Genomic DNA, 56,870 nt, shown 5'->3' with positions numbered 1-56,870 from the left:
GGAGAAGCTGGGGAGAAAGCAAGTATTAATTGCGGGAATTGAAACGCATATTTGCGTTTACATGACAGCGGCTGATCTTGTGAAGCATGGCTATGAAGTAGAAGTAGTAGTAGATGCAGTCACTTCCAGAACAGAAGCTAATAAAATGATCGGCTTGCAAAAGATGAAACATCTTGGTGTCTCAGGTACTTGTGTGGAAACAGCATTGTATGAGTTGCTTGGTCAGGCAGGGACAGATGAATTTAAGCAAGTGTTAAAAGTAATTAAGTAAATTCAAATAGAAAAAGCGAAATGCCAGTTTTGGCATTTCGCTTTTTATTATTCCCATTGTTCTCGCTGTAAATCTTCCGCGATAAGTTGTAAATCATCAGCGGTTATAGACAATAACTCATAGTTGGTTGTCTCGGCTAGTTGTACCGCCATTTTTTTAAGGAACTTCGGTGAACCTTCATTTTCTTCATCATATAGGAGTAACAAAGCATCCGAATTTCGAAGTAGAAACTTATTTTTCTCTACAAATTGCCAAGGTGCTTCATACGGTTTGTTAGTCAGGCTTACCGAATAATCTGCAAGTGATATGATTTGTTCATATGTTTCTTGCTTTATTTCATTCCATTTCGACTGTTGATCAAGAAATGGTGTAATGACCGCGTATTGTAAATTCGGGTAGTCTTCTTGCAATTCCCACACACATTCAATAATCCACGTTTCCACTCCGAGCTGTCCACTGACTATAACCCATTCAAGTCCTTGGTCTAGAAGAGATAGCAATTGATCTGTTAACGCTTTTTTGATGATAGGAATACCCTTATGGTCTTCATTGAAAATACCTAATTCATGGGCTTTATAACCGCTCACGAGTAGACGTTTAATCATTGTTGCCCACTAATTGCTGCCTGCGCGAGCTTTGTAATTGTCATGTCATCCATCGGCGGATTGTGAAGACCAGCCCGCACATCACGATAATATCGTTGAAGAGGATTCGACATTTCCAAACTTTTTGCGCCTACAATCCTCATTGCTAAGTTAACAATTTCTATCGCACTATTCGTTACAATGGATTTAGCTACCCCAAGTTCATTTTGTAAATGAACTCGACGAGCAGGATCATCATAAATTCTCGCGATATCATAAAGTAAATGACGTGCTTTAATCAACTCTAAATCCATCTTCCCAATTTGTGTTTGAATACTGAAAAGGGAAGCAATGGGCTCATTGAGGCTGTTTGGCTGATAAGTTGATGCAAAGTGTACTGCGTAATCACGTGCCGCTTGGGCAATTCCCATGTAACATGCGGGAATATGAAGAAGCCAGCCGTTTTGGTTGTTGCCACGCGGTGCTTCATTTACTTCAACTAACTGATCATCCGTTGCTACCACTTGATCTAGTACAAGTGTCTGACTTTCTGTACCGCGCATGGAAATCATATGCCAAGTATCTCTGATGGAAAGTCCCGCTGTATCACTTGGTAACAAGAAAAAACCAGTTTTTTGTTTTTCTTCAATCCAAACAGACACGAGGATATGGGTAAGGGCAGGTGCCATAGTCGTAAATGTCTTTTCGCCTGAAATCATCCATCCGTTATTAGTGCGTACAGCTGTTGTTTGTGGTCGACCACCACGTGTAGGGCTACCGGTTTGCGCTTCAGTGACGGAACGATTCACAAGGGCACCTTGCTGAATTGCCTCACTGAACTGAGCTAATTGTTCTTCCGTCCACTTGCGATTCTCATATAGTTCCCCAACGACTCCTTGATGCCAACCAATGGCAAGAGCGGTAGCACTATCGAAACGAGCAATAGTCTCCTGGAAGAGCACCATGTCCGTTACTGTGGTACCCGCACCCCCGAACTCTTTAGGTAGAGTTAGTGTCGTATAGCCCATTTTGATGAGCTTTTCTATATTCTCTAATGGGAATTTTGAGAGCTCATCCGATCGTTCTGAAAAGCTGCTGAAAAACGGACCTGCCTCAGTCAATTCATTGACCCATCGGCGTTGAAAGTCCGTTGTGATAAAAAGTTCTGTTGACACGAGTAACACATCCTAACCACTTCATTCTTATACTACTGATTTACTGTGAATTTATGTAGAAATGCAAAATTACCTTGAGTACATCTCTCAAGGGTCATGATATTCTAGTATACTAGAAAAACGAAAAAAATACCATTCTGACGAAAGAAAAAATTTCATGTCATACTATGCGGGTTTTTACTGAATATTTAAGAGAATTGTAAAAAGATTCTTAGTAACAACGATAATGTTTAACATAAGTTGAAATTCATTTATAGACTATTTAAAGTAAATTTTAGCTTTGATCAGTATATCCTTAAAATTACTTATTGTATTTGTAGTGTATAAAGATATATTAATTGTGCTTACTTAAATATTAAGTATAACCAAATAACTATTAACAGGAATACGTATGTGATTCATTAAACCTATATATATAATACTTTATTTTAATAGAAACGCTAAATATACCTGTACGAATATGAATAGTGTGGAGTATAATTGGAAGTGCATACCAAATACATGCATATATTGATAATTGAATAAGGGAGAATGTAGAATATGAAGTTCACAGTAGGAAAAAAGTTATGGATTGGATTTATGAGTCTGGTCATTATTATCATTATTATCGGTTCAATAGGGTTCCTAGCATTGAAGAGTGTTAACGAAAAGTATTCATTTTTAATTAACGATCGAATGCATAAGGTTATATTGCTAGAGCAACAACAAAGCGATCAAAATAATTTAGCGAAAGATATCAGAGGATTTATGTTATATGGTTCAGAATCTTACATAAAAGAATTAGAAGAAACTCAATTACGTATAGAAGACCGCTTAACTGAATTGGAGAAAATCCTTAGTAACAACACTATGCAGACTGCACTGGTATCTATTCGGGAAGCGAGTGTAGAATACGATAAAGTACTACTTTCTATAATAGAAGAGAAACGTGCAGGAAATGATGATCAAGCGCTTGTGATTGGAACGAATGGAGCAAGTTATCAACAAACGATTTCTGATAATATCAATAGAATGACGAATTATCAGAGACAACAGCAAGAAGAATTGGAAAAAGAAGTGGCGAGCTATACTAAAAGCGCTAATATGCTAATGGTTATCTTAATTGTATTAGGAATCATTGGAAGTGTAGTAATCACGACGATCATCAATCGATTGATTAGTCGTCCGGTAGGCAGAATGACACACGCGCTGGCTGAAGTATCGGCAGGAAATTTTGCTATAGAAGAAGTGAAAATCAAAAATAATGACGAAATTGGCGATATGTCTATTACGCTAAATGAAATGGTTGCTGATTTACGAGGCATTATCGATCGAGCGAAAAGTTCCGCTTTGCATTTAGCGGCTCAGTCGGAACAATTGTCTGCCAGTGCAGAAGAAAGTTTGGCAGCTTCTGAAATGGTAGCAGAAATCTCGGAAAAAAACCTACAGACGAGTGACATGCAAGCCAATATTGTCAATCAATCTACTGTATCCATGGAAGAGATGATAACAGCCATTGATGTTATTACACAGGATAATGAAGAGATGTTGAATTCAGCAGAAGACGTGGCACGATTGGTGAAGGAAGGTTCTGCTTTAATGGGAGAAACGACCGAACAAATGACCAATATCAGCGAGACGATTGATGACTCCATGGAAACCATCAATAAAATGTCCAAACATACTGAGAGTATCCGTGGCGTTACATCAATGATTGCAGCAATTGCCGAACAAACTAATTTACTTGCACTTAATGCAGCGATTGAAGCAGCGCGCGCAGGAGAACACGGTAAAGGTTTTGCTGTCGTAGCTGAAGAAGTACGGAATTTGGCGGAACAATCCAAGCAATCTACACAAGAAATTGGTCGAATGATTGATACGATTATTCATGATGTAGAAACAGTAGTAATGAGTACGGATGAAGGTAGAAAACGTGTGGCAGAAGGTTTATTCTCAACAGAGAAAACAAATGCCATCTTCATGGATATAGAGCATGCAACATCAGATGTCAGTGAAAAAGTATCTACAGTATCAGCGGCAATCGAGGAGATTCGCGCGATGACAGATGAAGTAACAGATGGAGCTAAACGAGTGGAAGAATTGGCAATCCAAGCCGCGGCGGAGGCTCAATCCACTAGTGCTGCAACAGAAGAACAGTTAGCGGCTAATGAAGAAATTACATCTAGTTTACAAACATTGGCAGAACTTGCAGAACAACTTCAAAATGACATGTCACGATTTAAAGTGTAATAACACAGTAAGGAGTTGATTGCGTAGTTTGCAATCAACTCCTTTTTAATGGGAAATAAGCGAGGGCTTCATACGAGGGGCTTGCTTTGGGATGAATCTTAAATAAAGTAAAACCTTCTATTATAAGGGGGACAGGTTCTATAGACTTTTTTTCTAATTGCAATTTATCTGTAGTCTTGCGCTTTTTAGCTATCGTAATGTGTGGAACGAAACGAGTATCTTTTTCTAACTCAAGTATCTTTTCTGTACGCCTGGCGATTTGCCTTTGTAATTCGTATAATGTCTCGGAAGCCTGAACCGCTAGAAAAACGACACGTGGTCCACTTGCGGATCCGAAAAATGATAAGCCTTGTAAATACACTATGAATTCTGTATGCGAATTAGCGATTTTCTGTAGATTGGATTTTAGCCAAGGAATTTTGTCGTCATCAAGCTCTCCGATATAGCGCATGGTCATATGCAAGTCCTTAGCATGTGGAATGTTTCTGTATTTCTCATTCAATTGATATTCTTTTCGAAATTGCTGGGCTATGTCATCGACAGGATGAGCAATAGAGATGCCGATAAAATAATGTTGTACCAATTCCAGCTCACCTCCTATTCAGTAGGTTCCCTTACTCTCCAAAATGTATGCATACTAGCACAAAAAAATCTGTGTATAGCCTTTGGTTTAGGGAACGTACTAACAAATCATGTAAGTAATGTGTATAATAAGAGAAGTAGATAACTGAATTATTACAATTGCAAAGGGGCTGTCACGATGATTAAAACCTTGATTTTTGATCTGGATGATACATTGATCTGGGACGCCAAGAGTATTTCTATGGCTTTTCAAAAAACATGTGAGTATGCGACGAAGAAAACAGGAGTCAATCCAGTAGAACTTGAGAGTGCGGTACGCCAGGAAGCAAGAGACTTGTATGCTACATATGAGATATTTCCACATACTCAAAATATCGGAATTAATCCCTTTGAAGGACTCTGGGGTGTTTTTGACGATGAGGGGGAAGAGTTTCAGAAGATGAAAGAAATTGTTCCGGGCTATCAAAAGAAAGCTTGGGTCAATGGGTTGAAGAAATTAGGCATTGATGATGAAGCGTTTGGTTGGGAATTAGCTGATGTATTTCCAAAAGAGCGCAAGAATAATCCATATATATACGAAGAGACGTTTGAAGTGTTGGATAAATTGAAGGGTACCTACCAGTTAATTTTATTGACAAATGGTTCACCAAGTTTACAACAGATTAAACTAACAATCTCACCTGAGATACCTGGTTACTTTGATCATATTGTCGTTTCTGGGGCATTCGGTAAAGGAAAGCCTGATGCTTCTATATTCAAGCATGTTCTTGATTTAAGTGGGATCCAAGCAGATGAAGCGCTAATGATTGGTGATAACTTGATGACAGACATTCTAGGTTCAAGTCGTGTTGGTATGCGTAATGTCTGGATTAATCGTGAAAATAAGCTTCCCAATGATGAAGTGAAACCTACGTATGAAATTGATAACTTACATGGCCTATTTTCTATACTTACCACATTAGAAAACCGATGAGATCATCTCATCGGTTTTGATTCTGTTATACTTCTTTTTAATTGTTCGTACAGTAAGGAGGTAAATCATGTTAGGCTATTTCTTGGTGTTTTTTGGAGCGGCTATACCGTGGATTGAAATCATGATTGTCGTTCCGTTAGGTATTATTCGAGGTCTATCACCTATGTGGGTGATCATTCTTTCATTTGCGGGCAATATGGCAACTGTTCTTCTTTTGATTGTTGGTTTCCAACATATTAAAGAATGGATGGCACGTCGAAAACAAAAGAAGGGGAAAAGGCAGTCGAAACGCCAACAACGTGCAGAACAAATTATGAAAACCTATGGATTACCGGTTTTAGCACTTGCAGGACCAATATTAATTGGAACACACATCGCGGCTTTTATTGGTCTGGTATTAGGTGCGAAAAAAATGAATACCGCAATTTGGTCAGCGGTCAGCATTGCGCTATGGTGTTTAGTGTTCGGAATACTGACTGCTATGGGATTTGATTTCTTCGTTGATCGTACATAAAAAATCCAGCTGAATATCAGCTGGATTTTTATATTCTTATAAATCGATTGCTTTTGCGTCATTTATATTTTGAACTTCTTTAATACGCTTGATAGAAGCTGATTCGACATGGTTATCAACAGCTAGCATCATAATAGCATATCCGCCTTCAGTGGAACGTCCAACCTGCATTGCTGCAATGTTGATATTCTCTTCTGCTAGAAGTGTACCTACACGACCGATTGCTCCTGGTTGGTCCATGTGGCGGATAAATAATAAGTGACCGCTTGGAATCACATCTACTACATAATCGTCTACTTTTACAATACGTGCGCCAAGCCCGTTTAGTAGTGTACCCGCTACTTTGCGAATACCTTTTTCAGTAACAATTTCTACTGTGATCAAGTTCAAGAAACCTTTTCCAGTAGTTGTTTTTTGCTCGTTCACTTTGATGCCATAACGATCGGCTAATAACTTCGCGTTTACATCATTGACTGTTTCTCCAAGATTACGCTTCAAAATACCTTTGACTGTGTTACGAGTTAGTGCGCGCACATCGTAGTTTGCCAATTCACCAGCATATTGAATATTGATTTCATGGATAACCGAGTTTTGGATTTGTGATAAGAACATACCCAATTTCTCTGTCAGATCGAAGAAAGGCTCGATTTTTGCCAACACATCACGAGAAACAGACGGCAAGTTTACTGGGTTACGAACAGATCCGATTGTCAAGAAGTTCACTACATCACGGCTTACGTCGACTGCTACTGATTCCTGTGCTTCGAATGTACTCGCTCCTAAGTGTGGAGTCGCAATTACTTCTGGTAAAGTTAATAATTTGTGGTCAAGGAATGGCTCTTCTTCGAATACGTCCAATGCTGCACCCGCTACTTTACCGGCAACAATTGCATCGTAAAGAGCATCTTCATCAATGATTCCACCGCGTGCACAGTTGATAATTTGTACGCCGTCTTTCATTTTTTCGAATGCCTCTTTATTGATCATTCTACGCGTTTCTTTTAGTAAAGGTGTGTGAACTGTAATGAAGTCCGCTACTTTAAGCACTTCATCAACTGTTCCAATTTCAATGCCTAATTTCTTCGCAACATCTTCCGTTAGGTACGGGTCATATGCCACTACGTTCATACGTTGTCCTCTTGCACGTCTTGCAACTTCAGCACCGATACGGCCAAGCCCGATGATTCCCAAAGTTTTGTCTTTCAATTCTACACCAAGGAATGATTTTCTATCCCATTTATTGTTCTTCAACGAGTTGAAAGCTTGAGGGATTTTGCGTGCCATAGACATCATCATTGCGACTGTGTGCTCAGCTGCAGAGTTTGTGTTACCGTCAGGAGCATTCACAACGATAATTCCTTTTTCTGTAGCTGCGTCCAAATCAATATTATCAACACCTACACCTGCACGACCGATAATCTTTAATTGATCAGCTGCTTCGAGCAATTCTTTTGTAACTGTCGTCTGACTACGAACTAATAGTGCATCGAAATCTTTGATACGTTCTTTCAACTGATCTGGTGTCATGTCAGTTTCCATTACAATTTCAAATCCTTCTGCTTGTCGTAATGGGAAAATCCCATCCTCGCTTAGTGGGTCACTAATAAGTATTTTAAAAGCCATAATAATCATTCTCTCCTTCGATTGTTTGTAGTGTTTTTGTTTGGAAAAATGTGAAGCAATTGACCATATATGTATGTTTCGCGCTACCCCCCTTAAAGGTAAAATAAAAAAGCCTTCCATCCCTTACGTATAAGTAAGGGGCGAAAAGCTCGATAAACTAACGCGGTACCACCCTTGTTTCGCTGCAATTGCAGCCTTCATTCAGCATGCGTAACGTGCACGTGACGGATCAGCCTACTAGATGTTCAGCTAATCAATTCGGAAGTGCCCCCAACCGCGGAATTTGCTAACTTTCACCACTGCGTCAGCTCTCTGGAAAATTCTTTTCAGGAAGGTATTTCTTCGTCAAAATTGTTTAACAACTATTAATTTAGAATTAATCATAACACGTCAAAAACTATTGTCAATTGCTTTTCCAGAAAAAACGAAAAACCGCCAAACGCGAACGTAGTTATTGAATTATTTGTGAACGTTCGTGTTTGGGCGGTTAATTATAAAAAAACAACTTGAATTGAACTAAGTGGTAGGAAATAGCCTAAGTCGTCTGAAGGGGAAAAGTGCAGGTAAGAGTGTTATAGTGAGCTTATACTAATCAGTAAGAGGAGTGTTGGAAATTGAGAAAATTAGAATCTCTAGAGCAATTTGAGCAAATTAAACAACAAGAAAGAGTGATTTTCTTATTCACTGCAGACTGGTGTCCTGATTGCAGAGTGATTGAACCATTCTTACCGACACTAGAAAAAGAATTTGCAGAGTATGAATTTGTTTCGATTGATCGAGATGAATTTATAGACCTTTGTAGTCAGTTGGATATATTCGGTATTCCTAGCTTCGTGGCATTCAGCGAAGGAACAGAAACAGGCCGTTTCGTTAGTAAAAACCATAAAACTAAAGAAGAGATCGAAGGGTTTATTAATAGTTTAACGTAACGCATTGATTCTCCATGAGGGAATATTGGAGCAATTTAACAAAAGAACTGAAGACAACTGTAAAAGTTGTTTTCAGTTCTCTTTTTTATAAAAAGATATTCTAGCATAAGCTTTTATGTCTTATGTTATGTGAAATCTTTCAGTTGCTCTATAAGGATTTTTGCGCCTTGTGGACTGATGTATAGACCGTTTGACAATTGTTTGTTTTCATCCATCACATCACCGGTGATAAAACATGCTCTGTTAACCTGATATTTTCTCAAAATGATTCTATCATCTTCTACGAAAATTTCAATCGGATCACCCTTATCGATCGACAAAGAATTTCGAAGTTCTTTTGGAATGACAATCCTACCGAGATGATCAACTTTTCGAACAATACCTAAAGACTTCATAAGCTCCTCCTTGAAGAAAAGTAATTGGTATTTTCTATTATACACCAAAAAGTACTATCTACAATTTACAAAACTTGAATGCGCAGAACAATTTGATAATTCTGCTATACAATTAAATTATTAATGCTATAATAGTCAGTAATTAAATATTTCTTATCAAGAGAAGCTGAGGGATTTGGCCCGATGAAGCTTCAGCAACCTCTGTGCATACAGGAAGGTGCTACCTCCAACAAGATTGTTGTCTTGAGAGATAAGAACGATGAACGGTCAACCCTCATTTTCTTATCTAAGAGAATTGAGGGATTTTTTGTATAGAAATAGTAATAAAAGAACGTCAAGGGGGAAATAGCATGCCGATTAACATACCAAAACATCTACCAGCAGGAGAATTACTGAAAGAAGAAAAAATCTTTATTATGGATGAAGAACGTGCGGTCACACAGGATATCCGTCCAATTAACATATTGATTTTGAATTTAATGCCTGAAAAAGAGAAGACCGAGTTACAATTGCTTCGATTGCTTGGCAATACACCATTACAAGTAAATGTCACATTCCTTAATACTGCTACCTATGTTTCGAAAAACGTCAGTCAGACCCATCTAGAAACCTTCTATACTACTTTTGAACATGTTAAAAATCGTCGTTTTGACGGTATGATTATTACAGGAGCCCCAATTGAGCTTCTACAATTTGAAGATGTAGTCTATTGGCAAGAGTTAGAAGAAATCATGGAATGGACAAAAACGAATGTTACATCAGTTCTGCATATTTGCTGGGGTGCCCAAGCAGCGCTTTATCATCATTACGGAATTGATAAGTTCGAGTTGGCAAAGAAGTGTTTTGGAGTATTTTCACATGACATTACCGATCCGACAGTGAATTTGGCACGCGGATTCAATGATGTATTTGTAGCGCCACACTCACGTCATACGGGTGTTTCATTAGAAGAGATAAAGAATCATCCCGATTTGACTCTTCTCTCATCTTCTGAAGAGGCAGGTGCATTCATCGTGATTTCAAATGATGCAAAGCATATTATGGTAACTGGACATTTAGAGTACGATGCACACACGTTGGGAGATGAATATTCTCGGGATGTAGAAAAAGGTGCCGATATTGATATTCCTGTAAATTATTATCCAAATGATGATCCATCAAAAGAACCTATGAATACTTGGCGTTCCCACACGCATTTATTATTCTCTAATTGGCTCAATTACTATGTCTACCAGAAAACTCCTTATAACTGGAGTTAAAAGAATTGCTGTATAAATTGCTATAATTTGCACATACTCCGAATACTGGAGGTGTATGCAGTGAACATAGATGAATTTTGGGAATTGGCTTTTTGGGAAATGACTTTACGAACGGTAATTTCATTTATTGTGCTTCTGATTTTGGCGCGTTTCATGGGGAAGAAACAAGTGTCTCAGCTGACTTTCTTTCATTATGTGACAGGCATAACAATTGGTTCTATTGCAGCAAACTTGGCGGGAGAGTCCGAAACACCTTTCTTAAATGGCTTATATGGAATGGTTTTATGGGCAGTGTTAACGATTCTTGCTAACTTTTTATCATTCAAATCCATCAAGCTTCGCGTATTACTCGATGATAAACCGATGATTGTCATTCAGAATGGTAAAATCCTAGAAGGTTCCATGCGTAAATTACGGTTGAGTTTCAATGATCTAAATATGATGCTGCGAGAGCAGTCCGTATTCTCGATGAAAGATGTCAATTATGCGATATTCGAAACGAATGGTAATTTGAGTGTCATGCTGAATGCGGGCGAGGAATCGGCGACTAAGAAAGATGTTAAAGCTCCATCACCACCGCCTAAATATATTCCCACTGAAATTATTACTAACGGAAAAGTGGAAGAGAAAAATATGCGAGAACTTCAATTGACTGATACTTGGCTAACAGAACAATTAAAAAAGCAGGGGATTTCTAAGCCTGAGCATGTTCTCTATGCAGAAATTCAGACAGATGGTAGTTTATATATTAATACATTAAAATCCACTTAACGTGAAGAGCTCTGAAACAATCAGAGCTCTTCACGTTTTTTTATAATATTTCCCAATTTCTTTGTTTGGCCACAGCAGTAAGTTTTTCATCTGGACGAACTGCTACAGGGGAGCCAACTTTCTCTAAGACTGGAAGGTCGGAAATGCTGTCTCCATAGGCAAAGCTATTGTCCCAGTCGATAGTTTCTCCATGTAGTGCTTGGTAAATTTGTTCATTTTTACGTGTACCTTGAATATGTAGTAAGGGCTGATCCAACGTGAGTTGTTCGCCATTAGAAGGGATGTCAGTGCCAATAATTTGATCAAATGTCAGGTGACTTGTGACTGCTTTTAAGAAAGGAGTGTAGGCTCCAGAAACGAGCAAGACATGGTATCCGTCACTACGATGCTTTGCCAGTCGATTAATGACTTGTTCATTGAAGTCCGGCATCATTACGGTATGCATGCTTTTAAAAAACTCGTGAAGTTCCGTCATCGTCAATGAATCTAAGGCTTTAAGATAAATGTGCATCGAGCGCTCTTTCATAACAGATTCAGGCAGTATCTTTAATTTATAGCGAATGTAAAGTGGTAATATCGAACGATAGAACTTTCTATAATGCTGCTTGTACGTAGGATGATTCTTTAATTGTTCCATGAGTAATTTAAAGGTTTCTTTAGTGTACAACGTACCATCAAAATCAAAGATCGCAACTTTCATATAGACACTCCTCTATTGTATTCTTCTACATAGTATACAAATATAACGAGTGTAAAAGCAAAAAGCAGATGGAGAAAAACTCCATCTGCTTGAATCGTTAATTTATTGAAGGTTATTTGGCATACCCGGTTGACCTTGAAAAGATGCAAAAGAATTAAGCAACATATTCATATCCTGATCATTTAATTGTGGAACTTGATAATACTGATGCTTGTTTTGGTAAATGGACAATTCGTATGCCATTTCTATACAGTTGGGTACAGAATCTGCAAGTACACGGCGGACGACTGGATTACATACTTCTAATGAAGCAGCCGTTTTGCCTGTAGCGCCTTCTTTTGTAGCGCCTAGCAAAAAGCCGGAAATGATTTCATCATTGATTTCACCTGTAGATTGAATAGGTTTAGACGGTGCTTTTTCTTTCATCCCGTAAATGAAATCGCTGCCTGCTTTCATTTGATAGCGCTGTGTAGGATGTGAAGGGTCTTTTCCAGTCTTAAAACTTTCGACAAGGATATTGTACTCATCCAGCGTGAATCGGTATTGTCGATCAAGAATATCGAGAAGTTCTGGATCTTGGACATGTGGACGTAAAATCATCGCTTGGTTCAATGCTCCGAGAGTAGCGCTTAAAACCTCTTTGACATCAAATAACTCATGTCCACCGTGATTCATCGATGGGGGAACCGCTCCGCCTTGCATGTTTTGAGATGTTTCGAATTGATTTGTCAAATATATTTCCTCCTTTAATATTCATGTGCATCGAGAGTATTATGTGGAGTCATCGAAATTTCATACATATGAAATGACATTCACCACTCATGCATAGTTCGTAACGCACTAACATATCATAAGGATAGAACTCAAGAAGGGTAGTGGAGATACATGCAGATTCATGTAGTTTCGCAAGGTGAGAGTTTATATACAATTGGTAACATATACGGTGTGCCATACGAGCAAATAGCGGAAGTTAATGAATTAGAAAGTGATATACGATTAGCTGTAGGACAAGCGCTTGTCATTCCAATAATAGGTTCTTATTACTGGGTGCGACCTGGAGATAGCCTATATACAATTGCACAAAAATACGGTTTAACAGTCGCACGCTTGGCGGAAATTAATGCAATTGACCCTACTAGAAGGTTAATGATTGGTCAGCGTTTGTATATACCACAAGAAGAGAAAACATTGATTGATTCATTATTATATGTAGAACCGCGTAATCCTGTCAGTCAAGATATGCTGGCAGAAGTTCGTGACCGTGTGGATGGTCTAACGTATCTTGCGATGTTCAGTTATGAAGTACAACGTGATGGATCGCTCAAAGCACCAGCACTCGCTGATATTCCGACTATCGCAAAAAACGCAGGTGTTGTAAATATGCTAGTTGTGACTAATCTAGAAGACTATTCATTCAGTGCAGATTTAGCGCATGTGATTTTTACCAATCAAGCAGCACAGAACCAGATGATTCAAAGTGCCATTGAAATAGCAAAAGAAATCGGCTATGGGGATATTCACTTCGATTTTGAGTTATTATTCCCTGAAGATCGGGAATTATATAATCAATTATTACGAAATGCGCGCGATCAAATCCATAAAGCTGGCTTGACGATTTCCACAGCACTTGCACCAAAAGCAGGGGAAGTAACTACTGGTATTTATGGTGCCCATGATTATAAAGTGCATGGGGAGATTGTAGATTTCGTTGTATTGATGACGTATGAATGGGGATATACGTATAGTGCACCACAAGCTGTGAGCCCAATCGGTCCAGTCACGAAAGTAGTGGAATATGCCGTAAGTCAAATCCCGAATGAAAAAGTTTTTTTAGGTCAAAATCTATACGGTTATGATTGGACAGCACCATTTGGTCAATCGGACAGTAAAGCCGCCAGGGCATTAAGTCCACGGATGGCGACCAATCTGGCAATCGAGCAGAATGCCGCTATAGAATACGATGCATTAGCCCAAGCGCCACATTATACGTATTATGATGAACAAGGCACCGAACATGAAGTGTGGTTTGAAGATGCACGAAGCATTAACGAAAAGTTTAACTTGCTGAAGAAATTCAAGTTGCGAGGGATCATGTACTGGAAACTCGGCCTTGCATTCCCGCAAAATTGGTTGTTATTAGAAGATCGGTTTACTATTCGCAAGCTATAAATATAGGAGCCTTTCCTTAAGAAAAAGGAAAGGCTCTGTCATATGAGTTCTCACTCGTTATTTAATAATTTCATAGCACTTTGGAACATATCCATATCTGGATTTACGAGTAAAGCAGGTAGGAAAGCAAAAGTCATGATGAGGAGTAGGTTCGCTCCCAGGAATGATCGAATTGTACTTGTTTTCTTTGTCATGGCGCTTCGCCTCTTTCTTTTCGTATTGTTCTCACTAGTATGTGTATGCGCTTACATTTATGACCTCACATAGTTTGTTTGAATAGTTTAATAATACTCGGAATTCAGTCGAATGTAAATGATAAAGTTTAATATAGTACATAAAATTGACACAAAAGTTAAGTCAAAATAGAGATATTCTAAAAAAATCTTGTAACTTGCTATCTTTTCAGTGATAATATTGGAATACAAAGAAATATTTCGAACAATTAAAATTCAATTTATTTAGTAGAATTTACTCTTAAATCATATAAGTTAAGAATTTTTAAAATAAAAGCCACTGAGTAAATGAGCGACTGGTCAGTCGACAGTTTTTAATGAACAACTAAGGAAAGGGATGATTGCAGATGACGAAGATTGGTGAGGTAGAATATAATAATCGTAAACGAGCAAATGATTACGTTCATAATGTATACGAATTGGTAAAGAAAAGGAATCCGGATGAGAAGGAATTTCTACAAGCGACAAGAGAGATTTTTGATTCTCTTCGTCCAGTCTTTGCCAAGCATCCCGAATTTATGGAAAACGGAATATTAGAGCGTATTACAGAGCCAGAAAGAATCATTTCCTTCCGCGTAGCGTGGGAAGATGATAAAGGTAAGGTGCAAGTAAACAGAGGTTTCCGTGTTCAGTTCAATAGTGATCTCGGACCTTATAAGGGAGGACTTCGTTTCCACCCATCTGTAAATAATAGTATTATGAAATTCCTCGCTTTCGAGCAGATTTTCAAGAATGCTTTAACAGGACAGCCAATCGGGGCTGGTAAAGGTGGATCTGATTTCGATCCAAAGGGTAAATCTGACCGAGAAGTCATGCGCTTTACGCAAAGTTTCATGACAGAACTTAGTAGACATATCGGACCGGACATCGATGTGCCGGCAGGGGATATTGGTGTCGGTAAACGTGAAATCGGCTATCTATTCGGTCAATACAACCGGATTAAAGGTGGCTATGAAGCAGGTATTTTAACTGGGAAAAATCCTGACCATGGTGGAAGCCTTGGTCGTAAAGAAGCAACTGGTTACGGTACAGTGTACTTCGTAGATGAGATGCTGAAAGAAAACAAGCTTTCATTGGAAGGTCAGACTGTTGTAGTTTCAGGTTCGGGTAATGTATCGACATACGCAATGGAAAAAGCTATGCAACTTGGAGCGAAAGTTGTGGCGTGTAGTGATTCTGATGGCTATATCTATGATAAGAACGGAATAGATCTTGAATTAGTGAAGCAACTAAAAGAGTACGGCAATAAACGTATCTGGGAATATACGAAAGAACATCTTGATGCGGAATATCATGCAGATTGTACAGAGATTTGGTCCATTCCATGTGATATTGCACTTCCATGTGCTACACAAAATGAAATCGATGAGATTGCAGCGCATATGCTAATCGCAAATGGCGTCAAAGCTGTTGGTGAAGGCGCGAATATGCCTTGTACAATTGAAGCGATTATAATTTTTCAGGAACACAACGTATTATTCGCACCTGCAAAAGCTGCCAATGCTGGCGGTGTAGCTGTTTCCGCTATGGAAATGTCTCAGAACAGTCAGCGTCTATCATGGTCAGCAGAACAAGTAGATATGCATTTGAAAGAAGTTATGCAAAATATCTATAAAGATTGCAGTACGGCGGCAGAGGACTACGGAAAACCAGGTAATCTCGTAATGGGCGCTAACGTAGCAGGCTTTCTGCGAGTAGCTGATGCAATGGTGGCACACGGAATTCGATAAGTGATATAAAACAGACACATTTTTTTACATAATGTGTCTGTTTTTTTATTCTTTCCTATTGTGTTTCAATTGAGATATGTTATTATAAAAATACATTAAGTTGAATAAACATACATGCACTTGCATGAAAGGGGATTTACCCATGGAAAAGAAGAAAGTCGTTTTAGCTTACTCAGGCGGTTTAGACACATCAGTTGCAATTCAATGGTTAACGGATCAAGGATATAGCGTAATAGCGGTTTGCTTAGATGTTGGCGAAGGGAAAGATCTCGACTTCATTAAGGAAAAAGCTCTTACAGTTGGCGCAGTTAGCAGCTATGTCATTGATGCACGTGAAGAATTTGCACAGGATTTCGTCCTTCTTTCATTGCAAGCTCAAACATATTATGAGAATAAATATCCACTTGTCTCTGCTTTATCCCGTCCTCTTATTTCGAAAAAGCTGGTGGAGATCGCCCATCAAGAACAAGCAACAGCTGTAGCTCATGGTTGTACAGGAAAAGGGAATGACCAAGTACGTTTCGAAGTGGCGATTAAGTCACTGGATCCAACGCTTGAAGTGGTAGCACCGGTGCGTTCATGGAGTTGGTCACGTGAAGAAGAAATTCATTATGCACAAGAACATAATATTCCCATTCCGATTGACTTGGATAATCCGTACTCGGTGGACCAGAATTTGTGGGGGCGTGCAAATGAATGTGGAATTTTGGAAGACCCATGGGCAACACCTCCAGAGGACGCATTTGGTTTGACGGTTTCCATTGAAAATGCACCGGATACGGCTGATGTTATTGAGATTGGCTTTGAGCAAGGTGTTCCGATTACAATTGATGGAGAAAAGTATATATTAAGTGAATTGATTACAAAGTTGAATGAAATCGCTGGTAAACATGGTATCGGACGTATCGATCATGTAGAAAATCGTTTAGTCGGTATCAAATCCCGTGAAGTATATGAAGCGCCTGGAGCCATCACGTTGTTAAAAGCTCATAAGGAACTTGAAGACTTAACGCTCGTAAAAGAATTAGCGCACTTTAAGCCAATCATTTCTCAAAAACTTGGCGAATTGATTTATAACGGTCTTTGGTTCTCTCCTTTACGTAATGCACTTGAGGCATTCATTAAAGAGACGCAGCAATACGTCAATGGTACAGTTCGTGTGAAGTTGTTTAAAGGTCATGCAATAGTAGAAGGTCGTAAATCTCCTAATTCGCTATATGATGAGAAATTAGCAACTTACACATCTGATGATGAGTTTGATCAAGCAGCAGCAGTCGGTTTCATTAAGCTATGGGGACTACCTACTGAAGTGCATAGTATGGTCAATAAAAAGCAAATCGTTAAGAAGCGTTAAGGTGGATATCAGGAGCAGCGCGGCGAAAAGCTTCGCTGCTCTTTTTTTGGAACTACTTTTCATTCATCGCCGTCTTATGAATATAGCAGGGGGTGTCTGAATGAAGAAGTTATGGGGTATAGCTATAATGGTAGTTTTAATCATTGTGGGACTGGGGATGTTTTGGATGTTACCAGGGGATCGAATAAAACAAGCGCAACAGATGAAAGCGAATGGAAACTATGACTATGCAATTATTCTAGGTGCTAAAGTGAACGGAGAAGTTCCTTCGCTATCATTACGTTACCGATTGGAGAGCGCTGTGGAGTATGCTACGCAATATCCGCATGTACAGCTAGTTCTTTCGGGTGGACAAGGAAAAGATGAGGGTATTAGCGAAGCCGAAGCCATGTATCGTTATTTACAAGAACATGGTATTGCGAAAGAACGCTTAATTATGGAAGATCAATCCACTTCTACAAATGAGAATCTACAATTCAGCCAAAATATCATTCCTGAAGTGGAAGGCGTGACCATAATCAGCAGTGATTATCACTTGGCTCGAGCGAGATTTCTTGCTAGACAGATCGGATGGGAGTCTGATGTCGTTGCAGCGAAGACTCCGGAATCTGTCAAAGCAAAAGTAGGACTTCGTGAACGCTTGGCTTTGTTGAAAACATGGTTGTTCAGACGATAGGGATATATTAAAAATTAAAAGTGACGAAACTCCAAAGAAGTTTTCGTCACTTTTCTATATCTCTTATAAAGAAGAAATTTTATGGAATTCTGGCTGACCTTCCGTAAATGTAGCCAAATAGTTAAAGCCGATCGACTGATATAACTCTAAAGATTCTTTGAACTCATGTGCGATTTCTGTTGTTCTATGCGCATCTGAACCAAGTGTAATGATTTCGCCTCCGCATTGTTTATACAAACGCAAAATATCTTCACTTGGCATATTGTGTGGCAATCCGTAGCGAGTTCCCGAAGTATTCAGTTCAATCCCTTTACCATCTGGTATAATAGTATTGAAGATCTTTTCTAAATAGTCATGAAATAAATTAGCTGGCGGCTGATCGGTATAGCGTTTGATCAAATCCGTATGCCCAAGCACGCTGTAACGCTTGTAATGCTGAACACAATATAATAGTTCTTTATAATACGTCTCAAACGCAGCCTCTGTTGAACGATCTTCAAATAGCTCGCGATAGTGTAAGGATTTATTTTCGACTGTGTGCAATGAACAGATGACGAAGTCAAATTCATGCTCGTCCATCAACTCTTCATAAAGATGCAATAGGTCAGGTTGTAAGCCGATTTCAACCCCTTTTTTAATCGTCAGTTGGCCATCGAATTGTTCATTCAATTGGAGTATCTTTTGTGCATATTCATGTTTGTCAAAATCGAAATGAATCGTTTCATCCGGGTATTCATAATCAATGTGATCGGTAAAACAGATTTCGGTAAGTCCTTTAGCGATAGAAGCTTTGGCCATCTCTTCCATAGGGATTTCACAATCCGCTGAAAATGCGCTGTGCATATGATAATCAAACATAGTTTCCAGTCTCCTTTTCTTTACTACATATTGTAGCAGATGAACGATGCTACTAACAGTTGACAATGCTCTACATAACCATTATAGTAATAATTAACTTTAGCGTAGTAAAGCAGTGAAGTGTATTTTCGCATGGAAGGCGGTAGAAGATATCTTGTATTCTGAAATTCTTGGAAATGAACATGAGAAGCATGAAAAAATCATCGGCACACTAGGAAAAAGATTCACTACATACGGTTATAAGCGTATTAAAACATCCGCATTCGAACAATATGATCTGTATTCTAATGTCCGTACCTCAATCAATCAAAATGAAATGATCAAGGTGATTGACTATACCGGTGAAGTACTCGTATTACGACCGGATGTTACGATACCATTGACACAGCAACTCGTTCAGTTGAATGATAATTTACCTGAAGAAATGCGTTATTATTACGTACAGGAAGTCTTTAGACAGACATTCCAGGAAAGTGAACGTATAGGTAAAACGCAGGCGGGAGTCGAGTTCTATTGCAAGAGTTCACCCGCATCAGATGCAGAAACGATTATGCTTGCATGTCACGCATTACGGGACGTTGGTTTCACAGATGTGAAAATTGAAATTGGTTATGCAGGGTTCTTTAATGAATTAATTGCAGGCTCTGATATCACTGCAGAACAGACGACTGAACTCAAGACGTTGATTCAAGCAAAAAATGTCGTGGAAATAGGTCCGTTCTTACAGCGATTATGTATAGATCCTTCTATTAAAGAAGTACTCGAGCAATTACCTCTATTATACGGTGCACCTGAAGTAGTGTTTGAAAGACTACAAAACTTACAGGTTAGTGAATCGGTACAGGAAGCAATTAACTATTTACAGCGAACATGCGATATCGTCGAACTATACGGCTTGAAGAAGCATATCGTCATCGATCTTGGCCTGATCAACCACATGGGGTATTACTCGGGGATCATCTTCCAAGGCTATGTAGAGAATTTCGGCAAGCCCGTACTGATGGGTGGCCGCTATGACGCATTAAGCGAAGAGTTTGGAATGAAATTACCGGCGATTGGTTTTGCATGTGAAATCGAATCATTAGTAAAAGCTTCATCTAATAGAGAACAGAAGGAACGATATAGTATCGACGTGACTGTATTATATGAAGAAAGCCGTATTAAATACGCAATTGATATTACGAATGAGTTGAGAGAACGTGACTATCGGGTCATTTCCAAACCTATGATCGATGCGAAATACCAGACAGACAGTCTCTACACGATTCAATTAACAGAACAACAAAACAAACTAGTAGATCAAGAAGAAGTAAAGGAGTTCATCGACTTCAAACAATTGCTTGATTTGATCGCAAGCAAGAAAGGGGTACCTGAATGGATTATTTAACAGTAGCAATGGCAAAAGGACGAACAGCAGAACGGGCGATGAAGTTTCTCGAGAAATCGGATGTGCATTTCTCCGAATTCACAGATGAAAGCCGGAAGCTCGTCATTTATGATGACAAACAAAAGATCAAACTGATTTTTGTCAAAGCAGTGGACGTTCCGGTGTACGTTGAAAAAGGCGCAGCGGACGTGGGGATTGTGGGAAAAGACGTCATGATGGAAGACCCTCGTGATGTCTATGAATTACTAGACTTAGGAATTGGGCGTTGTAAGCTGGCTGTGGCGGGATATCCCGATACACCAATTGAAAACATTCCATTTCTGACGGTTGCTTCAAAATATCCATTAGTAGCGAAAGAGTTTTTCGACAAAAAAGGTATCCGTACTGAAATGATCAAATTGAATGGGTCGATTGAACTCGCGCCATTGATCGGCATGTCAGATGTTATTGTCGATATCGTCGAAACGGGTACAACATTAAAAGAAAATGGTCTTGTTGTCTTGCAAGTGATGGCAGATGTTAGTGCACGTTTGATAGTGAATAAAGCAAGTTATGCTACGAAGACTGTTGATATACAGCAGTTCATCAAAGATATGAAGGAAGGCTTGGAGGTGCGTTCATGAAGATCATTCGCGGAGCTGAGTTCATTGAAGAACTACTAAGGCGCAATGATTCCAATCAAACGGATTTGGAATTTGATCGCAACGTCTTATCAATTATTGACAAAGTCCGTTCTGAAGGGGATAGCGCAGTTCTGGATTTCACTGAACGTTTTGACGGCGTGAAGCTAGACAGCTTAATCGTCACAGAAGAAGAAATTAATGAAGCGGAACAAGCAGTTCCAGCTGATTTTTACCGTGCATTATGCGCAGCAAAAGAGCGTATCACGACTTATCATGAAGCGCAAAAAGAACAATCATGGTTCTTGAATCCAAATGAAGGCATCATGCTCGGTCAGAAAGTAACACCGATCGATAGTGTTGGACTATACGTCCCAGGCGGGAAAGCTGCCTACCCCTCGACGGTCTTAATGAATGCATTACCAGCGAAAATTGCCGGAGTCGGACGAATTTCCATGGTGACACCACCACAACGTGACGGCAAGATTAATCCCCACGTTCTAGTCGCGGCGAAAGAAGCGGGTGTCGATCGGATCTATAAGGTAGGTGGGGCACAAGCGATAGCTGCACTAGCTTACGGTACAGAGACAATTGAAAAAGTTGTCAAAATTACTGGCCCTGGGAATGCATACGTTGCAAGAGCGAAAAAGTGGGTGTTCGGTGATGTAGCCATCGATATGATTGCTGGGCCAAGTGAAATTTGTGTCGTAGCCGATGCCCATACAAATCCTATTTATGCGGCAGCAGATTTGTTATCCCAAGCAGAGCACGATGAGCGCGCTGCGGCAGTGTGCGTCACGACATGCGAAACATTTGCTTCTGAGCTATCTAAAGAGATAGCACGTCAACTGGCGGAACTTGATCGCAAAGAAATCGCAACTCAATCAATAGAACAATTTGGCCGGATCATTATTGTCGATTCATTGAAAGAAGCATTTGATATAGTGAACCGTTTAGCACCAGAACATTTGGAGCTAATGATTGATCAGCCTATGGAGCACTTGGCAGCTATACGAAACGCAGGAGCCATCTTCCTAGGCCAGCACTCACCTGAAGCATTGGGTGATTATATGGCTGGACCGAATCACACATTACCGACGAGTGGAACAGCAGCATTCTCTTCACCATTAGGTGTGTATGACTTTATGAAAAAGTCGAGTATTATCTACTATTCCGAGAACGCTTTGGCAGAAGTGGCGGAAGACGTCATTACATTAGCAGATGCTGAACAATTAACAGGACATGCTAACTCGATTAAAGTACGAAAGGCAGGATACTAATGCGTAAACAACAACTAACACGTAAGACAGGCGAAACATCTATTGAAATGGACTTTTCGTTAGATGGCACGGGAAAAACAAATATCAACACGGGAGTTGGCTTCTTTGACCATATGTTGACGGCATTTGCAAAACACGGACGCTTTGATCTATCTGTAACATGCGATGGCGACATTGAAGTGGACCAACACCATTCTGTAGAAGATATCGGTATCGTACTTGGACAATTATTTAATCAATGCATTGGCACAAAAGAAGGAATAGAACGCTTCGCCTTAGTTTCCACACCAATGGACGAAGCATTGTCCACTGCATCAATCGATATAAGCGGTCGCTCATTTCTCGTCTTTAACGTAGACGGAATGAAAGACAAAGTAGGGGAATTCGACACAGAACTAGTCGAAGAATTCTTCCTAGCGTTCACCAACAACGCCAAAATCACATTGCACATCAACTTGAACTACGGAAAAAACACACATCACATCATAGAATCTGTATTCAAAAGCTTCGGCCGCGCCCTACGCGTAGCCAGCACCATCAACCCAGACATAAAAGGCATTCCTTCTACTAAAGGGTCATTGTAATTAAATATTTTACGGTTTTGAACTCTGAAAGATATTCTAGTTGATCTTCACTGCGGGCGGCGACTCCCGCAGGAAAGCGTCCGCCCAGAGTGCAGATCAACGCGCTTAATTCTTATTTCATTTATTAGGAGGACTAGTTGATGATTTTATTCCCAGCAATCGATATTAGAGACGGCAAATGCGTTCGCCTTATCCAAGGTGACTACGCACAAGAAATAATCTACAACGAATCACCAACAAACATGGCACAAGAATGGCAAAACCAAGGAGCGGAGTACATTCACGTCGTAGACCTCGACGGCGCAAAAACAGGAAACTCCGCCAACAAACAAGCTATCGAAGCTATTGCAAAAGCAGTCAGCGTACCCGTTCAAGTAGGCGGTGGAATTCGCAATATGGACATCGTCGACTCGCATATTGAAAACGGTGTGGCACGTGTCATTATCGGCACTGCGGCTATCCAAGATCCTGAATTCTTGAAAAAGGCCGTTGAAAAATACGGTGATAAAATTGCTGTCTCAATCGATGCGCGTAATGGCTTAGTCGCAACAGATGGTTGGACAGAAACTAGTGACGTCAAAGCAGTTGATTTATTACAAGACTTAGCGGAAATAGGCGTTAAAACTGTGGTCTATACAGACATCATGAAAGACGGCATGCTACAGGGACCGAACTTTGAAGAACTGAAAATAATGGATGAAGCATCTTCAATTGATATCATCGCATCAGGTGGTGTATCGACAGAAGAGGATATTAAGAAACTCGCTGCTGAAGACATGTACGGCGCTATTATTGGGAAAGCATTATACGAAGGCAATCTATCCTTAAAAAAACTATTGGGGGACGACAGTCATGTCAACAACTAAAAAGATCATTCCATGTTTAGACGTAGATAATCGTAAAGTTGTAAAAGGAAAGAAATTCCTAGACATTCAGGAAGTAGCAGATCCCCTTACATTAGCAAAAAAGTATGTTGCAGATGGTGCAGATGAACTCGTCTTCTATGATATTTCTGCATCGACGAAAAATCGTGGTATGTTCCTCGATTTAATTGAGGAAATTGCAAAAGAAGTGCCAATCCCATTCATCGTAGGCGGAGGAATTCGCACGCTTGAAGATGTGGACAAAGTATTTGAACTCGGCGGTAACAAAATATCTATTAATAGTGCAGCTTTGACTAATCCGGAACTAATTAAAGAAGTAGCAGATAAATACGGATCAGAGCGTGTGATGTTATCGATGGATGTTCGTCAAGAAGGCGAAAATAAGTGGTCGGTTTATGCAAAAGGTGGCATGGAAGAAACAGGGATTGATGCGATCGAATGGGCGAAGAAAATGGAAGCACTTGGCGCTGGCGAGCTGGTCGTCAATAGTGTGGACGAAGATGGCGTCAAAGACGGGTATAATCTTGCACTCAACCGTGCTATGGCCGAAGCTGTCAATATTCCAATCATCGCAAGTGGTGGCGCAGGAAAACCTGAACACTTTAAAGATGTACTGACAGAAGGGAAAGCAGATGCAGCTTTGGCCGCGTCCGTATTTCACTTCAATAAAATCAATATTCGCGATTTAAAAAAATACTTGGCAGAAGAAAATATTGCAGTTAGGAATGACTAAAATGACACTAGACATCAATGCATTACAATTCGACGATAAAGGTCTAATCCCAGCGGTTGTACAAGACGATCGCACAGGGGAAGTTCTTATGCTTGCTTATATGAACAAGGAATCAATTGAAAAGACGTTGGAAACAAATGAAACGTGGTTTTATAGCCGTTCAAGACAAGAACTTTGGAATAAAGGCGCAACATCTGGAAATACCCAGCAAGTGCAACGTATTTCTGTAGACTGCGATCAAGATACATTGCTAGTTCAAGTCACGCCACAAGGTCCTGCTTGTCATACAGGCGAAAAAACATGCTTCTTTACAACAGTAACCGAAAAAGAAGAATCTTTACGTGAAGTCGTCTATGAAGTAATCGACGAAATTGCAGATCGTAAAGCTAAACCAATAGATGGCTCGTATACGACGTATTTATTCAACGAAGGTATCGACAAAGTGTTGAAAAAAGTCGGAGAGGAATCTACAGAAGTCGTAATCGGTGCAAAGAACGCGGACAAAGAAGAAGTGTCCAATGAAATTGCAGATCTGGTCTACCATACGCTTGTATTGATGAACATTCTTGACGTGGATCTAACAGATGTTCAGCAAGTGCTACGGGAAAGACGACCGAAAAAGGAAGTGCCACGCAAATGAGTAGATTTCTGAGCACAGTTGCGCGCCGTACAGAACCTTATGTTCCGGGTGAGCAGTTGAATCAGCCAGATATCATTAAATTAAATACGAATGAAAACCCGTATCCACCAAGCCCTAAAGTATTACAGGCTATTCAAGAGGAATTGAGCGGCAACACATTGCAACGCTACCCTTCACCAACAGTAGATCCATTGCGTCACGCGATAGCGGAGACGTACGGACTGACAAAAGATCATGTCTTTGTTGGTAATGGCTCTGACGAAGTGCTGGCCTTTTCATTTATGGCATTTTTCGAACCAGGAAAGACCATTAAGTTTCCTGAAATTAGCTATAGCTTTTATCCGGTCTATTCCAAGCTATTTAATATTTCATTCGAAAAAGTTCCATTAAATGCTGATTTCACATTACCTAAAAAGCAGTTCTATAACTCACCAGGCGGCGTCATTCTACCAAACCCGAATGCACCGACAAGTATTTATGCTGAGTTGGATGTAATCGAAGATATTTTGCGGAACAACCAAGATCAAGTAGTCATTATCGATGAAGCGTATATTGATTTTGCAGGTCCGTCTGCGATGAAGTTGATTGATCGCTATTCGAATTTACTTGTGATTCAAACCACATCTAAATCTCGTGCACTCGCAGGATTACGTGTTGGATTTGCACTTGGACAACCTGAATTGATTGCAGGATTGACGCGCATCAAAGATTCATTCAACTCCTATACAATCGATCGTTTAGCTATGGCAGGGGCTACTGCTGCATTTGTAGATCATGCATACTTTTCGGAGAGTACGAACAAAATCATTCGCACACGTGAATCTACAGTCCATTCTTTAAAAGAATTAGGTTTTGAAGTGCTGCCTTCCGATGCAAACTTCGTTTTTGTAAAGCCTTTGCATAAGGAAGCAAAAGTATTGTATCAACAATTAAAAGACCGTGGAATTTTAGTTCGCCACTTTGATCAGGCGGACATTCGTGATTATTTACGTATTTCCATCGGTACAGACGAACAGATGAATACACTGTTTGAAGTGCTTAAACAACTTAGTAAATGAATAAATCGACTAAAAGCCATTCGAGACTGAATGGCTTTTTCTTGTCTTTAATGTATATATAGAAGCATAATTTCCTGTTATAATAGCTTTTATGACAATATTTGACGTATAAAAGATGTATATGTATACAAACCCATGTATTTTTAACTTTTTCTATTGTATTTTTATACATCTTGCCTTATAATAATAAAAAGAAGCTTGATTGGAGAGATAAACTTATGAAAACTAAAAATATAATTATTATTGGTGCAGCAGGAAGAGACTTCCACAATTTCAATACATACTACCGTGGTAAAGAGGAATACAATGTTGTAGCATTTACAGCTACACAAATCCCGGATATCGATGGACGTAAATATCCGACTGAATTAGCCGGCGAATTGTATCCTGAAGGAATCCCTATCTATTCACAAGATCAGTTACCAGAGTTAATTAAAGAACTAGAAGTAGATGAATGTGTATTCTCTTATAGTGACCTTAGTTATGAAAAAGTTATGGGTATTGGTGCGATTGTAAACTCGGCAGGCGCTAACTTTACACTGCTTGGATCAAAAGCAACAATGATCAAAAGTAATAAACCAGTTATTTCAGTTTGTGCAGTTAGAACTGGAACAGGGAAGAGCCAGACATCACGGAAAATCATTGAAACATTGCTTGAGCATGACTTGAAAGTAGTAGCGATCCGTCACCCAATGCCTTATGGCGATTTGGCTGAACAACGTGTACAGCGTTATGCAACAGTAGAAGATTTCAAGAAACATAAATGTACGATTGAAGAAATGGAAGAATACGAGCCGCACGTTGACCGTGGAAATATCATCTATGCCGGTGTAGATTACCAGGATATTCTAGACGCTGCTGAAAATGATCCAGACGGCTGTGACGTAATCCTTTGGGATGGCGGAAACAACGACTTTTCATTCTATGAGCCGGACTTGGCAATCACAGTTCTTGATCCACACCGTCCTGGCCATGAATTGAAATACTATCCAGGTGAAGTATGCTTGCGTACAACAGATGTATCCATCATCAACAAAATCGATAGTGCATCGGAAGAAGCGATTCAGACGGTTGAAAACAATATTAAATTTGCGGCACCGAACAGTACAATCATTAAAGCGGAATCGAAAATCTCTGTAGATAATCCTGAAATTATCACAGGCAAGCGTGTGTTAATTGTTGAAGATGGTCCGACATTGACTCACGGTGAAATGAAACTTGGTGCGGGTGTGATTGCAGCACAGCGTTTAGGTGCAGCTGAAATTGTCGATCCGCGTCCATATGCAGTAGGAAGTTTGATCACTACTTTCAATAAGTATCAGCATATTGAAAATATCTTACCTGCAATGGGCTACGGCGAAGAGCAGTTAAAGGATTTGGAAGCGACGATCAATGCAGCGGATGTAGATGCAGTCATTATCGGTACACCTATGGACCTTTCACGTGTTATCAACATCAATAAGCCATGCACACGTGTTTATTATGACTTGGATGAAATCGGAACGCCAAATCTTGAGACAGTTCTTACAGATTTCATCAAAAAGCATAATCTTTCTGCAACAAATGTGTAACAATAGATAGCTTATCCAGCACCTACGTCGAATGGGAATTCGGTTGTAGGTGCCTTTTTCTGATATACTACGGTTAGGATAGTAAGGGGGTAGTAACTTGTTTAATTCAAAAATCATTGATCTAGTCATTGGTCTTGTGATGGCGTACTTTGCATATGACCGAATCGCTACAGGACATACCGGAATGGGAATATTCTTTGTCGTGCTTGCGGCATTAAATCTTTTGGCATTTTTCATGAAACTTAGAACGGACAAAGATGTCCAACAAAAACAGTAATAAAACGAATCAGTTGTTCCTTTCACCACAATCTTGTAGTATAATAAAAAGATTGTAATTTTTGAAATGAGGCTAGAAATCATATGAAAAAATCGATATACGGTTTGACAATTGAACAATTGACAGACTTTCTTATAGAAAATGGACAAAAAAAGTACCGTGCAGCACAAGTTTGGGACTGGCTCTATAAAAAACGTGTCTTATCTTTCGATGAAATGAATAACATTAATCAAGAAACCATTGATGTATTGAATGAAAACTTCTCGGTTCAAACACTTGAGCAAAATGTTAAGCAAGTTTCACAGGATGGCACAGTGAAATTCCTGTTTAAAATGCATGATGGCAACTTGATTGAAACAGTTTTGATGAAATTCCCTTATGGTCATTCTGTTTGTGTCACAACACAAGTTGGATGTAATATCGGATGTAGTTTCTGTGCAAGCGGACTCTTACGCAAGAATCGTGATCTTGATGCAGGTGAAATTGTGGGTCAAATCATGAAAGTGCAAGAGTATCTCGATGGCAAGGGCGAAGATGAACGCGTAAGCCATATCGTAGTTATGGGTATAGGCGAACCATTCGATAACTATTCAAACTTGATGGACTTCCTTCATGTCGTAAATCACCAAAAAGGTCTATCAATTGGTGCGCGTCATATTACCGTTTCAACAAGTGGTCTGACGGAGAAAATCAAAGACTTTGCAGATGAAAAACTACAAGTGAACTTGGCAGTATCATTACATGCGCCAAATAATGAGTTACGTTCATCCATCATGAAGATTAACAAAGCATTCCCGATTGAGAAATTGATGGATTCAATCAACTATTATTTAGAAAAAACGAATCGTCGTATCACATTTGAGTATATTTTATTGCGTGACGTGAATGACCACGTCAAAGAAGCGGAAGAGTTGGGTCGATTACTTGCAGATAAGCGTCACCTTTCATATGTCAACTTGATCCCGTACAATCCAGTAGATGAACATGGCCAGTATCAGCGGAGTGAACCGGAAGCGATTAAATCGTTTTACGAAGCACTTAGACGCAAAGGGATCAACGGTGGAGTACGTCTTGAAAATGGTACAGATATCGACGCGGCGTGCGGTCAACTACGAAGTAAACAAATCAAAAAAACAAAAAAACAACCGGTCGGAGAATAATTCTCCAACCGGTTTTTACTTTTTACGCGCTAATTTTACGATAAATTGAACGATCACAGAGATTGCTAGTCCGAATGATGAAATAATGAACAAAGATAAAATTCCGATGGCTTCCGAAAATTCATTATCCATCATCAGGAAGCTGCGGAACATTTCAGCAAACGCTAGAACAAGTACGATCATGAACATTTTAAATGCAATCGATAGCTGATAGAACAATAAAAGGGAACTGACTATCCCGACCATCAGACCGAATACGGCAAACGTCAAATAGTTATTGACGACCAAGTCATGTCCAAGGACTGTCCGCACGCCTAAAATGAGTAGAACAAATGAAATCAATCCCGTAAAAAAACCGACCTTCCAATAACGAGAATCCAACACGTACACCTGCTTTCCTTACTTAGTATAGCGGAATCGACGAAATTCGTCACGCAACCCGACTGTTATTTCATGCGTTTTAGATCGGCCAATAATTCTTCTTTATAGGATTCATTCGAGAAATTATATTCCTTGAGAATATAACCTTCGGAATCCATTAAATAAAAATTTGTGCCATGGACAACTTGTGTAGAAGATTCATGTTTCAACACAAATGTCTGGAACTCTTCCCGCGCAAAAGCTTCGAATTCTAGTTGTGTGTAGCCCGTCAGAAAATGCCAGTTCGATTCATCATCAGTAAAGTTTGTGATATAGTCTTTCAATACTGCAGGTGTATCGGTATTAGGATCTACAGTAAAAGAGACGAAGTTCATTTCGATGTCCTGATCTTTCAACTCTGTTTGTAGATCTGCCATCTCACTCGTTAATGTCGGACAAACTGTTGTACAATTTGTGAAAATGAAGTCTGCAATCCATGGGGAACCAGAAAGCTCCTTGGAACTAAATGGTTGATCATGCTGATCCGTGAAGGTGAATTCACGGACTTGTTTCCCACGTTCGAGAGGTTGGCTGCACCCATTAATGAATAGTACGAGCATCAACAGAAAAGGAATCAGACGTTTCAACTGTTTTCACTCCTTTGTATTTGCTCAGGTAATTCAATGACCACAATGGTTTCTGTTATTTCATTGGAAATCGTGAATGTACCTCCGTGTAATCGGACAATTTCTTTGACAATCGATAGACCAAGTCCCGTACCGCCTGTTGTGCGAGTTCGTGCTTTATCGGTACGGAAAAACCGTTCTCCGATTCGCTCTACGTCCTCTTCTTCTATGGTCACGCCGTCATTGGCTATGCGATATTGTACACCTTGCTTATTGGCGGTTAGATGAATAGTAATGGATTGCTCAGCATATTTTACTGCATTATCAATTGTATTATAAAAGACTTGTTGCAATCGTTTAGGATCACCTTCCAAAATCAATTCCTCATCAATCGATGTGCGCAACTGAATATTTTTGTCTTTTAATCGAATCGCAAATAATTCCAACGTATCCAATAGTAATTGCGCAATCGCAATCGGTTCAGTTTCCAGTGTATATACATCCTGTTCCAAATGGTTTAGCTCGACTAAATCATGTATGAGCTTCTTTAGGCGTTCCGTTTCTTTCTCGATGGTTGATAAGTAGTGTTTTACATCGTCAGGAGATGAATCAATTTTATTGCGTGAAAGTTGCGCGTAGCCGCTAATATATGTCAATGGTGTCCTGAGCTCATGTACAATATTTGAAGTGAAATCTTTCTTGCGCTGATCTTGTTCTTCAAGGGAACGACTCATTGAATCGAATGCAGTCGCCAGTTTACCTATCTCATCTGTCCGTCCCGTATTGAGTCGATTGGAATAATCACCTTTAGACACTTCTTCTGAATAGGTCTGCAATGTTTGTAATGGCTCGAATAATGAACGCCATACACGTTGCAAAATTAGAAAGAGAATAATGAAGAAAATACTGCCTACAAGTAACATGATCGGAAGACTGTCATGAAAAACATCTTGGATCGCAGCGAGCGGAACATATATATATATGAAACCAATCAGTCCATTTTCTCCTTTAATAGGGAAAATGCCACCGAAGATTTCACGATTTAGTTCATCTACATAGCCTTCTTTCATAACAGGCTTACCTGTTTCTAGTATCTTCTCGTCGCTATCGTTGATGAGTGATTGATAATCGATCTGATAGGGGAAATAGGACGTTAAATCATCTAAGCGATCTACCACTATGATTTCATACTCCGAGACGATGTTATACCATTGAATCTTTTCGATGATCGAATCACTGAGCTCACCGTAATGATAATGGGAAGCTGTTCGATTTCCTTGATATATGATCGACTCTTTAATTTGTTCTTTATATAATTCGGTATACAAGTAATGAATGAAGAAGAATGAAAATAATATGGTACACGTGATGCTTCCTAAAAATACAATCAACATCTTTTTGCTTAGATTTAAATTATTCATTCAGTGTCCTCTAACTTGTAGCCGATCCCCCATACCGTTTCAATCATTTTACCTGCGTCACCTAGTTTTAGACGAAGCGTTTTAACATGTGTATCAATTGTCCGCTCACTGCTTTGATGATCATCGCCCCAGACCAATTCAAGTAATTGTTCTCGGGAATAGGCACGTCCTTTATGTTTGACTAGCAACAATAGCAAGCCAAATTCCTTCAAAGTAAGATTTAAAGGTTTTCCGTTAAGCTGTGCTGTATACGAGTCTTCATTAATGGTGAGTGGACCGGCTTGTAATACAATTGGTTCAGGATTATGACGGTATGTTCTGCGCAAGACGGCTTCGATCCGCGCGACTAGTTCTCCTGGTAAGAAAGGCTTGACGATGTAGTCGTCTCCACCAAGTTTTAGACCTTGAACTTTATCCCATTCCTCGCCACGCGCAGATAGGAAAATCAATGGGATCGATGAAGTACGTTTCATCTCTTCGGCAAATGTGAAGCCATCCATATAGGGCATCATCACATCGACTATGCATAAATCTATCGTATGTTGCTTGACGACAGAGAGAGCCTGTAAACCGTCGCTGGCTTCTACTACGCTATATCCGGCATCTTCGAGAATCACACGAATTAAATCACGCATTTGCTGTTCGTCATCAATGACTAATAATTGGTACCCCAATTCAATACGCCTCATTTCATAAAATCTCTATATGTTAATTTTCCAGAAAAGATGTGAAATCCACATGAAGTTTCAAAAGATTGTCGAAACTTCATTGAAATTTCGTAATCATATTTTATAATCATAACAGCTAAACGAATAGATAGGAGAATGAAAAGATGAAACGTTTCGGAATGTTAGTAATGAGCACGGCGATGATCGGAATTCTTGCTGGATGCGGTCAAGATGAAGATGTACCGACGGAAGCTGTTTTACCTGAACCAATTGAAGTAGAACTTACAGTACCCGAACAAGGAAATGTCAATGAACCGGTGATGATCACTACACTGGTGACACAAGGTGAAGAAAATGTAGAGGATGCATCGGAAGTAGAGTATGAAATTTGGGAAGAAGGCAAGAAAGAAGACAGCATTCACGTGGAAACAACCAATGATAAAGAAGGTATTTATTCAGCAGAAAACACATTTGAGACTGACGGGTTGTATCACGTGCAGGTTCACGTTACTGCACGGGGCATGCACGTCATGCCTGTAAAGCAAATCCAAATTGGAGAAGCTACCCAACATGCGGATGAACACGAAAGTGCACAAGAAGGTCAACATCATGAACATGGCGAAGGAGTAGAAGGACTTGCTCTTCACTTTATGCAACCTGAGGGAGCAAAAGCAGCAACAGAAACAGAGTTGATGACGCATGCGCAGCTCGATGGCGAAGCAATAGAGGCGCAGGTTCGCTATGAAATCATCTCGGCAGATAAAGAAACCACATGGGTAGATACTGAAGAATCCAAGCCGGGTGAATATACAGCAAACTATCAATTCCCTAAAGTGGGCAGCTATCAAGTGATTATTCATATTGAAAATGAAGATATTCACGAGCATGAAGAACATACAGTAGAAGTAAAATAAGTACCACCCCTCGTCACTCCGGTGGTGAGGGTATTTTATTGGGAAGTAAAAGCTGTAATTCATTGATGAAAAGGGTTACACTAGTATAGGTGAAAGATTAATGAATCAAGAGGAGTGTTAGCATGACAAATTATCCAGAAAAAACATGTTCCATTGAAAGACTAGTAACTATTCCGGAGGACGTACAAAAGGTACTCAACGGTGAAAAGTGGGCTACTAGACGTAATGGTGTCTATGCATACCCAGGCGAAACGATGACGTTAGAAGGCATAGAGTTCAAAGTTGAAAAATTATATGAACAAACACTCGGAGAACTAACAGATGAAGACGCCAAATCAGAAGGTCATGAAACAGTTGAAGAATATAAACAGGCGATGCTGTCGATCCACGACAAAATGCCTTGGCTTCCTAAAATGAAGGTTTGGGTGCACGAATATAGCCCAATTCAGAAATAATCTCTTAAATGAACTTTTATTACGGAGCGATTGTCTTTGCACACGTAGTGTCGGCTATAATTTCAGTAGGACCTTTATTCCTCCTGCTGCCATTAATACGCTGGCTACGTTCTGCTAAAGCAGAAGCAGAAGACATCTATCTGGCGATTATCCGAGTCATTATACGACTCGTTATGCATTCAGGCCATGTGCTTGTTGTGACTGGTATATTATTAATTTTATTTGGTCCGTGGCCATGGAACACGTCGTGGATTATTCTCACAATAGGCGTCATGTTGCTGTCCGGGTTCTTCCTGGCAACTGGTTTCTCTTCTGTATTGAAAAGATTCCATGAACCAAGCAATGACAGGGAAGCGGTACTCAACAAGTTACAACGCACTGCCTGGATTTATATTGGATTGCTTATGGTGATGCTTTGGCTTATGGTACAAAAACCGGCAGTCTGGTGAAATTACATAGCGAGCAAAAAGATGTGTACAATGTTGCACATCTTTTTAATTGCAAGATTTGGTTTGACAGTGAAAATTACAGCGAATATGATGAAGATAGCAGTTTTTTGAAAGGAACGATTTGAAGATGAAAATGAAAGTACTCGGTCTGATGACGATCGTTGGATTGCTATTAACAGCGTGCAGTCCAACCGACAGCAATGAGACGATAAAAATTGGTACGACGGCAGGAATTTATGCGAAAGTCATCGATCAGGCATTAAAACCGGCACTTGAAGAACAAGGGTACAAAGTCGAAGTAGAATCGTACGTAGATTTAATTGAACCGAATAAAGAGTTGGCTGATGGAGAAATAGATGTCAACATCAACCAACAACAAATTAATCTTCAACAGTTTAACGAAGAATATGATTTGCCTATAGTGGCTTTGACGGAAGTTCCAAGTGTGGGACTAGGCTTATATTCTAACTCGTTGACGTCGATGGATGATATTCCTAACGGTTCATGGATTACTATTCCGAATGATGAACTGGGCACAGCGAGAGCCCTACGTTTCCTTGAACAACAGGGATTAATTTCATTGGATCCAAGTGCACCCACTTATGCAGTTACAGAAAAACATATTGATAGTAATCCGAAAAACTTGAACATCCAGCCTATCTTGATTGCACAGCTGATACCATCTATGGCAAGTGGTGATTTAGCCATCATTCCAGACAATTATATTATGGTCAATGAAATGGAATTGGAAGACGCACTAGCACATGAAGAGCTTGGTGAAGAGTTGCAATACATCGTTGCGGTCAGAGAAGAAGATCGTGAGAAGGATTTTGCTATAGCCATTAAAGAAGCGTTAGCATCAGAGAAGTTCCAAGAAGCTATTGATGAACATTTCCAAGGCTTCGGAAAATAAAAACCACGTATGGACTCAACTATGAGCCATACGTGGTTTTTTCATGTACCTTATTTTTGCTGTCGCTTCAAAAAGTCTACATTTGGATAATAGGCATCTTTTACGAGTAAATTCGGTCCAAGACAACGCACTGCAGGACAGTGACAGCCTACGCTTTTTGCTAAGGGATGTTGTTGCCATTTAGTATATAAATCCGTTAACTGGTCGGTTTGAATATTCCCTAGTGGAGGAACATCTCCGAAATCTGTCACGATCACGTCTCCGGTAAACATATTGACATTCAACCGGGATCGTCCATCTGGATCATTTCGTACAGTGACATTTTCACTTGCTGCTAGTTTCGTAAATAATTCTTGGTCTCTCGCGTCGTTACTGCAATTATAAAATGGCAATGTTCCAAACAGCATCCAAGTTTGTGGATCACGGTATGATAGCAAATCGAACATTGCTGTGCGTGTTTCATCCAAAGTCAGCACATCCAATGAAGAAGCGAAATCGCTAGGATACATAGGATGTATTTCATGGCGTCCGCATTTCATTTCATGGACGATTTGTTCGTGGATCGTCTGTAAATGAGGCAATGTTCGGCGGTTCAACATCGTTTCCGCTGACACCATAACACCCATTTCAGACAATGCGCGGCTGTTTTCGATCATTCGTTCGAATTGTGCTGCACGACGCTCACGTGGCGGCTTGCGTTCCATTCGAGCGAATCCACCATCGATGAAATCATCCACTGTACCCCAATTATGTGAAATATGCAGGACATTCAAATACGGTGCAATTAATTCATAACGTTCAATAGGCATAGTTAGATTCGAATTCATCTGCGTCTGAATCCCGCGCGCATGTGCATACTGCAATAACGGTACGACATACTGCTCGACAGATTTCTTCGAAAACATCGGCTCGCCACCTGTTAAGCTAATCGTTCGCAAGTGGGGGATTTCATCCAACCGCTGTAACAGCAACTCGATTGGTAATGCTTGTGGATCTTTCGGTTGTAGCATATATCCAACCGCGCAATGTTCACAACGCATATTGCATAAATAGGTCGTCGTGAATTCTATGCTGGATAGAACTTGCTTCCCGTGCAAATCTACATCTTGATATGCTTCCCATGCATCTGATAAACGGGAATGTGATAGTACCATGTTCGTAACTCCTTATATTAATTAATTTTTATCACTAGCATATTCTGCTAGGTCCTTCGCATATTTACTCATCGAAGAGGTAGAAACATCAAATGCTTCTGCGATCTCTTTTAATGTCATATCAAGCGGTTCGAAATATTTATTGTCTAAACCATAACGGATTGCACCGGCCGCAATCGCTAGTTTCTTTCGGGCTTTTGGCTGCTCATCCACTAAGAAATCTTCAAGCACTTCTAGTAAAGCTTGCGATTCTCGGTCATGTTGCTTTAAAAATTCAGCAGCCGACTCTATAACGCCTGCTTCAAATTCGGTAAACTCATCTCCGGTATAGCCACTTTCACCAAGCGCAATCCAGAATTTCATGATGGAGTCTTTGAGTGAAGGATTTTCTGTGTCCGCAAGTGTTTTAGCAAACTGTTTGATCGCTTCCGAATGATCAGTCGGGAAGAAGATTAAACTGGAGACTGCTAGATAATTACCTTTAGACGTACCATCGGAAAGTATGAAGCAATAGAAGTGGACACCTACGGGAACAGGCTTATCGCTTTCTTTCCACAATTCAATCGTTTCATCACCTAGAATACTTGTAGCTGTTAAATATGTATCTCCGACAGCAGTTACTTCACCGACAAATACCCTCGGCTCTGACCATCTATCAAGTAATTCTAGAATCGATGGGCGAATATGTTTTTTCTTCTGCTTGGCCATATAGTCGTCCCAAATATCTCTCCGTTGATGGAAGAAGAATTCATCAAGCGCAATCGTTTCAATCATTTCTTGTGGTAAATAACTATCCAATGAAGATTTCCATGTATTTGCAAATTCCACGAACGCCGGTACATCTGGTCGCTCTGGATGAATATCATAAAACGTCTGTAGTATATTCTCCATTTCATCAGTCAGTAAATCTTCGACTGTTACAGCTTCTTTTCGTTCACAACACTTTTTATATTTCTTGCCACTGCCACATGGACATGGATCATTACGTCCAACCATAAAAACACTTCCCTTTTTAAAATTACTACATCTCTAAGTGTACCAAACGAGAGGCGACTTCGCATGATATTTGTGTGATGAATAACCAACAGTGAAGTCATCACTTATTTGTACAAAAAAATAGTGTTGGAGGTATACAAGTAAATGGAATAAAAGAATGTATGCATTTTAACTCTTTCTTTTATTTCTGGAAAAATATTACGCAATTAGGTTAACATTTTGTCTATTCTTCCATATGCTAGTTCGAGGTGACCTATGGAACAGTCAATCTTGCTGTTTTTATTGTATGCAGACATCTGTTTGATCATTGGCTTTTATATGTACATCCGAAAAATGAGGAAATTGATTGGTTTTCATTTAGGTATGAATATGAGCATGGTTATGGGCGGTATGGCCGCTTTATTGTTTGGGATCATGCTTATCACGCATATGCCGTTTCACTTTACGTATATTACACTACTCTCGGCAATTATCGGAGGAGCAGTTGGAGCTTGGTTTGGCTTGTTGATTGATTATCAGACGTTTGTGACTGGTTTGACAAATGGTCTGATTGTCGGGCTAATGGCACCAATGATTGGAACGGTTATGGAGATGCAAATGCTGTTTATCTGGTTTCTACATGCTTTCTTCATCAGTAGTTTAGGTGTTTTGTTCATTTCTATAAAAAGGGCGTGAAGGGGGCTATGCTACTTATAATCTCGCTGTTGATGTGGTGTGTTGGTGAAATACTAATCAACTATCGAGTAGTGAGGAAGAAAAGACTGTTGTTTGAAGACCGATTCACAAAAACGATTTGTATGGCAATTGCGTCCATTTCTTCCTTCGCAACAGCATTGTACTTCGAATTATTGTTACCGGAAGATCAAATCGCTACTTATTTATTGCCCGTATTTCTAGGAGTGTTTATCGGTTGGCGATTTGGTTCGCTTATTAAAGCACCAGCTTCCTTAAATGGTCTATATAACGGCGCGATGGGAGGAGTAATGGGCATGATGCTTGGTGCAGTGTTGAAAAATCCTGCACTTTGCAATATACCCATTGACGCTAATTCTTTAATTATGAGTAATCTTTTCATCGTCACTATATTTATTGCCTTTTCTCATTCGTTGGTTTGTTTCTTCATCCGCCGTTCTATGAGAGGGTGAAGATCGTTTGGGCAGGAGAGGAGAACAGTAGTGAAAAAGTTCATCATCATATTGATGTTGCCAATCTTTTTCGGGATTATATACGCGGTGTGGTCAAAGGCAGTGGAACTACCGAAAATTGGGGAAGTAACGGAATGGCCGTTTACCGAAGTGGGCGGGAACGAGACAAACTTCCAGGGCAAACCGAAGCTTGTCACATTTTTCTACACAAAGTGTCCTGATGTTTGTCCGACTACTATGTGGGATCTGACAGCCTTGCAGAAGGTAATGGAAGGTAGGGGAATATCCCAAGATGAGTACTTCATCATAGCTATCACCGTAGATCCTGAATATGATACGAAAGATAAAATAGTTCGTTATAAAGAACTATTTAATATAGAAGATCCTAACTGGTTGTTCTTTAGAGGTACAGAAGAAACAACTAAAGAGTTTTCGAAATACCTGAATTTCTATTACGACAGAAATGTGGATGGATTCGTTACCCACTCGACGTCTATGTATATTGTCGATGATCAGGATTTGGTAAGAGCTCATCATAATATGGCCATTGGGAAAAATAACGTAGCCATCGAAGAAATCGCTGATCATTTACAACAACTTATCAAATAGTTCTAGCGCTACTTTTCGAATGATAGTAAGGAGGTGGCCTTCATAAAGGAAGCTAGTAAAAATCCCGCTTTTTCCTCGCCAACGAGTAATGGACCGGATGAACAAACGAGAGTCTTAACTGATTATATTGGTCAGAAAAATTTATTTAAGATAGCAAAGATTCATGAACCTCTCAGGAAATCATTGACACTCAAAAAATTCTTCAAAAGCAAACGAAACCAGCAAGTTGTCATTTCATCATTTGGCGAGGTGGACAGTTGTCTAGAAACAGAGGGGAAAGTCGCAGCAATTGGTAGAGATTTTGTCATGCTGACGAATCTACAGAAACGAATATGGATTCCCTTCACATATATTGAAACCGCAAATATCCCATTTGGTTTTCCTTCTTATTCAAATGCGCATCAGCATCACCTATATGATAATCAGTTGCAAAAAAACCTTACACTTCGATTTGGTGAAACGGTTAACAAAAGAGAAGCACTCGTCCAACAGTTTTTTGAAGAATCTTTTCGGACCAACTTTCTTTCATGGAAAGGTACGAGAGTGGAAGCCGTTTTGAGCAATGAAACCGTAAGCGGAAAGATCATGAATACGACAAAGAGCGAGTTACTGCTTACGAGCTTCGGCGCAGTACGCAAGATTCCTTTAGTGGAAATTCGCATTGTATCTACTATCTCACTAGTTTCCTTTTGGAAAAAAGAGATGAGAACGTTGCTCCAATCATTTGGTGGAAAAGTAAGAGGAGGCAGAAAGAATGAAAAATAAAAAAAAGATTCAATCCCATGATTTCTCAGGATTGATAGATCAGGAAGTTCTTATCATTACAAAGGCAGTGCAGCTTAATCTACTAGGCCAAGTATTCCGTCCAATTTTTTGCGGTACAGTTTCTGAAGTGGGTGTAGGGCATCTAACCTTAACGCCTGTCACAGTCAAAATGGTGAATGCTCCTTTTTATAAGTTCCCGACACCACTGAGTATACCTTTGGAGAAAATCGTGTCATTTACGACAGAAGTACCTTGTGATTTAGTCTTTCCGTTAACTTAAAAAGGGAGTTGGATACATGACGCAGCAAAATGAATGTCAGCCAATCAATCTAGTTCGGGAAGAGGGAATTAGCGTCCACTTCGGCCAGAATATAGGTGGAAAAGTATTGATCCTGACGGAAGCCTTTCCGTTTATGTTCATAGGAGAAATTATTAGTGTAGTTGATGATTTTGTAGAAATAAAAGTTCAGACAACATCTATCCCTGCATTGGAAGGGAAAACATGGTTTGTTCATATAGACACCATTGAAGTGTTCTATATCGAAACAGAAAATGGAGTTCCAATCCCGGAATTAAAAGAGTAGAAGATGAGGTGAAGTGAGTGAAAAGACGCTACCACGTAGTAGCCATTCCTATACGGATTGTCCTGAACACATTTGGGGATCACAATCCGAATGGCATGATGTATGTATTGAAGGAAAACGAAGAAAAAGTGAAGCAACTCGTAAAGAAAAATCCTTTTATGCCTGTTGATCTCGTTCAACCGCTCTTTATCCGGGCGAATGAAGGAGATGTCGTGGAAATACTGTTTGAAAATAAGCTTCCTTTCCATGCAGGTATGCATTTTCAGGAAGCAGAATACGATGTTTGCCAATCGGATGGAGCGAATGTTGGATTCAATAAGGAAACGACTGTAGCGCCATGTGAAAAAATCTTATATAAGCTGCATTTGATGAAAGAAGGAAACTATTACTTCTCGGATCTAGGAAATGTCTCGAGTGACCAAAACGGTTCCAACTCCAACGGTCTTGTCGGAGGATTATGTGTACAAAGCCGTTTCTCCTGGTGGACCGATCCTGAAACAGGCAAGCCAATAAACAGCGGACAATATGCGGATGTCCATCATCCTTTGCTACCTTCCTTCCGAGAGTATGTGTGGATGTTTACAGATGAAATGGAAGTGGATGATTTAACAGGCAACAGACCGATCAATCATTTCTCCAACCAGGAAGAAGAGTCCTTCCACGGCGCTAATTATCGCTATGAACCAGAAAACAGGCGTGAACAATTAGTTGCGGAAGGAGTCGTCTGTCCAAACTGCGAGGGTGAGGAAGTACACCATGATTCATGGGTATTCGGAGACCCATCGACTCCGATTCTGCGGGGGTATGTTGGTGATCCTGCAAAAATACGACTATTTCATGGCGGCGTGAAAGAAACGCATGTATTCCACTATCACGTCCATCAATGGTTCAGTGATCCAAGTGATTTGGCTTCTGAAATTTTTGATGCGCAGGCTATCAGTCCGCAAAGTCATTACACGATTCAGCCACTATACGGTCTTGGCAGCTTGCATGGCTCTTTCGGTGATGCAGTCATCCACTGTCATCTCTATCCGCATTTCGTGGCAGGAATGTGGGGGATGAATCGTGTCTTCAATACACTTCAAGATGGCAACCAGTGCTATCCGAATGGTGTTCCTATCAAGGCACTTAAGCCATTACCAGATAGACCGGCGCCGCCAAAACCAACTAAACAGAAACCTGGATTCCCAAATTTCATTCCTGGAAAAGTCGGTATGAAAGCACCTCGTCCACCGATGGGTATTGTTGGAGGTAGGGGGTTGACTGAACTTGAGAGAAATGCTGCAATCGCAAATCCTAGGCCGGGTGCAGTTTTTACCGACCCGTGTCCTGAAGGTGTACCCGTAAAGGAGTGTAATATCTCCTTAATTGAGATTCCACTTATTTATAACCGAGAAGGTTGGCATGATCCGACGGGACGGATATTTGTGCTTGATGAAGATTTGGACGATATTTGTTCAGGAAAGAAAGCACCGGAACCGCTCGTCATCCATGCATCCAGTAATACGCGCTATGAAATCAATTTCACAAACCGTTTGCCACATATCCTGGATGGTGACGCATTCCAGCTAGTTACGCGAACTTACGAGGCGGGTATGCATATCCACTTTGTGAAGTTCGATGTACTCGTAAATGACGGTGCGAATGTAGGATGGAACTATGATTCATCCGTTCTATCCGGTGAAACAATTCGATACTCTTATTATGCAGATGTTGAGCTTAAAGCATGGTTCTTCCATGATCATTTATTCCCTGGTTCCCATCAGCAACATGGCGTCTTTGGATCAGGGGTCGTTCATCCGCGTTTTACAAAATATCTAGACTCCTCGACTGGCGAAGAAGTAGAACAAGGAACGGAAATCACTTGTATCAACCCGCTGACTCCCGATTATAGAGACTTTGCGATATTTGCACAGGACTTCACACACTTATTTAATAAAGACGGTAAACCATTAGCACCTCCGCCATTCCCAGGCTCTCCCGATGATCCAGGACTGTTTGGAGTGAACTATAAAAATGAACCACTGCAATTCCGTTTAGGTAAAGACTGTGATCCCGCTTACAGTTTCAGTTCGTATGTAAAAGGCGATCCAATTACTCCGATATTCAAAGCTTATGAGGGAGATTCCATCCGGATCCGGTTGCTTCAAGGAGCACAGGAAGAATCCCATAGCTTTAATGTACATGGTCTACGTTGGCTGAATGAGCGCGGAGATCTGAATTCCAGGTTGGAAAACCAGCAGCATATAGGAATATCCGAATCATTTACACTGGAGATGAATGTACCGCGGTCAGGTGATTATTTATGGACATTTGAAACAGAAGAGGATTTATGGAATGGACTCTGGGGTCTGATTCGGGCATTCGATGAAAAAGTTCCTGAACTAATCAAACTGCCAGATCGGCCCGAACCGAAAGAGCGTTCAAAACCTTTGCCGGAATGTACAGGGATCAAACCACCAGCAGCAGAGGATCCAACTGTAGAGATAGTGGAAGGGCCTCTGAGAAAATACGATGTCGTAGCCTTTCAAACCTCGATCAAGTATAACTCGTTCGGTGATCATGACCCGGATGCTATTATCTTTGCATTGCGTGAGGATATGGAAGCGATACAGGATGGCAAGAAAGAACCGGTACCGCTCATATTACGCGGTAACGTGGGGGATACAGTCGATGTTACGTTAACTAGCTATCTAAAACCAGAGCTGTTTCCGTTCAAGGACGGAATCTATCCGTATCCGATTGTGAAGGAGCAAGCATTTTATCCACCATCTTTACGTATCTCACTTCATGCTCAATTACTTGATTATGACGTTAAGACGTCTGCTGGAGAGACAGTTGGATTCAATGGCGATCAAACAGTTGGTCCAGGTGAGTCCAGGACGTATCGCTGGTATGTCGATTCTGCGGTCGGTGTGTGCGGCATGTGGGATATGGCGGATATCCGCAACCATCGTTCGCAAGGCGCGTTCGGTGCATTTATTGCAGAACCGAGGGGAACCGAATATTTGGATCCGTATACACTGGAGCCAGTCACGACAGGAGCGAATGTTATCTTGCGCAATCCCTACTTGCCGGATACGAGAGAATTCGTGATTGTGATGCATGACGGTGTCAGACTACTTGATCAAAACAATCAAGTCATTTTCGATCCAGTGGACGGTGTTTTGCTGGCTCCGCCTGAGATAGACGAGGATTTGCTAGATACGTATGATCAAGGGTCGCGTGGCTTTAACTATCGAAGCGAGCGGCTAATCAATCGTTATCGACAACATGCAAAAATCCATGATGTATTCAGTTCAGATGTTTTTGGTGACCCATCCACTCCAGTTTTCGAAAGCTATGTGGGAGACCCGGTTACAATACGATTAGTCACACCGGCTGAAAGACGAAGATCGCACACATTCCATCTGCATGGTCATCGTTGGAAATTTGATTCCAAAGATATTTATTCACGAACAGAATCATATGTCGGATTTAACGTAGCGGGTGCTAAAAGAAATTTGCAATTGCTTGGCGGTGCAGGAGCTTATAACGGATTCTCGGGCGATTTCATGTATCGATCAGGAAACATTCGCTGGGATATCGAGCAAGGGATGTGGGGGATCATGCGGGTGTTCGAAGAGCTTAAAAAACATCTCCCTAAACTAGATCAATAGTTTGTGAAGAACGGGGGGTGTGAAAATGGGGAACAAGAGAATAAGGAAGAAACAGATGAAAAAACAAATGCAAAAACCAGATTTCTTCATTCCCAAAAAATGCTGTCCAGAGAGGGCGGATAGTCCTGAGCTGCCATCTCCAGAAAGCTGTCTTCCTCCTGAAAAGCGTGAGGAAGTAGACCGGAAAATCGCAGGGGCCAATCGGTTGTTACTGGATCTGGCACTTGACGATAACCGATCCGTTCAAGAAACGTATCAACGTGCGTTTGACGGTTTGATTGGTCTGGAAGTAGAGATAATAAATCCTTTAGAAGAAACGCTTTCTGGAGTAGTGGTGATGGCGGCATTTGATTTCATCCTGTTAAGGCGAGAAGATTATAAAATCATCGTGCCATATGAACAGATTGAATCGGTCAAATCCTCGGGCTGCTATGCTGAACTAGTACCGGAGGCCAATTTACTGAATATCGGTCCACGTTTACGTAGGAAGCTAACATTTCAATTTGGAAAAGTCGTCGGCTCTTCTCCAGAGCTCATTCAGCTATTCTTCAAAATTCCGTTAGCGGTGTATTTGCTGTTGTTTGAAGAGCAAACTATAAAAGTTCGAGTGGGACGGTCACTAATTGAAGGGGTACTAGTGGATGTGAATAAAGAGTCCATTGTACTGGAGCTGAATAAAGAAAAAAGTATCATCGCCATTGGAAATATTGGCCACATCGTGGTAGATAAATAAAAAACCAGTCCCTATAGTTGGGGACTGGTTTTTTATTACTATACTACGTGCATGGGTTTTTGGAATTGCAACATCCTAGGGTTTTGATTTGTGAAATCTTGTCAATTGGTAAAATCAAAGTATTACCGATTGGACGATCTACTTTCTTTCGTTTCTTTCCTTTCTTTCCTTTTTTATCAGCAGTACAACCACAGTTTGCGGGCAATTCGCCTGGTTTCCCGTTCACGAATATCTCGACAAAGTTAGAGCCGACAAAAATAATAGTACCCTTTACAATTTCTTCTTCCATTTGAAACTCCACCTCACAACAAACCATTTGGCGCAAACGGAAGTTAAGACCGTCTTGCAAACCGCCTAAACGGACCATGAAGCATGGATTACATAAGTCTTTTCTACAACGGGTACAGTATTTGGCACCACATTTTTTTTTGGGGCACTTCTGACAGTAATTGTGATTTCCACATTTACAATTATTTTCTTTTTTCAAAGCATTCACCTCCCACCGCTCTTTGTAGTATATGAATATCTGATGCTTGGGAGATGATGTAACAACCTAAGAAGGTTGTATAGTCTAGAGATTCACTGATTCAATACATATAGTGGAGGTATTCCGACTAACCATCCCCACACTTCCTTTTTATAATAATTATGTGGCTATGCGTACAAAAAGAGAGGTGAGTTCGCATTATATTTGTGTGAAGATACCATGTTGCAGAAATTAAAAACCACTCTTCGAATCATCTAGATTCAAAGAGTGGTCCATTACGTAGTATTAGCTATCTAGACTCTTGATGAATTGCAACACTTCATCCGCGGTAGATAGGGAAAGAATATAATCTATTTGATTTTCTAAAGTGACCTTAGATAGTTTCTGGATTTGTGAACGTGCACGAAGTATTGAAGATGCACTCATGGAAAACTCATCTAATCCCATCCCAAGCAGTATAGGAATTGCCGTTTCATCACGTGCCATTTCTCCACACATTCCTACCATCTTACCTTCTTTGTGAGCCGCATCAATAATCATTTTGATAAAGCGTAAAATAGATGGATTATACGGCTGGTAGAGGTAAGAAACATGTTCATTCATCCGATCAGCAGCCATCGTATACTGAATTAAATCATTTGAACCAATAGAGAAGAAATCTACTTCCTTGGCAAATACATCAGCTAATATAGCTACAGCCGGTGTTTCAACCATAATTCCGAGTGGAATCGTCTCGTTCACGTCAATCTTTTCACTAATGAGTTGTTGCTTTACGTCTAAAAATATTTCTTTTGCTTGCCTGAATTCATTAATCGTTGCGATCATCGGAAACATGATCCGCAAGTTTCCATATATACTGGCACGCAATAAAGCGCGTAACTGTGTTCTAAACATCTCTTCATGATCAAGACATAGACGGATTGCTCGTAATCCTAAGAATGGATTGGCTTCATGTGTAAGTTGTAAATACGATAATTCTTTGTCTCCACCAATGTCCAGAGTTCGGACAATGGTAGCTTTTCCATTCATTTGTTCTAGTACGCTTTTATAGGCTTCAAACTGTTCATCTTCGGTTGGGAATTGTTCTTTTCCCATGTAAAGAAACTCCGTCCGGAATAATCCAATTGCTTCTCCACCATTTTTTAAGACATTTTCCACATCGTCCGGTGTCCCAATATTTCCAGCTAATTCAACGCGATGACCATCAAGCGTAATAGCAGGCTCATTCGCAAGTAATTGCCATGTTGCCTTTTGTTTGGCAAATGCATGCTGCTTTTCTTGATAAACGGCTACTGTTTCCGCGTCAGGGTTTACAATAATTTTCCCGGCTTCACCGTCTACAATAATGATTTCGCCGTTTTGAATCGTAGCCATTGCAGTTTTACTTCCAACAACAGCTGGAATTTCTAGTGTTCTCGCTAAAATAGCAGAGTGAGAAGTAGGACCCCCAATATCCGTTACGAAACCTTTAATTAGTTCAGGATTCAGTTGAACAGTGTGAGAAGGCGTCAAGTCTTCTGCAATGATGACGACCTCTTGCGTAATATCTTCGGGCGTCTGAATGCTGACACCGAGCAAATGGGAAAGGATTCGTTTTGTTACATCCCGAATATCAGCAGCGCGTTCTCTCATATATGGATCGTCCATTGCTTCGAAAATGGAAACATATAAATTTGCCGCTTCTTGTACTGCATATTCAGTGTTTACGTGTTGCGTCTGAATCGTATCTGTAATAGCCGCACGTAATTCTGGATCGTCGAGAACAAGTAAATGTGCACTGAAAATAGCTGCCTCCTGCTCACCGAACTTTTCTTGTGTCTGTTTCTGAATCGTCGTCAATTCTAATCGGGAATGAGAAAGAGCGTTTTGTAGACGATCTATCTCTGCTGACACGTCTGAAATGGATTCCTTCAGTACAGTCAACTCCGCATTTTCTAGACGAAAGGCTTTGGCGATAGAAATACCATTGGAGGCTGCAATGCCCTGAAGGATCTTTTCCATTAGTCTTCTGCGCCTTCAGATCGTAATAGTTCCTCCAGCTTATTCATCGCGTCAATTTCATCTTCACCATCTGCAATCAATGTAATTGTAGATCCTCCAGCGACACCAAGTGACATCACACCAAGAATAGATTTTAGATTAACCTTCTTTTCTTTATACTCAAGTGAAAGTTCTGATTTGAAAGGAGTAGCAGCAGCGACCAATTGGGCAGCTGGACGTGCGTGAAGACCTTCACCATTGCTAAATACGAATTGTTTTTTTATCATTACGAAAACCTCCTGTAGTTTGGTTTGAATGTTTTTGACTGCTTATGAATGATTATGATGGATTTTATTGAAAAATTCAAGTAATATGGTGTTATTGATAGAGAAGGTGGGTTGCACATGCTAACAAATGAACGATTTGAATTAATTATGAATAAATTGGCTACTCATAAAACGGTGAAGATTACAGAATTAATAGAGGCAACCGACGCATCGGAATCTACCATTCGAAGAGATTTAACTGAACTCGAAACGCTCAATAAACTTCAACGTATTCATGGTGGAGCCACATTACCAGATCGAGATATGCAGGAATTAAGCATTTCAGCCAAGTCTGAAAAATATTTTTCAGAAAAAGTAAAAGTTGCTTCCTTGGCAGCAAGTATAGTCAACGAGGGTGATTTCATCTATCTTGATGCGGGTACCACTACGTTTCAAATGATCCCTTTTCTAAAAGACCGTAATATAACGGTTGTAACAAATGGACTGACACATGTGGAATCATTAACTGAGCATGGCATTTCCTCTTATTTAATTGGAGGCTATGTCAAAGCTACAACAGGTGCGCTTGTAGGACAACAGGCTAGGAACTCATTGAAACAATATCATTTCAATAAATGTTTTCTAGGTACGAATGGAGTTGACCCTGTTCATGGATATACGACACCTGATCCTGATGAGGCAACTGTAAAAAGTTTAGCAGCAGAGAAATCAAGAACTACTTATATAGTGGCGGATCATTCCAAAGTGAAAAAAAGCAGTTTTATAAAGTTTTTATCTATAGAAGAGGCAGTCTTGATTATTGACGAAATGCCAGAAGATATTCTAAATGAACTGGAAGAAAAAACGTTAGTAAAGGTGGTGCAAAAATGATTTTCACATGTACATTCATGCCAACAGTTGACTATACCGCATATTTATCTAATTTTGAGCGCGGAGAACTGAATCGTACAAATGAAGTGTATTATTATCCAGGTGGAAAAGGTATTAACGTATCACGGGTTGTTCACAGACTAGGTGCAGATACCGTCGCATGCGGGTTCATTGGTGGTTTCACAGGAGATTTTATTGAGGACTTTTTACAAAAAGAAGGTATAAAAACCGATTTTATTCGCACAGCAGATATCACGCGAATTAATGTGAAGATTAAATCAACTGAAGAAACGGAATTAAATGGGCCAGGTCCAAGTTTAAATGAAAACAATGTTCAAGGGCTTCTTGAGCGAATCGGTCGACTAACAGAAGATGACTGGTTAGTGATTGCTGGGAGAATTCCAGACTCTTTACCTTCGTCATTCTTATCTGAACTCGCTACACTTTGTGAAAAGAATAAAGTAAAGCTTGTAGTGGATACATCAGGACCTGCATTGAAACAGATCATGGAAGTAACTAAGCCATTCATGATCAAGCCGAATGAACAGGAACTTGGAGAATTGGTTGGTAAGACCATTCATAGTAAACAAGAGGCAGTTGGTTATGCCAAAAAATTAGTAAGTGAAGGTATTCAACATGTAGTGATATCGATGGGTAAAGAAGGGGCGCTCTATGTATCAGCTGAAGAAACATTGGCTGCCACTGCGCCAAAAGGCAAGCTCGTCAATTCAGTAGGTGCTGGAGATTCGCTAGTATCGGGTTTTATAGCATCCTACTCTACAGATGGACATGCAGAAAATGCTTTCAAATATGGAGTCGCAAGCGGAAGTGCCACCGCGTTCCAGTCCGATTTATGTAAAAAAGAAGATGTTGAGTCATTATTGAGCCAAGTGATCATTACGAAACTATAGGAAGAGGTGCTATTCTATGAAAATCACACAATTATTGACAGAGGATACAATCAACCTTCATTTGCAGTCTAAGTCGAAGGATTCGGTCTTGTCCGAATTGGTTCAGCAGTTACATGTCGCAGGGAAATTACGTGACAAAGTACAATTCACCAATGATATTCTCAATCGGGAAAGTCAAAGTACGACGGGTATTGGTGAAGGAATCGCTATTCCACACGCGAAGTCAGCAGCTGTTCAGACACCCGCTATCGCGTTTGGCCGTTCTACTGAAGGTATAGACTTTGACTCGCTTGACAGTCAACCAGCACACTTATTTTTCATGATTGCTGCGAGTGAAGGGGCTAACGACGACCATTTAGATGCACTATCTAGACTTGCGACATTTTTGATGGATACTTCATTTCGTGATAAAATCATGTCTGCACAAACAGCGGCGGACGTATTGCAAGCGGTGAATGACAAAGAGTCGGAGTTGGATGATGAAGCAACTGAAGATGTACAAGCGCCGAAAGAAGAGAAATCAACCGTACGTTTGCTAGCGGTTACGGCTTGTCCGACTGGAATTGCGCATACGTATATGGCTGCTGAAAAATTAAATGAGAGAGCAAAAGAACGTGGCCTTTCATTAAAAGTAGAAACGAACGGTTCATCCGGTGTGAAAAATAGATTAACAGATGCAGAAATTGCAGAAGCGGACGCCATTATTGTGGCAGCTGATACGAAAGTGGAGATGGCTCGATTCGCTGGAAAACATGTGATCCAGACGAAAGTCGGGGATGCTATCTATGAAACAGATGCATTACTGGATAGAGCGATTGAAAAAGATGCACCGATTTATCAGCTAGAAAAAGGTCAGGAAGATACTTCATCGAATGACAAAAAGAGTGGTTTTTATAAGCATTTGATGAACGGTGTATCCAATATGCTTCCTTTCGTTGTCGGTGGGGGAATTTTGATAGCGCTCTCTTTCTTCTGGGGAATCGAATCTTCTAATCCAGACAGTCCTGAATACAATGCCTTTGCAGCTATGCTTAACACTATAGGTGGCGGAAAAGCATTCTTCCTCATGGTTCCTGTGTTGGCCGGTTTCATAGCTTCAAGCATTGCCGATCGACCTGGTTTTGCTCCCGGTATGATAGGGGGGCTGATCGCCATCACGGTTTCGGGTGTAGATGAAGTGGGTGGCGGATCAGGATTTTTAGGCGGTCTTATTGCAGGATTTTTAGCAGGGTATATCACTTTACTTGTTAAGAAGTTATTTGCTCGTTTACCTAATTCGTTAGAGGGTTTAAAACCCGTGCTATTTTATCCGGTTTTCAGTATTGCAGCGACAGGATTAATCATGTTGCTCATCAATCCACAACTGGCCAAGCTGTATACAGGGTTTTCCGCGTTTCTTGAAGGGATGGGCGGTACGAATCAAATTTTAGTAGGTTTAGTCATTGGTGGGATGATGGCTGTGGATATGGGTGGTCCTGTCAATAAAGCGGCATACACATTCGGTATTGCCATGCTAGATGCACAGAATTTCCAATTTATCGCAGCAGTAATGGCAGGCGGTATGGTACCACCGCTTGGTATGGCGATTGCAACTACATTATTTAAAAATCGTTATACAAAGACTGAGCGTGAAGCGGGGAAAACGGCGTATGTGCTCGGTGCTTGCTTCATAACGGAAGGTGTTATTCCATTTGCAGCAGCTGATCCATTGCGTGTCATTCCGGCTTCTGTAATAGGGGCAGCGACAGCGGGTGCATTAACGATGGCATTTGATATCGCCTTACGGGCACCACATGGAGGAATCTTCGTCATGGGACTCGTTGAAGGTGGAATTAGTAAGATCCTTCTGTATGCATTGGCAATAATCATTGGTTCTGTCATTACAGGCTTAATTGCTGGCATGTTGCGTAAGAAGCCTGTTTGATTACAATTCAAATCATATAATTAGTAAGAGCTGGCCGTGTAAAGTCAACAGTTGACCTAGCATGGCCAGCTTATTACTTTTTCTATTTAATTCTTCTGCAACATGGTAAACTATTCAGACTGCACACATTCGCATGAACTGGAAAATCATTAGTAAGACAAAGTTACAAGGAATTCCTTAGTGTATGGTGATGTTGAAATCTAAATTATAGTGAAAAGGGGATTAATTGTATGGGGTGGTTTGATGCGCTTTTAGGGAATGCTTCCGTCGTAAACAATGAAGAAGTAAAGAAGGAACTTGACTTAATCCTGGCAGAAGGTGAGGAAGTGGAGGCTGCGTTTAAGCTCGTGCGGGATTTAATCGTATTTACGAAAACTCGATTAATACTCGTAGACAAGCAAGGCATCACAGGAAAGAAAGTGGAATATCATTCCGTCCCATTCAAAAGTATCTCTCATTATAGTGTAGAAACGGCAGGTACATTTGATATGGATGCCGAATTGAAGATCTGGATATCAAGCTCACTGACTCCGCATATTGAAAAACAGTTCCGTAAAGATAAAAGTATCTACGATATCCAAAAGATATTGGCGACTGTTTGTGTGTAACTTTCGTTTGAATTAAATAAGTGGTACTTTCTATAATAGAAAATACCACTTGTAGCTTATCTCTTTTCAGTTGGAACGACACTTTCATATGCAACAAGAGTCACGCCTATTTTATCCTCCAGACGATTTACTGCATGTAATTCTTCAGCACTTAGTTTCGCAATTGATGTGTCTTTATTTGTCATATACAAAACTTCCTTTCCCTGTTTAAGCATAAGATGGCTGAATCGTAATAAATTATACATACAAGAGGTAAGGAGGCCACGCCATGTACGACCCAACTGTATTTGAAAATTTAAAAGTCGCATTTGAAAATCATATATATGACTTGGATAATCTGAAACAAACAGTTCATATTTTACATCGCAAAGATCAACTAGATGTAGCCGTGATGGCAAGAGAACTAACCATTCGTTTTTCCAGAGCCGGCTTTCCGTCTGTCATTGTCGATTTAAAATTACATTCATCACTCAAGGAACTGGCGGATGAAATACTTGAAACTAAAGGCACGGATCCGGGCTGTACGCTTACATTACTCGTCCGCACCTTTATTCGAGATGTAGATAAAGAATGTGAAGAAATTGCGAGTATCCTTCGTACCGTATGGGAGAACGATATTAGTTTCACACAAACACTTAGCTTCCGTCATGAACAAATAGAACCGGGGTTCATGAACAGGATCAACATTCATTTCAAACCAAAACTAACTGAAGAGCATATGGGGGAAATCGGTGAATTCTTAAAAAATGTACTGGATATGATGGAGCGAATTGGAGAAGTGTCATAAAGAAAGAAAAAACGCTTCCTGCTAACGGAGCGTTTTTCAAATACTACTATAATACTGTCTGTGAAAAAGCCCAAATATAGTCTACACCATCTTCAGATGGACCACTTGGATCACCGAACTCGGTTACGCAACCACATGTAACGCATACTGCGGAATAACCGATCGATAGCACGCCAATTCCTGGATCTTCCACGTTTGAGAAAGAACAATAAGGGATAACTTCATCATGCGTACAAAAATGACAAATAAGCAGATGTTCTAAAATCGTTATACGGCTTCTTACGCTTTCTAGCTCTTCTACCATTACGAATCCACCTCGATATAGACTATGTTTGGCTCGTCGTGGTGTGATTGCTCTTGGATCAACTGCGTTGTACTACAAACTTCACAAGCAAATGATTGCAATGTTAGCTGATTAGGTATGTCTTTAGCTGTTTGCTCCAAATCAAAATATACTTCACGGTGAAAAAACGTTGTGCCACCGCAGAGTGTACAATGAAGCGGTATGCCAATAACTTCTATCTCATATATTCCGCGTCTTCTAACCATCTTTCAACACCTACCTTATTTTTTAAACCGATTACCTGTATTGACATAGAGTAAAGTAAATGCGAGTACTAATAGGAAAAGTGTTAATCCTACAATAAAGTATACATCTTCTTCCAACAGTTCACTTACGGCGAACAATCCGACACAAAAACTTAAAGCGAACATGACTTTCGCCATAAACTTGCATAACGCACGCTCATTAATACGCATCTTTTTTTCGATAGGCATCGTATTATAGCCTGACAGTAAGGACGCACCTTTACCTTGCCAAAGTGCTATGCCATATACAATAAATGCAATCATTATAATAATATTAAGAAGTAGACCTGTCATAGTGATCCCTCATTTCATGAAAAAGAATCGGCATTAAATAAAAAATGGAGCCAACTCTTAGTCGAGTTAACTCCATTCTATCTTATTACATAGTGGTCTGCCGAGTCTTTACAGCCATCGATAAAGAGATCGCTGCACATAAGAATGCGATTATAACAAGTACGCCACCAACTGCCGGCATATTTGTTACATTCCCTGTTTGACTATAGACTACCCCGCCAACTCCAGATCCAAGCGCAATCCCGACTTGCAGCGCCGAGTTGTTGAAACTCTGGTGCACATCGGAAGTTACCGGATCACTTTGGATAATATAATCTTGCTGAGCAGGTGCTAGCGCCCAACTTAATCCACCCCAGATCATCATGAAGATAATGAAAAGTGGAATGGAGAATGTTGAATAGGGAAGTGCAAATAAACTAATCGCAAATGACCCTAATATAATTAAAATACTTTTCTTCGAGCCAAGACGTGAAGCTAGTCCGCCGCCAAATGCTCCGCCTGCTACTGCTGCAAGTCCAAATAGGAAGTAGAATACACTGATCCAATATGGGCTTAACTTCATCGTAGTTTCTAGGAAGGGTGTGAAATACGCATATACCGTATAATGTCCGGCAAGCATAAACATGGTCGCTAAATGAGCAAAGAATATCTTTTTATTCGCTAAAGCTTTAATCTGAACAGACAGTGGTTGTACTTTCGCGTTAGGGATTTTTTCGAGAAACTTTGCGATTAATAGTATAGAACCTACTGTCAAAATCGCAATGCCTAAAAACACTGAACGCCATCCGAATGCGTTCGTTACTACAATACCGATGGGTACGCCTAGGACAAGCGATGAACTGATCCCCATGTAAATATAGCCAAGCGACTTAGCTCTCACACGTGGCTCGACCATTCGTGCTGTAATCGTTAATGATAGCACAATGACGAGTGCTGCACTTGCAGCTGTCAATACACGAGCAGCCATCATCAAGCCGAATGTCGGACTGAAGTATGTTAGGATGTTTCCAAGTAAAAACACGACTAATGTAATCAAATATAATTTCTTGCGTTCCACTTTCGCGGTCAGTGACAATAATACAGGTCCTGCTACAGCGTACACGAGAGCGAATACTGTAATGAGTTGTCCAGCTGTTGCGATGGAAACATTCAAGTCATCCGCAATGACGGGCAAAATCCCCCCGACTACCAACTCAACTAATCCTACTGTAATAGCAGACACTGCCAATAATAAAACACGTAAATCCAAAACAATTCCTCCTACTAGTGTCTCTACACTATTTTTTCGAATAGAAAAATCCTGATTACAAAAATTACTTTGTAATCAGGATTTGACGGTTCCTGGTAGAGACCCTCGAACCATATTATCGAGGTTATACATGTTGATTCCGTAATGAAATTTTCTATTGTTCAATTTATCATGGAATGTGAGATATGGCAAGTTGGAAAGCTGCTACCTAAAAGGTCCCCGATTTATCAAACAATGTAGAAGTGACGTTCGTTCTGCGTAATAGTATGGTTCGAATCGTCTCGAGTTGTAAAAGTCCTCAAAATCAAGTATACTTTTCCCGATAAACTTGTGCGGATCAATACACTAATAAAGGATGGATATACATGAAATTTGAAGAGGTATTACCACGTTTGAAGGCTGGAGAGAAAGTCATCCGCAGTAACTGGGGCGGAGCAGAATTATACGTGAAGCTAGTAGGAGAAAACGAACTAGAAGGTAAAAAGCTGAATCCATATTTCGTGATTGACGTTACGGGTGAAGGTTATACAATGTTCACACCAACAGTTTGTGACTTACTAGCTGAAGACTGGGTCATCGTAGAGTAAATCGGAAGAATCAAAGCTCATGAGCATTCATGAGCTTTTTTATATAGGAGGCCGTTATGAAATTTGCAGAATATGAAAATAAGACCATCGTAGTGACAGGTGGCGGGTCTGGTATTGGGTACGCTCAAGCTGTAGCATTTTTGGAAAATGGAGCAAATGTTTTTGCATTTGATATACAAGAGGGGGATCTCCCGAAATTGCAACAGAAGTATCCGTCACAGTTTGCTTATGCGATTGGCAGTGTCAGTGTAAAGGACGACGTAGCACAAGCGGTTAAGAGAGTGTGTAACGTGTTTGGTACTATAGATATTTTATTAAACACAGCAGGGGTGCTCGACGGTTTTGCCAAAACACTAGATACTGACGAAGCGCTTTGGGATAAAATCATGGATACGAATGTAAAGGGTACATATTTTATGACAAATGAAATATTGCCACAGATGATCGCTCGTAAGTCAGGTGTCATTGTCAATATGGCATCCGTTGCGGGCCTTGTGGCTGGTGGTGGCGGTGCGGCTTATACAGCATCCAAACACGCCATTGTTGGTTATACAAAGCAACTGGACATGGATTACTGCCGCAATGGAATTCGCGCGAACGCGATTGCGCCAGGTGCGATCCAGACACCGATGAACCAAGCGGATTTTGAAGGTGACGGTGAAATGGCGAAGTGGGTAGCGAAGGAAACGCCTGCAGGACGCTGGGCGCAGCCGAGTGAGGTTGCGAGCCTGACATTATACGTAGCCAGTTCCGCAGCGGATTATATTCATGGAGCGGTTATTCCGATTGACGGAGGTTGGATTGCCAAATAAAGCTTTTGTATTACACGGAACTCTGTTATAATACCGAAGCAAGCAAATTCTGTTTGCACTACGACACTTTTGATCGAGCGATAGGCTCTTTCTTCCTTTGGTCGTAGTTATTACTGGAATAGCATTTTCGCTATTTCACAAAGGAGAAAATAAAATGAGTATGTCTTATGTTAAAGATTCGCCTAAGAGTAAGAGTACGGTGAATGAACTGACAAAAACAGCGCTCGTCGCAGCTTTGTATGTGACGGTGACGTTTGTGTTTGCAGTGATCAGTTTTGGTGCAGTCCAACTGCGTTTGTCAGAGATGTTCAATTATCTGGCTTTGTATAATAAACGGTACGTGATCGGTGTCACGCTAGGTGTCATGTTCGCAAACTTTATGTCACCGACTTGGATTTTGGATGTGCCGATTGGTTCTATGGCTACGTTAGTCGCATTATTAGTGTGTCGTGCACTGACAAAGAAAATTAAAAATGATATCGTCAAAATGGTGATTACTGCTATTGTGTTTGCATTATCTATGTGCGCCATTGCAGCTCAATTGACAATTTTACTAGGTTTCCCGTTCTGGGCTACATGGCTGACAGCTGGAATTGGTGAATTATTATCGATGACAATTGGCGGAGTTATTATATATACATTAAACAAGAAAATAGATTTATCCAAATAAAAGAGAGCATTCGCAGATTTTGTGAATGCTCTCTTTTTTGTGTGCGCCCTGCATGGGCGAATACTCGGTGGTGAAAGTCCACTACAGGCTTGGCAGTAGGAACTGTTAGCGAATGACAAGGTGGCTATCGTGAGGTAGTGGCTGAA

General features: G+C 40.3%; 65 protein-coding genes, 2 riboswitches and 1 other annotated feature (1 of these 68 running past the window's edge). Of the genes, 42 read left to right on the top strand and 23 right to left on the bottom strand.

The genetic code is table 11. The annotated features are described in order from the left end of the window. Positions 1 to 271: the 3' portion of a hydrolase gene (locus tag CSV72_RS07305; RefSeq protein ID WP_099677815.1), read on the top strand. 269 nt of this gene lie to the left of the window's left edge; the window shows 271 of its 540 coding nt (coding positions 270-540); the start codon falls outside the window, past its left edge; it ends in the stop codon at positions 269 to 271. A gap of 47 nt (positions 272 to 318) precedes the next feature. Here CSV72_RS07305 and CSV72_RS07300 read toward each other — a convergent pair whose 3' ends face one another. After that, positions 319 to 876: an SLOG family protein gene (locus CSV72_RS07300; RefSeq protein WP_099632661.1), complete on the bottom strand. Its 558-nt coding sequence runs from the start codon at positions 874 to 876 to the stop codon at positions 319 to 321. Further along, positions 873 to 2,030: an acyl-CoA dehydrogenase family protein gene (locus CSV72_RS07295; RefSeq protein WP_199170070.1), complete on the bottom strand. Its 1,158-nt coding sequence runs from the start codon at positions 2,028 to 2,030 to the stop codon at positions 873 to 875. Before CSV72_RS07295 ends, CSV72_RS07300 begins: the two co-directional genes overlap by 4 nt. A 540-nt stretch (positions 2,031 to 2,570) precedes the next feature. On the opposite strand from CSV72_RS07295, the gene CSV72_RS07290 reads away from it, so the two are divergent. Beyond that, positions 2,571 to 4,259, top strand: a complete 1,689-nt coding sequence (locus CSV72_RS07290) for a methyl-accepting chemotaxis protein (RefSeq protein ID WP_099677813.1) — start codon at positions 2,571 to 2,573, stop codon at positions 4,257 to 4,259. A 34-nt stretch (positions 4,260 to 4,293) separates the two neighbouring features. Here CSV72_RS07290 and thpR read toward each other — a convergent pair whose 3' ends face one another. Then, the gene (gene thpR / locus CSV72_RS07285; protein WP_158232173.1) at positions 4,294 to 4,842 is read right to left on the bottom strand and encodes an RNA 2',3'-cyclic phosphodiesterase; all 549 of its coding nucleotides are present in this window, start codon (positions 4,840 to 4,842) and stop codon (positions 4,294 to 4,296) included. A 177-nt stretch (positions 4,843 to 5,019) separates the two neighbouring features. Between thpR and CSV72_RS07280 the strand changes: the two genes are divergently transcribed. Then, positions 5,020 to 5,814: an HAD family hydrolase gene (locus tag CSV72_RS07280; RefSeq protein ID WP_099677812.1), complete on the top strand. Its 795-nt coding sequence runs from the start codon at positions 5,020 to 5,022 to the stop codon at positions 5,812 to 5,814. 67 nt (positions 5,815 to 5,881) lie between these two features. Further along, positions 5,882 to 6,328 (top strand): small multi-drug export protein, encoded by a 447-nt coding sequence (locus CSV72_RS07275; protein ID WP_099677811.1) that lies wholly within the window; start codon positions 5,882 to 5,884, stop codon positions 6,326 to 6,328. Between the two features lie 36 nt (positions 6,329 to 6,364). Here the strand turns inward: CSV72_RS07275 and serA are convergent, their stop codons facing one another. Then, entirely contained in the window at positions 6,365 to 7,951 is a 1,587-nt protein-coding gene (serA, locus tag CSV72_RS07270; RefSeq protein ID WP_099677810.1) for a phosphoglycerate dehydrogenase, read from the bottom strand. A gap of 133 nt (positions 7,952 to 8,084) precedes the next feature. Beyond that, positions 8,085 to 8,309, bottom strand: a binding site (T-box leader). A 256-nt stretch (positions 8,310 to 8,565) separates the two neighbouring features. Between serA and CSV72_RS07265 the strand changes: the two genes are divergently transcribed. Further along, entirely contained in the window at positions 8,566 to 8,880 is a 315-nt protein-coding gene (locus CSV72_RS07265; protein WP_099677809.1) for a thioredoxin family protein, read from the top strand. A 125-nt stretch (positions 8,881 to 9,005) separates the two neighbouring features. Here CSV72_RS07265 and CSV72_RS07260 read toward each other — a convergent pair whose 3' ends face one another. Beyond that, complete coding sequence (locus CSV72_RS07260; RefSeq protein ID WP_099632670.1) at positions 9,006 to 9,275, bottom strand: AbrB/MazE/SpoVT family DNA-binding domain-containing protein; 270 nt, start codon at positions 9,273 to 9,275, stop codon at positions 9,006 to 9,008. Between the two features lie 150 nt (positions 9,276 to 9,425). Next, positions 9,426 to 9,532: riboswitch (SAM riboswitch) on the top strand. A 93-nt stretch (positions 9,533 to 9,625) separates the two neighbouring features. On the opposite strand from CSV72_RS07260, the gene metA reads away from it, so the two are divergent. Then, a complete protein-coding gene (gene metA / locus CSV72_RS07255; protein WP_099677808.1) occupies positions 9,626 to 10,534 on the top strand; it encodes a homoserine O-acetyltransferase MetA in 909 nt (302 codons plus the stop codon). A 66-nt stretch (positions 10,535 to 10,600) separates the two neighbouring features. After that, positions 10,601 to 11,305 (top strand): YetF domain-containing protein, encoded by a 705-nt coding sequence (locus CSV72_RS07250; protein WP_369802891.1) that lies wholly within the window; start codon positions 10,601 to 10,603, stop codon positions 11,303 to 11,305. Positions 11,306 to 11,345: 40 nt separating this feature from the next. Here CSV72_RS07250 and CSV72_RS07245 read toward each other — a convergent pair whose 3' ends face one another. Together CSV72_RS07245 and CSV72_RS07240 are read right to left on the bottom strand one after the other, a co-directional pair. Further along, the gene (locus CSV72_RS07245) at positions 11,346 to 12,005 is read right to left on the bottom strand and encodes an HAD family hydrolase (protein WP_099677807.1); all 660 of its coding nucleotides are present in this window, start codon (positions 12,003 to 12,005) and stop codon (positions 11,346 to 11,348) included. Positions 12,006 to 12,107: 102 nt separating this feature from the next. Beyond that, on the bottom strand, positions 12,108 to 12,743 hold the full coding sequence (locus CSV72_RS07240) for a spore coat protein (RefSeq protein WP_369802890.1): 636 nt from the start codon (positions 12,741 to 12,743) through the stop codon (positions 12,108 to 12,110). A gap of 147 nt (positions 12,744 to 12,890) precedes the next feature. On the opposite strand from CSV72_RS07240, the gene CSV72_RS07235 reads away from it, so the two are divergent. Next, positions 12,891 to 14,174 (top strand): LysM peptidoglycan-binding domain-containing protein, encoded by a 1,284-nt coding sequence (locus CSV72_RS07235; RefSeq protein WP_099677806.1) that lies wholly within the window; start codon positions 12,891 to 12,893, stop codon positions 14,172 to 14,174. A gap of 50 nt (positions 14,175 to 14,224) precedes the next feature. Here the strand turns inward: CSV72_RS07235 and CSV72_RS16875 are convergent, their stop codons facing one another. Continuing rightward, positions 14,225 to 14,368: a hypothetical protein gene (locus tag CSV72_RS16875; RefSeq protein WP_199168332.1), complete on the bottom strand. Its 144-nt coding sequence runs from the start codon at positions 14,366 to 14,368 to the stop codon at positions 14,225 to 14,227. A gap of 386 nt (positions 14,369 to 14,754) precedes the next feature. Between CSV72_RS16875 and gdhA the strand changes: the two genes are divergently transcribed. The 3 genes from gdhA to CSV72_RS07220 all read left to right on the top strand — a co-directional run bounded on the left by gdhA (position 14,755) and on the right by CSV72_RS07220 (position 18,167). After that, complete coding sequence (gdhA, locus tag CSV72_RS07230) at positions 14,755 to 16,137, top strand: NADP-specific glutamate dehydrogenase (protein ID WP_099633005.1); 1,383 nt, start codon at positions 14,755 to 14,757, stop codon at positions 16,135 to 16,137. A 142-nt stretch (positions 16,138 to 16,279) separates the two neighbouring features. Continuing rightward, positions 16,280 to 17,491, top strand: a complete 1,212-nt coding sequence (locus CSV72_RS07225) for an argininosuccinate synthase (RefSeq protein ID WP_099677805.1) — start codon at positions 16,280 to 16,282, stop codon at positions 17,489 to 17,491. A 100-nt stretch (positions 17,492 to 17,591) separates the two neighbouring features. Continuing rightward, positions 17,592 to 18,167, top strand: coding sequence for a YdcF family protein (locus CSV72_RS07220; protein WP_199170069.1), 576 nt, complete (start codon positions 17,592 to 17,594; stop codon positions 18,165 to 18,167). Positions 18,168 to 18,230: 63 nt separating this feature from the next. Here the strand turns inward: CSV72_RS07220 and CSV72_RS07215 are convergent, their stop codons facing one another. Then, positions 18,231 to 19,025: a histidinol-phosphatase HisJ family protein gene (locus tag CSV72_RS07215; protein ID WP_099677804.1), complete on the bottom strand. Its 795-nt coding sequence runs from the start codon at positions 19,023 to 19,025 to the stop codon at positions 18,231 to 18,233. Between the two features lie 154 nt (positions 19,026 to 19,179). Here CSV72_RS07215 and hisZ point away from each other — a divergent pair, with 154 nt between their 5' ends. From hisZ to rlmN, 11 genes are all read left to right on the top strand, one after another. Beyond that, positions 19,180 to 20,412 (top strand): ATP phosphoribosyltransferase regulatory subunit, encoded by a 1,233-nt coding sequence (hisZ, locus tag CSV72_RS07210; RefSeq protein WP_158232172.1) that lies wholly within the window; start codon positions 19,180 to 19,182, stop codon positions 20,410 to 20,412. Next, a complete protein-coding gene (hisG, locus tag CSV72_RS07205; RefSeq protein WP_099677802.1) occupies positions 20,400 to 21,035 on the top strand; it encodes an ATP phosphoribosyltransferase in 636 nt (211 codons plus the stop codon). The genes hisZ and hisG overlap by 13 nt, the downstream gene beginning before the upstream one ends. After that, on the top strand, positions 21,032 to 22,312 hold the full coding sequence (gene hisD, locus CSV72_RS07200; RefSeq protein ID WP_099677801.1) for a histidinol dehydrogenase: 1,281 nt from the start codon (positions 21,032 to 21,034) through the stop codon (positions 22,310 to 22,312). The genes hisG and hisD overlap by 4 nt, the downstream gene beginning before the upstream one ends. Next, positions 22,312 to 22,896, top strand: a complete 585-nt coding sequence (hisB, locus tag CSV72_RS07195; RefSeq protein ID WP_099632680.1) for an imidazoleglycerol-phosphate dehydratase HisB — start codon at positions 22,312 to 22,314, stop codon at positions 22,894 to 22,896. The genes hisD and hisB overlap by 1 nt, the downstream gene beginning before the upstream one ends. A gap of 140 nt (positions 22,897 to 23,036) precedes the next feature. Then, a complete protein-coding gene (hisA, locus tag CSV72_RS07190; RefSeq protein ID WP_099677800.1) occupies positions 23,037 to 23,762 on the top strand; it encodes a 1-(5-phosphoribosyl)-5-[(5-phosphoribosylamino)methylideneamino]imidazole-4-carboxamide isomerase in 726 nt (241 codons plus the stop codon). Next, entirely contained in the window at positions 23,749 to 24,513 is a 765-nt protein-coding gene (gene hisF, locus CSV72_RS07185; protein ID WP_099677799.1) for an imidazole glycerol phosphate synthase subunit HisF, read from the top strand. The genes hisA and hisF overlap by 14 nt, the downstream gene beginning before the upstream one ends. Then, on the top strand, positions 24,506 to 25,153 hold the full coding sequence (hisIE, locus tag CSV72_RS07180) for a bifunctional phosphoribosyl-AMP cyclohydrolase/phosphoribosyl-ATP diphosphatase HisIE (protein WP_099677879.1): 648 nt from the start codon (positions 24,506 to 24,508) through the stop codon (positions 25,151 to 25,153). Before hisF ends, hisIE begins: the two co-directional genes overlap by 8 nt. Next, a complete protein-coding gene (gene hisC / locus CSV72_RS07175; protein WP_099677798.1) occupies positions 25,150 to 26,211 on the top strand; it encodes a histidinol-phosphate transaminase in 1,062 nt (353 codons plus the stop codon). Before hisIE ends, hisC begins: the two co-directional genes overlap by 4 nt. A gap of 218 nt (positions 26,212 to 26,429) precedes the next feature. After that, complete coding sequence (locus CSV72_RS07170) at positions 26,430 to 27,782, top strand: cyclic 2,3-diphosphoglycerate synthase (protein WP_099677797.1); 1,353 nt, start codon at positions 26,430 to 26,432, stop codon at positions 27,780 to 27,782. A 97-nt stretch (positions 27,783 to 27,879) separates the two neighbouring features. Next, on the top strand, positions 27,880 to 28,059 hold the full coding sequence (locus tag CSV72_RS07165; RefSeq protein ID WP_099632685.1) for a hypothetical protein: 180 nt from the start codon (positions 27,880 to 27,882) through the stop codon (positions 28,057 to 28,059). An 83-nt stretch (positions 28,060 to 28,142) separates the two neighbouring features. After that, positions 28,143 to 29,219, top strand: a complete 1,077-nt coding sequence (gene rlmN, locus CSV72_RS07160; RefSeq protein ID WP_085426671.1) for a dual-specificity RNA methyltransferase RlmN — start codon at positions 28,143 to 28,145, stop codon at positions 29,217 to 29,219. Between the two features lie 15 nt (positions 29,220 to 29,234). Here rlmN and CSV72_RS07155 read toward each other — a convergent pair whose 3' ends face one another. The 4 genes from CSV72_RS07155 to CSV72_RS07140 all read right to left on the bottom strand — a co-directional run bounded on the left by CSV72_RS07155 (position 29,235) and on the right by CSV72_RS07140 (position 32,315). Next, positions 29,235 to 29,600, bottom strand: a complete 366-nt coding sequence (locus tag CSV72_RS07155; RefSeq protein WP_143561158.1) for a hypothetical protein — start codon at positions 29,598 to 29,600, stop codon at positions 29,235 to 29,237. Between the two features lie 65 nt (positions 29,601 to 29,665). Next, entirely contained in the window at positions 29,666 to 30,226 is a 561-nt protein-coding gene (locus tag CSV72_RS07150) for an SCO family protein (RefSeq protein WP_233191157.1), read from the bottom strand. Beyond that, positions 30,223 to 31,626: a sensor histidine kinase gene (locus CSV72_RS07145; RefSeq protein ID WP_099677795.1), complete on the bottom strand. Its 1,404-nt coding sequence runs from the start codon at positions 31,624 to 31,626 to the stop codon at positions 30,223 to 30,225. Before CSV72_RS07145 ends, CSV72_RS07150 begins: the two co-directional genes overlap by 4 nt. Further along, a complete protein-coding gene (locus tag CSV72_RS07140; RefSeq protein ID WP_099677794.1) occupies positions 31,623 to 32,315 on the bottom strand; it encodes a response regulator transcription factor in 693 nt (230 codons plus the stop codon). The genes CSV72_RS07145 and CSV72_RS07140 overlap by 4 nt, the downstream gene beginning before the upstream one ends. Before the next feature lie 143 nt (positions 32,316 to 32,458). Here CSV72_RS07140 and CSV72_RS07135 point away from each other — a divergent pair, with 143 nt between their 5' ends. From CSV72_RS07135 to CSV72_RS07120, 4 genes are all read left to right on the top strand, one after another. Beyond that, positions 32,459 to 33,208 carry a FixH family protein gene (locus tag CSV72_RS07135; RefSeq protein WP_099632689.1) on the top strand — a complete coding sequence of 250 codons (750 nt, stop codon included), beginning with the start codon at positions 32,459 to 32,461 and terminating at the stop codon, positions 33,206 to 33,208. A gap of 122 nt (positions 33,209 to 33,330) precedes the next feature. Beyond that, the gene (locus CSV72_RS07130) at positions 33,331 to 33,663 is read left to right on the top strand and encodes an ASCH domain-containing protein (RefSeq protein WP_099632690.1); all 333 of its coding nucleotides are present in this window, start codon (positions 33,331 to 33,333) and stop codon (positions 33,661 to 33,663) included. 8 nt (positions 33,664 to 33,671) lie between these two features. Next, positions 33,672 to 34,112 (top strand): hypothetical protein, encoded by a 441-nt coding sequence (locus tag CSV72_RS07125; RefSeq protein ID WP_099677793.1) that lies wholly within the window; start codon positions 33,672 to 33,674, stop codon positions 34,110 to 34,112. Positions 34,113 to 34,239: 127 nt separating this feature from the next. Further along, positions 34,240 to 35,025, top strand: coding sequence for a MetQ/NlpA family ABC transporter substrate-binding protein (locus CSV72_RS07120; protein WP_099677792.1), 786 nt, complete (start codon positions 34,240 to 34,242; stop codon positions 35,023 to 35,025). 50 nt (positions 35,026 to 35,075) lie between these two features. Here the strand turns inward: CSV72_RS07120 and yfkAB are convergent, their stop codons facing one another. Both yfkAB and CSV72_RS07110 read right to left on the bottom strand, forming a co-directional pair. Beyond that, entirely contained in the window at positions 35,076 to 36,179 is a 1,104-nt protein-coding gene (gene yfkAB, locus CSV72_RS07115) for a radical SAM/CxCxxxxC motif protein YfkAB (RefSeq protein ID WP_099677791.1), read from the bottom strand. A gap of 21 nt (positions 36,180 to 36,200) precedes the next feature. Beyond that, complete coding sequence (locus CSV72_RS07110; protein WP_099677790.1) at positions 36,201 to 37,175, bottom strand: YecA family protein; 975 nt, start codon at positions 37,173 to 37,175, stop codon at positions 36,201 to 36,203. Positions 37,176 to 37,430: 255 nt separating this feature from the next. On the opposite strand from CSV72_RS07110, the gene CSV72_RS07105 reads away from it, so the two are divergent. The 8 genes from CSV72_RS07105 (at position 37,431) to CSV72_RS07070 (ending at position 44,670) form a co-directional block, all read left to right on the top strand. Next, positions 37,431 to 37,850, top strand: a complete 420-nt coding sequence (locus tag CSV72_RS07105) for a hypothetical protein (RefSeq protein ID WP_099677789.1) — start codon at positions 37,431 to 37,433, stop codon at positions 37,848 to 37,850. Between the two features lie 8 nt (positions 37,851 to 37,858). Continuing rightward, entirely contained in the window at positions 37,859 to 38,320 is a 462-nt protein-coding gene (locus tag CSV72_RS07100; RefSeq protein ID WP_099677788.1) for a hypothetical protein, read from the top strand. A 30-nt stretch (positions 38,321 to 38,350) separates the two neighbouring features. Continuing rightward, positions 38,351 to 38,929, top strand: a complete 579-nt coding sequence (locus tag CSV72_RS07095) for an SCO family protein (protein WP_099677787.1) — start codon at positions 38,351 to 38,353, stop codon at positions 38,927 to 38,929. A gap of 183 nt (positions 38,930 to 39,112) precedes the next feature. Next, positions 39,113 to 39,694 carry a hypothetical protein gene (locus tag CSV72_RS07090; protein ID WP_233191155.1) on the top strand — a complete coding sequence of 194 codons (582 nt, stop codon included), beginning with the start codon at positions 39,113 to 39,115 and terminating at the stop codon, positions 39,692 to 39,694. Continuing rightward, positions 39,684 to 39,974: a hypothetical protein gene (locus CSV72_RS07085; RefSeq protein ID WP_099677785.1), complete on the top strand. Its 291-nt coding sequence runs from the start codon at positions 39,684 to 39,686 to the stop codon at positions 39,972 to 39,974. Before CSV72_RS07090 ends, CSV72_RS07085 begins: the two co-directional genes overlap by 11 nt. Before the next feature lie 16 nt (positions 39,975 to 39,990). Further along, on the top strand, positions 39,991 to 40,278 hold the full coding sequence (locus CSV72_RS07080) for a hypothetical protein (RefSeq protein ID WP_099677784.1): 288 nt from the start codon (positions 39,991 to 39,993) through the stop codon (positions 40,276 to 40,278). A gap of 17 nt (positions 40,279 to 40,295) precedes the next feature. After that, on the top strand, positions 40,296 to 43,937 hold the full coding sequence (locus CSV72_RS07075) for a copper oxidase (RefSeq protein WP_099677783.1): 3,642 nt from the start codon (positions 40,296 to 40,298) through the stop codon (positions 43,935 to 43,937). 55 nt (positions 43,938 to 43,992) lie between these two features. Continuing rightward, on the top strand, positions 43,993 to 44,670 hold the full coding sequence (locus tag CSV72_RS07070; RefSeq protein WP_233191153.1) for a hypothetical protein: 678 nt from the start codon (positions 43,993 to 43,995) through the stop codon (positions 44,668 to 44,670). Between the two features lie 43 nt (positions 44,671 to 44,713). Here CSV72_RS07070 and CSV72_RS16550 read toward each other — a convergent pair whose 3' ends face one another. The 3 genes from CSV72_RS16550 to CSV72_RS07055 all read right to left on the bottom strand — a co-directional run bounded on the left by CSV72_RS16550 (position 44,714) and on the right by CSV72_RS07055 (position 47,424). After that, positions 44,714 to 45,157, bottom strand: a complete 444-nt coding sequence (locus CSV72_RS16550; protein ID WP_143561157.1) for a hypothetical protein — start codon at positions 45,155 to 45,157, stop codon at positions 44,714 to 44,716. A 285-nt stretch (positions 45,158 to 45,442) separates the two neighbouring features. Then, entirely contained in the window at positions 45,443 to 47,158 is a 1,716-nt protein-coding gene (ptsP, locus tag CSV72_RS07060) for a phosphoenolpyruvate--protein phosphotransferase (protein WP_099677780.1), read from the bottom strand. Next, positions 47,158 to 47,424 carry an HPr family phosphocarrier protein gene (locus CSV72_RS07055; protein ID WP_099624731.1) on the bottom strand — a complete coding sequence of 89 codons (267 nt, stop codon included), beginning with the start codon at positions 47,422 to 47,424 and terminating at the stop codon, positions 47,158 to 47,160. The genes ptsP and CSV72_RS07055 overlap by 1 nt, the downstream gene beginning before the upstream one ends. A gap of 117 nt (positions 47,425 to 47,541) precedes the next feature. Between CSV72_RS07055 and CSV72_RS07050 the strand changes: the two genes are divergently transcribed. The 4 genes from CSV72_RS07050 (at position 47,542) to CSV72_RS07035 (ending at position 51,737) form a co-directional block, all read left to right on the top strand. Further along, complete coding sequence (locus CSV72_RS07050; protein WP_099677779.1) at positions 47,542 to 48,294, top strand: DeoR/GlpR family DNA-binding transcription regulator; 753 nt, start codon at positions 47,542 to 47,544, stop codon at positions 48,292 to 48,294. Continuing rightward, entirely contained in the window at positions 48,291 to 49,205 is a 915-nt protein-coding gene (pfkB, locus tag CSV72_RS07045) for a 1-phosphofructokinase (protein ID WP_099677778.1), read from the top strand. Before CSV72_RS07050 ends, pfkB begins: the two co-directional genes overlap by 4 nt. Before the next feature lie 16 nt (positions 49,206 to 49,221). Then, entirely contained in the window at positions 49,222 to 51,129 is a 1,908-nt protein-coding gene (locus CSV72_RS07040; RefSeq protein ID WP_099677777.1) for a PTS fructose transporter subunit IIABC, read from the top strand. 230 nt (positions 51,130 to 51,359) lie between these two features. Continuing rightward, the gene (locus tag CSV72_RS07035) at positions 51,360 to 51,737 is read left to right on the top strand and encodes a PH domain-containing protein (RefSeq protein ID WP_099677776.1); all 378 of its coding nucleotides are present in this window, start codon (positions 51,360 to 51,362) and stop codon (positions 51,735 to 51,737) included. A 56-nt stretch (positions 51,738 to 51,793) separates the two neighbouring features. Here the strand turns inward: CSV72_RS07035 and CSV72_RS17150 are convergent, their stop codons facing one another. Continuing rightward, positions 51,794 to 51,922, bottom strand: a complete 129-nt coding sequence (locus CSV72_RS17150) for a hypothetical protein (RefSeq protein ID WP_255407591.1) — start codon at positions 51,920 to 51,922, stop codon at positions 51,794 to 51,796. Between the two features lie 83 nt (positions 51,923 to 52,005). Between CSV72_RS17150 and CSV72_RS07030 the strand changes: the two genes are divergently transcribed. Next, complete coding sequence (locus tag CSV72_RS07030; RefSeq protein WP_099677775.1) at positions 52,006 to 52,524, top strand: hypothetical protein; 519 nt, start codon at positions 52,006 to 52,008, stop codon at positions 52,522 to 52,524. A gap of 46 nt (positions 52,525 to 52,570) precedes the next feature. Here CSV72_RS07030 and CSV72_RS07025 read toward each other — a convergent pair whose 3' ends face one another. From CSV72_RS07025 to CSV72_RS07010, 4 genes are all read right to left on the bottom strand, one after another. Further along, positions 52,571 to 52,828 (bottom strand): hypothetical protein, encoded by a 258-nt coding sequence (locus CSV72_RS07025; protein WP_099677774.1) that lies wholly within the window; start codon positions 52,826 to 52,828, stop codon positions 52,571 to 52,573. Then, positions 52,828 to 53,073, bottom strand: coding sequence for a hypothetical protein (locus tag CSV72_RS07020; protein WP_099677773.1), 246 nt, complete (start codon positions 53,071 to 53,073; stop codon positions 52,828 to 52,830). Before CSV72_RS07020 ends, CSV72_RS07025 begins: the two co-directional genes overlap by 1 nt. Positions 53,074 to 53,088: 15 nt before the next feature. Further along, positions 53,089 to 53,406 carry a DUF3784 domain-containing protein gene (locus CSV72_RS07015; RefSeq protein WP_099677772.1) on the bottom strand — a complete coding sequence of 106 codons (318 nt, stop codon included), beginning with the start codon at positions 53,404 to 53,406 and terminating at the stop codon, positions 53,089 to 53,091. A gap of 85 nt (positions 53,407 to 53,491) precedes the next feature. Beyond that, positions 53,492 to 54,655, bottom strand: coding sequence for an MFS transporter (locus CSV72_RS07010; RefSeq protein WP_099677771.1), 1,164 nt, complete (start codon positions 54,653 to 54,655; stop codon positions 53,492 to 53,494). Positions 54,656 to 54,707: 52 nt separating this feature from the next. Next, positions 54,708 to 54,807: riboswitch (purine riboswitch) on the bottom strand. Positions 54,808 to 55,020: 213 nt separating this feature from the next. On the opposite strand from CSV72_RS07010, the gene CSV72_RS07005 reads away from it, so the two are divergent. From CSV72_RS07005 to CSV72_RS06995, 3 genes are all read left to right on the top strand, one after another. Then, on the top strand, positions 55,021 to 55,242 hold the full coding sequence (locus tag CSV72_RS07005) for a DUF2829 domain-containing protein (RefSeq protein WP_099677770.1): 222 nt from the start codon (positions 55,021 to 55,023) through the stop codon (positions 55,240 to 55,242). A gap of 56 nt (positions 55,243 to 55,298) precedes the next feature. Then, the gene (locus CSV72_RS07000) at positions 55,299 to 56,054 is read left to right on the top strand and encodes a 3-oxoacyl-ACP reductase (RefSeq protein ID WP_099677769.1); all 756 of its coding nucleotides are present in this window, start codon (positions 55,299 to 55,301) and stop codon (positions 56,052 to 56,054) included. A 154-nt stretch (positions 56,055 to 56,208) separates the two neighbouring features. After that, positions 56,209 to 56,724: a QueT transporter family protein gene (locus tag CSV72_RS06995; protein ID WP_199168336.1), complete on the top strand. Its 516-nt coding sequence runs from the start codon at positions 56,209 to 56,211 to the stop codon at positions 56,722 to 56,724. Positions 56,725 to 56,870: the final 146 nt, after the last annotated feature.

This window comes from Sporosarcina sp. P20a, from assembly GCF_002743175.1.
Classification (GTDB): domain Bacteria; phylum Bacillota; class Bacilli; order Bacillales_A; family Planococcaceae; genus Sporosarcina.
This window is presented reverse-complemented; position numbering and strand designations above follow the sequence as displayed.

Excerpts from the sequence above, each read along its gene's own strand:
- CSV72_RS07015 (WP_099677772.1), bottom strand. The coding sequence starts at position 53,406 with ATGACAGGTCTACTTCTTAATATTATTATAATGATTGCATTTATTGTA.
- CSV72_RS07080 (WP_099677784.1), top strand. The coding sequence starts at position 39,991 with ATGACGCAGCAAAATGAATGTCAGCCAATCAATCTAGTTCGGGAAGAG.
- CSV72_RS16875 (WP_199168332.1), bottom strand. The coding sequence starts at position 14,368 with ATGACAAAGAAAACAAGTACAATTCGATCATTCCTGGGAGCGAACCTA.
- pfkB (WP_099677778.1), top strand. The coding sequence starts at position 48,291 with ATGATTTTCACATGTACATTCATGCCAACAGTTGACTATACCGCATAT.
- CSV72_RS07025 (WP_099677774.1), bottom strand. The coding sequence starts at position 52,828 with ATGGTAGAAGAGCTAGAAAGCGTAAGAAGCCGTATAACGATTTTAGAA.
- CSV72_RS07100 (WP_099677788.1), top strand. The coding sequence starts at position 37,859 with ATGCTACTTATAATCTCGCTGTTGATGTGGTGTGTTGGTGAAATACTA.
- CSV72_RS07290 (WP_099677813.1), top strand. The coding sequence starts at position 2,571 with ATGAAGTTCACAGTAGGAAAAAAGTTATGGATTGGATTTATGAGTCTG.
- metA (WP_099677808.1), top strand. The coding sequence starts at position 9,626 with ATGCCGATTAACATACCAAAACATCTACCAGCAGGAGAATTACTGAAA.
- CSV72_RS07105 (WP_099677789.1), top strand. The coding sequence starts at position 37,431 with ATGGAACAGTCAATCTTGCTGTTTTTATTGTATGCAGACATCTGTTTG.
- CSV72_RS07125 (WP_099677793.1), top strand. The coding sequence starts at position 33,672 with ATGAACTTTTATTACGGAGCGATTGTCTTTGCACACGTAGTGTCGGCT.
- CSV72_RS07275 (WP_099677811.1), top strand. The coding sequence starts at position 5,882 with ATGTTAGGCTATTTCTTGGTGTTTTTTGGAGCGGCTATACCGTGGATT.
- CSV72_RS07170 (WP_099677797.1), top strand. The coding sequence starts at position 26,430 with ATGAAAACTAAAAATATAATTATTATTGGTGCAGCAGGAAGAGACTTC.
- CSV72_RS07000 (WP_099677769.1), top strand. The coding sequence starts at position 55,299 with ATGAAATTTGCAGAATATGAAAATAAGACCATCGTAGTGACAGGTGGC.
- CSV72_RS07300 (WP_099632661.1), bottom strand. The coding sequence starts at position 876 with ATGATTAAACGTCTACTCGTGAGCGGTTATAAAGCCCATGAATTAGGT.
- CSV72_RS07245 (WP_099677807.1), bottom strand. The coding sequence starts at position 12,005 with ATGAAAGTTGCGATCTTTGATTTTGATGGTACGTTGTACACTAAAGAA.
- CSV72_RS07235 (WP_099677806.1), top strand. The coding sequence starts at position 12,891 with ATGCAGATTCATGTAGTTTCGCAAGGTGAGAGTTTATATACAATTGGT.
- CSV72_RS07020 (WP_099677773.1), bottom strand. The coding sequence starts at position 53,073 with ATGGTTAGAAGACGCGGAATATATGAGATAGAAGTTATTGGCATACCG.
- CSV72_RS07055 (WP_099624731.1), bottom strand. The coding sequence starts at position 47,424 with ATGATAAAAAAACAATTCGTATTTAGCAATGGTGAAGGTCTTCACGCA.
- CSV72_RS07220 (WP_199170069.1), top strand. The coding sequence starts at position 17,592 with ATGAAGAAGTTATGGGGTATAGCTATAATGGTAGTTTTAATCATTGTG.
- CSV72_RS06995 (WP_199168336.1), top strand. The coding sequence starts at position 56,209 with ATGAGTATGTCTTATGTTAAAGATTCGCCTAAGAGTAAGAGTACGGTG.
- CSV72_RS07035 (WP_099677776.1), top strand. The coding sequence starts at position 51,360 with ATGGGGTGGTTTGATGCGCTTTTAGGGAATGCTTCCGTCGTAAACAAT.
- CSV72_RS07040 (WP_099677777.1), top strand. The coding sequence starts at position 49,222 with ATGAAAATCACACAATTATTGACAGAGGATACAATCAACCTTCATTTG.
- ptsP (WP_099677780.1), bottom strand. The coding sequence starts at position 47,158 with ATGGAAAAGATCCTTCAGGGCATTGCAGCCTCCAATGGTATTTCTATC.
- hisD (WP_099677801.1), top strand. The coding sequence starts at position 21,032 with ATGAAGATCATTCGCGGAGCTGAGTTCATTGAAGAACTACTAAGGCGC.
- CSV72_RS07050 (WP_099677779.1), top strand. The coding sequence starts at position 47,542 with ATGCTAACAAATGAACGATTTGAATTAATTATGAATAAATTGGCTACT.
- CSV72_RS07130 (WP_099632690.1), top strand. The coding sequence starts at position 33,331 with ATGACAAATTATCCAGAAAAAACATGTTCCATTGAAAGACTAGTAACT.
- CSV72_RS07135 (WP_099632689.1), top strand. The coding sequence starts at position 32,459 with ATGAAACGTTTCGGAATGTTAGTAATGAGCACGGCGATGATCGGAATT.
- hisF (WP_099677799.1), top strand. The coding sequence starts at position 23,749 with ATGTCAACAACTAAAAAGATCATTCCATGTTTAGACGTAGATAATCGT.
- hisIE (WP_099677879.1), top strand. The coding sequence starts at position 24,506 with ATGACTAAAATGACACTAGACATCAATGCATTACAATTCGACGATAAA.
- CSV72_RS07085 (WP_099677785.1), top strand. The coding sequence starts at position 39,684 with ATGAAAAATAAAAAAAAGATTCAATCCCATGATTTCTCAGGATTGATA.
- serA (WP_099677810.1), bottom strand. The coding sequence starts at position 7,951 with ATGGCTTTTAAAATACTTATTAGTGACCCACTAAGCGAGGATGGGATT.
- yfkAB (WP_099677791.1), bottom strand. The coding sequence starts at position 36,179 with ATGGTACTATCACATTCCCGTTTATCAGATGCATGGGAAGCATATCAA.
- gdhA (WP_099633005.1), top strand. The coding sequence starts at position 14,755 with ATGACGAAGATTGGTGAGGTAGAATATAATAATCGTAAACGAGCAAAT.
- CSV72_RS07145 (WP_099677795.1), bottom strand. The coding sequence starts at position 31,626 with ATGAATAATTTAAATCTAAGCAAAAAGATGTTGATTGTATTTTTAGGA.
- CSV72_RS07225 (WP_099677805.1), top strand. The coding sequence starts at position 16,280 with ATGGAAAAGAAGAAAGTCGTTTTAGCTTACTCAGGCGGTTTAGACACA.
- CSV72_RS07280 (WP_099677812.1), top strand. The coding sequence starts at position 5,020 with ATGATTAAAACCTTGATTTTTGATCTGGATGATACATTGATCTGGGAC.
- hisG (WP_099677802.1), top strand. The coding sequence starts at position 20,400 with ATGGATTATTTAACAGTAGCAATGGCAAAAGGACGAACAGCAGAACGG.
- hisA (WP_099677800.1), top strand. The coding sequence starts at position 23,037 with ATGATTTTATTCCCAGCAATCGATATTAGAGACGGCAAATGCGTTCGC.
- CSV72_RS07030 (WP_099677775.1), top strand. The coding sequence starts at position 52,006 with ATGTACGACCCAACTGTATTTGAAAATTTAAAAGTCGCATTTGAAAAT.
- CSV72_RS07110 (WP_099677790.1), bottom strand. The coding sequence starts at position 37,175 with ATGGTTGGACGTAATGATCCATGTCCATGTGGCAGTGGCAAGAAATAT.
- hisC (WP_099677798.1), top strand. The coding sequence starts at position 25,150 with ATGAGTAGATTTCTGAGCACAGTTGCGCGCCGTACAGAACCTTATGTT.
- CSV72_RS07140 (WP_099677794.1), bottom strand. The coding sequence starts at position 32,315 with ATGAGGCGTATTGAATTGGGGTACCAATTATTAGTCATTGATGACGAA.
- CSV72_RS17150 (WP_255407591.1), bottom strand. The coding sequence starts at position 51,922 with ATGACAAATAAAGACACATCAATTGCGAAACTAAGTGCTGAAGAATTA.
- CSV72_RS07070 (WP_233191153.1), top strand. The coding sequence starts at position 43,993 with ATGAAAAAACAAATGCAAAAACCAGATTTCTTCATTCCCAAAAAATGC.
- rlmN (WP_085426671.1), top strand. The coding sequence starts at position 28,143 with ATGAAAAAATCGATATACGGTTTGACAATTGAACAATTGACAGACTTT.
- CSV72_RS07215 (WP_099677804.1), bottom strand. The coding sequence starts at position 19,025 with ATGTTTGATTATCATATGCACAGCGCATTTTCAGCGGATTGTGAAATC.
- CSV72_RS07260 (WP_099632670.1), bottom strand. The coding sequence starts at position 9,275 with ATGAAGTCTTTAGGTATTGTTCGAAAAGTTGATCATCTCGGTAGGATT.
- hisB (WP_099632680.1), top strand. The coding sequence starts at position 22,312 with ATGCGTAAACAACAACTAACACGTAAGACAGGCGAAACATCTATTGAA.
- CSV72_RS07005 (WP_099677770.1), top strand. The coding sequence starts at position 55,021 with ATGAAATTTGAAGAGGTATTACCACGTTTGAAGGCTGGAGAGAAAGTC.
- CSV72_RS07120 (WP_099677792.1), top strand. The coding sequence starts at position 34,240 with ATGAAAATGAAAGTACTCGGTCTGATGACGATCGTTGGATTGCTATTA.